This window comes from Micromonospora sp. NPDC050695 (genome assembly GCF_040654415.1).
GTDB lineage: Bacteria > Actinomycetota > Actinomycetes > Mycobacteriales > Micromonosporaceae > Micromonospora.
In genome coordinates, this window is record NZ_JBFAHZ010000017.1 from 1 (window position 1) to 57,671 (window position 57,671).

Below are 57,671 nucleotides of genomic sequence, written 5' to 3' on the forward strand. Positions count from 1 at the left end.
TTGATCAAGAGGTTTGCGTCATCGTGCACGGCGTGTCGTGACGCAAACCTCTTGATCAACAAGGCTAGGGGGGTAGCAGGGTGGGGTGGGGTGGGGTGGGGTCAGCAGGGTGGGGTGGGGGGGGTCAGCAGGGTGGGGGGAGTTCTTCTTGGGCTTTGCGGAGCTCGTGGGGGAGTAGTTCGCGCAGCTGCTCCGGGAGGAACGGCAGGTCCAGCAGGCCCATCTTCAGCTGGTTGCGCTCCTGGTAGCGCAACGGGTCGAAGCGGACCACCAGGCCGGCGTTGCGGCGGTAGCTGATCTCGACGGCCCCCTCGGTCGCCGCGTCGCGGAACACCAGGCCGTCCATCTCCACCACGACCGCCGACGAGTTGGCCTCCAACTCCAGCCGGATCTTCTCCTCCGGGGACAGCACCACCGACCGGGAGATGCCGGCCATCGGCGCCGACGGCGTCACCACCACCGCGTCCGCCGCCGGGGAGATCAGCGGGCCACCGGCGGCATAGCTGTACGCGGTGGAGCCGATCGGCGTGCTGACCACCACGGCGTCGGCGCGGTAGTAGCCGTACTGCTGGCCGTCGACGGCCAGGGTGGCGGTGACGAAGCCGGAGCCGGGCTGGCGGACCAGGGCGATGTCGTTGAACGCCACAACGTCGTCACCGCACACGTCGCAGGCCAGGCAGGCGTGCGACTCGACGGTGAAGTCCTTCGACAGCAACCGGCTCAGCGCCTCGGGCAGCTCCGGCGGCTCGACCTCCACGAGGAAACCGAGCCGACCCAGGTGCACACCGAGCACCGGCTTCGGGTCGAGGATCGCCGAGCGCAGCGCGCCCAGCATGGTGCCGTCGCCGCCGATGCTGATCAACGCGTCGACCCGGGCGGCCAGCTCGCCCTCCGGCACGGGCTCGACGCTGGCCGGCACGCGGTGCTTGTCCTCCGCGCGTACCATCAGCGTCTTTCGGTGGCGCGTCGCCCACCGTTCGATGATCCCGACCACCTCGGTGACATCCCGGGTGGGGTGCAGCACAAGTCCCAGCCCCGACACCCGTACAGCTCACCACATCGGCGTCGGGCGCGCCCGGCGTACCTCGAAGGTGCGCCGACGGTCCGCGGACCGCCGGCGCACCTCCCCGCGTCAGTGCCGCGGTCGACCCGTGAGGTGGGTCAGCGAGCGGGCGACCAGGTCGTCGCGGGCCGCCGGAGGCAGGCCCTCCAGCCCGAAGCCCAGGTACACGGTGTCGGCGGTGACGACCACCGAACCCTCCTCGAACGCCTGCTGGCTGCGCGACCAGTCGTTGGCGTTGCCCCCGGAGCCGGGCGGCGGACCGGCCACCGTCCAGCCACCCAGGTCCGCCGACTCGAACGAGGTCTCCGCGACGGTCGACCCGTCGACCAGGACGCGGGCGTCGTCCAGGAAGACACCGAGACCCTGCGTGTTCCAGTCCGAGGCGTACGAGATCGACACCTCGACCTGCTTGCCGGCGTAGCCGGACAGATCGGCCACGAACTCCTTCCAGCCGCCCGACGTGCCGGTCGCCGCGTTCCAGGTGCCGGTGCTCCCGGTCGGCGTGCAGTCCGCGCCCTGGTAGTGCGCGAGGAACGGGTGCAACTGCTCCACCCAGCCCTCGGGGCAGCTGTCCCCGGTCACCGTGCTGGTCTTGCCGTTCACGTCCGGCAGGGTCGTCCAGTCGTCGCTGCCCACCTCGTGCGCCTCGACGAAGAGGAAGTCCCAGTTCTGCTCGGTGTCGTAGGAGGTGAAGAAGCGCAGCTCACCGCTGCTCGCCCCGGTGAGGTCCACGGTCCGGGTGAGCCGCTTGTACGACTCGTCGGTCTGGCCGCTGTAGAGGTACCACTCGCCGGTGCGCGGGTCGAACGGGGCGCCGCCCGGTCGGACCCAGTCCGCCGGCGCGGAGCTGGCGAACTGCGGGAACTGGTCCGGCGGCAGGAAGCCCGACGTGGTGAGGAACGACGCCGTGTGGGCCTGGTTTCCGGCCGACCCGGGCGCGTTGAGCTGACCGGTGAAGCCGGTGAACGCGGCGCCGTTCCCGGCGACCGCGTACGGCTCTCCCTCCGGCGCGGTGCCGCCGTCGCTGACGTAGGTGAAGGTGCCCAACCAGTACTGCTGGAAGTCGTTGAGCAGGGGCAGGCAGGCGTCGTCCTCGGCGTCGGTGCATTCCGGCGGCGCGTCCGGGTGGTACACGTAGGACCCGTTGGCGCCCTGGGCGAACAGCGCGTACTGGCCGCTGACGAGCAGCTTGCCGCCCTCGTTGAGGTAGTCCCGGACGGCCAGTTCGGTCTCCAGCGCGGCCCTCGCCGTGGTGCCGGCGACCTGGCCGGGGGAGCGCAGGATCACGTCGTCGCCGGTCTCCCACACCACCGCCTTGTAGTGCGACAGCACGCCGAGCGGGTGCGGTGCGGTGCGTCCCATCGTGTCGAAGTCGTACACGTCGCTGCTGCGCCCGGCGGCGCTCAGCGACGCGGCCACCTCGTCGGCGTACTTCGCGGTGCTGCCGGTCTGCGCGGGGCTGAGACCGGTGACGTCCTCCATAGCGAGGACCAGCACGTCACCGCCGATGTCGCCGTGCACCCGGTAGGTGAAGTGTTCGCTCGCCACCACCCCGGAGCGCTGTTTGACCCCGGTGAACCAGACCTCCACCCGGTCACCGGGCTTCGTGCCGGTGACGGTGCCGCGCAACTCGGCGTAGTAGTCGTCGTGGGTGTCGCCGTAGCGCTCACCGCCGCGCCACTCGCGGACCGTGGTCGTCTTCGGTCGCCCACCGTTGACCGTGTAGTGCATCCGCACGTTCTTCAGCGCCCGCCGGGTGATCGAGGCGACCTGCTGGGTGCGCCCGTACGACGTGTCGAACGTGTCCACCACGAAGTCCGGGGTGCTGCGTCCGACCACCGACACCGGCTCGTCCGGGTCCGCCGCCGACGTGGCCACGGCCAGCGCGAACGGCAGATTCTTGCCCACCTCGCCGGCGATGAGCGTCTCGTCGTCGGGGAAGATGAAACCGCTGACGCAGTCCTCCGGGCGCCACTCGTCGTCGGGGTCGACGGCCGAGGCGGCCTCGCAGGTGGACATCTCCGGGGTGAAGCCCAACGTGCCGTACTTGACGGTGGCGTGGCTGTCGGTGTCGCCGTTGGTGGTGTACAGCTCGGCGGAGATGTCCGGGTCGTAGCCGGGCACCGCCGGGTGCGCGTCGTCCCCGACCATCGCCTTGTAGATCTCGTCGTCCGGGCTGGGGGTGCTCACCTGCCAGCCGATGCCGTAGAGCAGCAGCTCGGCCGCCGAGTGGTAGTTGACGAAGAACTCGAACCCGACCCGCTTGAAGAGTCGGTCCAGTGCCACCGTCTCCGGCTCGGAGTTGGGGCTGGGGCCGCGGTAGGTGTCACTGTTCGGGTCAGGTGACGAGCCCTCGTTGTCGTACCCCCACTTGTAGGCGAAGTTGCGGTTGAGGTCGACGCCGTCCACCGAGGTGATCTGCCCGTCGCCGTTGTTGTCGCGCAGGTTCTTCCGCCACAGCCGGTTGCCGGGGGTGAAGGTGTGGTCGTAGCCGTCCGGGTTGGCCACCGGCAGGAACCACAGCTCGGTGGTATCCAGCAGGCGGGTAATCTCCCGGTCGCTGCCGTAGCTGTCCAACACGTGGTGCATCAGCCGGCGGTTCATCTCCGGTGTGATCCACTCGCGGGCGTGTTGCGCGCCAGCGTAGAGCACGGCGGGTCGTCGGCCGTCCGGCACCGTCCGGGCGTTCTTGGTGACCTTGAGGGCGAGGATCGGCTTGCCCTGTTGGCTCCGGCCGATGGTCTCGACCTTCGTCAGCCGGGGGAAGCGCGCCGCGGTCGCGGTGATCTCGTCGCGGATACCACCGGGCTCGCTGTACGAGCGGAACGCCGTCCAGCCGGCCGCCGACTGCTCCCGCAGCGCCTGCGAGGCGTCCTTGCCCCGAACCTTCTTCACCGACAGGGGGACGCCCCGGTCGGTCAGCCGCTTCGCCTGCCGACGACTGAGCACCGTCTCGACGGTGGTACGACCTGCCGCGTCCGTCTTCGCGTCGTGCCCGAGGTCCACCCCCGCCGCGCGCAGCTCCTCGCGCTGCTTCGCGTCCACCGCGCCGACGTACACCTCCAAGCCGTCGCGGGCACCCGGATCGGACGGTGGCCGCGCGCTCGCCGGTGGGGTCAGCGCCAGTGCGCCGACCAGGGTGACCACGCTGGCGATCGCCAGTCGTCTCGGTCTCATCGCGCCTCCTTGTGTGAAGGACCTGTAGGCGCGAGCCTTCGGTGCGGTGTGATCAATGTCAATAGGTTGATGGGAGTGAGGTGGCTGACCATGTCGGTGCCGGTGTCACGGGTGACCGCCCGGGCGGTCCCGGCCGGTGCGTTCCCAGGTGGCCCACAATCGCCTCGCAGAACGCACCCTCAATGTCGCACCGCTCCTCGACGTGCTGCCAGGTTCCGTCCAATCGGATGTGGTAGCCGGTCGACTTCTCCGCGGTGACCGTGCCGAAGTGCAGGCACTGGAACTCGATCAGGTGGAACCGGTCGCCGTCGAAGGCGATGTCCAACGACGTGAGGGGGGTGCCGAGGGTGTCGGAGACCTGCTCGGCGTAGTCGAGCAGCGCCTCGCGGTCGGCTCCCGCCATGTCTAGGTAGTCCAGGTCGCCGCTGCCACTGGCCCGGAAGTCGCCGGGACGGTTGCGGCGGTAGAGCAGGTAGTAGCGCTCGCCCATCCGCAGCACCTTGTAGTCGCCGGCCAGGCCCGGGACCATCTCCTGCACCAGGAACTTCTGCCGGTGCAGCGAACGGGCGTGGTGGTATCGGCGCAGCAGCCGTCGGCCGTGCTCGCGGACGGCCTCGGTTCCGTCGTGGCTGTCGCTGAGTGTGCGGGCGGTGTGGAGCAGTTCCTTCCGGTTTCGGGCCCGGGCCACGGACTGTGAACCGGCGCCGTAGGCCGACTTGAGCACCTTGGGCCAGGGCCCGTCCAGCTCCGTGGCGGCGAGCTCCTCGTAGGTGCCGAAGGTGCGGGTACGCAGAAGCCGGGTGTCGTCGGGGAAGAGTTGGGCGCGCAGCGCCTCCATCATCACCTTGTTGTGGTGGGCGCGCAGGTAGCGGTAGCCCGGGATGACCTGGGCGCCGGCGATTTCCAGTGCCAGCACCAGATCCTCGATCCAGCTCTTGTAGTGCAGGCCGTGATCCTCCGACGAGGTGTAGAGCACCGGCACCCCGCGCAGGTCCTCGTTCAGGTCCAGGTCGGCGAACCGGACGACCTCCGGTTCGAGGCCGGCGCGGCGGAAGTGCGCGGTGATCCGGTCGACGTCCATCGTGCACAGGCGGTGCCGGGTGCGGGCCGTGGAGTAGAACGTGCCCCGGTAGTCGGTCAGGATCAGGATTCTGGTCATGTCGATCTCTCTGCTGGCAGAGGCTCCACTCCGGCGTTGCGGTGCGGGCGTTCGGGTGAGCCGGACGTCGGCCAGTAGAACATGCACTAAATGACCCAAACCGGCATAAATCTAATATGCAAGCTGCTCGCATTGTTCCTGTTGCTCCATCTCGTCGGCCTATTTGGCGATTACGGCGATGCGGGGGATAAGGGGGAATTACACTTCGGACCGCGCGATCCATCCCACCCACCGCGAGAACGGGGACAGCGTTGCTGAGCATGGTGCGAGGCACGGCAAAGGCCCTGCGGGACCGCAGGGCCGCCGCCCGGGATCCGGAGGGGTTCGCCCGCTCCCTCGGTGTCGACCTGCGGGGCCGGGTCCGGTTCTACGGCATCGACCGGGCGATGTTCGGCTCCGAGCCGTGGCTCGTCACCCTCGGCGACAACGTCTACGTCACCGCCGGGGTCCAGTTCATCACCCACGACGGCGGCACGCTGATCCTCCGCAAGGAGGTGCCCGATCTGGAGTGGACCGCGCCGATCAGCATCGGGGACGACGTCTACCTCGGCGTGCGGACGATCATCCTGCCCGGGGTCACCATCGGCAACCGGTGCATCATCGGCGCCGGCTCGGTGGTGACCCGGGACATCCCGGACAACAGCGTCGCGGCCGGCGTGCCAGCTCGGGTCGTCCGCAGCGTCGACGACTATCTCGACCGGATGCGAGCCCGGTCGCTGGGGTGCGGGCACCTGCCGGCCGCCGAGAAGGCCGCGGTGATCCGCCAGATCTACGGGGTGCCCGAGCAGGTCGGCGCCGGACGAGCGGGCCGCTGATGCGGGTGTCGACCGGCAGCCCGAGTGCCGTCCTCGGCCCCGCGATCGTGGCGTTGAACCGTCTCCTGTCCACCGGCACCCGTGCCCGCCGGGCCATCCGGGGCCTGGCCCTCGCCGGCCGGTTCGCCGCCCGGGGGGACCACTTCACCTTCGACCCCGACGGTGTCTACACCTGCGAGACCATCGAGGTCGGGCGCAACGTGGACCTCGGTCACCGGCCGGTCCTGATCGCGGCCCGGTCGCGCATCCGGATCGGCGACAACGTCATGTTCGGCCCCGAGGTGACCATCCGTGGCGGCAACCACCGCATCGACCAGGTCGGCGTACCGATGATCGCGGTCGGCAAGGAGCCCGGCGACGAGACCCACGACCGGGGCGTGGTCATCGGAGACGACGTCTGGGTGGGCACCAGGGCGGTGATCCTGCACGGCGTCACCATCGGCCGGGGCGCGGTGATCGGCGCCGGCGCGGTCGTCACCCGGTCGGTGCCACCGTACGCGGTGGCCGCCGGCAACCCGGCCCGGGTGATCAGACTGCGGTGGCCGCTGGCGACCATCCAGGACCATGAGCGGCAGCTCTACCCGCCGGAGCGCCGACTGACCCCCGCCGAGCTGGCCGGCCTGGCTGAGCTGCCGGTGCCCGAGCCGCGCCCGGCGCCGGTGACGAAGTCACTGACCACCGGAGTCCAGGACCGGTAGTCGAAGCAGTGCGCCCGCTCGCGGGCCGCGCGACTCATCGCCCACCAGCCCGGATCGTCGAGCAGCAGCGCCCGCTCCAGCCCGCGCCGGACATCCTCCACACCTGAGCCGTCGAGCACGATGCCCTCCCGGCCGTCCACGATGTAGCGCCGGAGATCACTGGTGTGGTTCAGCAGCACCGGGCAGCCGGCGGCCAGGCTCTCCGGCACCTTGGACGGGAAGCCTGCCTGCGCGTAGCCGGCCGGCGGGCGGACCAGCACCGAGAAGTGCGCCCGACGCAGTTCGGCGAGCACCCGGTCGCGGGGCACCCGACCGAGGAAGGTCACCTGGTCGTCGAGGTCGTCGGGGCCGGTCTCATCCAGGTCGGAAAGGCTGCCGGCCTGCTCCCGGCTGATCCCGGCGATCACCAGGTGCACCCGCGCGCGGTCGTCGGGCGCGAGGCCGCGGATGCCCTCCAGCACCACGGCCAGCTGGTCCTTCACGCCGGCCGAGCCGGCGTACAGCAGGCGCAGCCCGTCGTCGAGAGAGGGTGGCGCGGGGTCGTCGTAGTCGGTGCAATCCACCTGTGGCGGCACCACCAGTGTCGGCCGGCCCCGGCTGACGAACTGCCGCTCCAGCGCCTCGGAGATCGCGATGACCCGATCGGCGAGCCGGCCGGCCAGGAAGAACGCCCACCGGTGCCGGACGAAGTACGGCGTGAGCCAGCCCCGGGGAAACTGCGCCCGGTCGTGCCGTTCGAGCACGTCCACGGTCACCGGGCAGCGCACCGTCGAGCGCAGCACCGCCCAGGTGGCCAGGTTCCACAGGCCCAGCGGCAGGTACACACCGGCCAGCTCGTCCGGGCGGATGCCCGCGCGGCGCAGCGCGGCGAGCAGCCGCAGTGGACGGAGGCGCCGGTGCAGCCAGCGGCCGAGCACCCCGCCCGCGGTGCGCCGGCGGGGCAACGTGATCAGTCGGACGTCCGGTGGCAGGTCCGGGACAGCGGGCGGGCGCGACCCGTCGTCGGGCCAGTCGTTGACCACCAGGGTCACGCCGCCGGGCGGAGTGGCCGACCGGGCCAGTTGCAGCAGACGGTTGGACATTGCGTCTCCGTGCGGAAACCGGTACGCGGCCAGGGCCAGCACCTGTGCCGTCGTGAAGTGCCTGAGCTCGCTCATGGTGGTGGGCTCGCCCACGGTCTGCTCCCTCGAATACACCTTATGGAGTGTTATGCACCCTTAGTCTAGGTGTCGATGGACGCGACATGCGGTGGACAGTGCGCCGTGTCGGGCGGGAAAGAAGCGGGCGATCCCAGCCGCGGACACCCGTCGTCACTGCGCTGAGTCACCGTCGTTGTACGGATGACCTGTCGACTGGGGCGTGGAGGCGGCACGGCATGCGACGACCGATCAGCGGAGCGGCTCGCACCCCCGCCGACCGGCGCCGCCCCGTGACCGCCGGGCCGGTGGCGGTCCGCACGGCCCCGACGCGGCGGGTTTGATGGTCGCACGTCACCGGGCTGCTGGTGGCGCCAGGGGCGGGTCGGTCGTCGGGCGGCACCGGGCGCGCGCAGGCGTACCCGAGGGGCACGCCGTCGGGCAGCACGGGACGCGGTCGGTCGTTCCGTCCGACGCCGGAAAGTCGCGGGGCCAAATTCTCGCCCGCGGCATCGTGTCCTCCCTGGCCGGCAAGATGGTGGGGCTGGCCGCGCCGCTGCTGATCACCCCGCTGGCATTTCGCAGTCTCGGCGCGGAGCGCTACGGCCTCTGGATGGCGGTCACCTCGCTCACGAGCATGGCGCTCTTCGCCGACTTCGGGCTCGGCAACGGTCTGCTGACCCGGCTGGCCAGGCTGCACGGCACCGGCGAGCGGCGGGCGGCGGCGCGCGAGATCTCCAGCGCCTACGCCATCCTGGGCGCGCTGTCCGCACTCCTGCTCGTTGTCCTCGTCGGCACCCTGCGGTGGGTGCCCTGGCCGACGCTGCTGAGCGCGGCGGACCCGGCGGTCGCCCGCGACGCTCGCCCGGTGGTGCTGCTCTGCTTCGGCGCCTTCCTGGTCAACATCCCCATCGCCCTGATCCAGCGGGTGCAGTACGCCCAGCAGCAGGTGACGCAGAGCAACCTCTGGCAGGCCGGTGGCAGTCTCGTCTCGGTCGCCCTGGTCTACGCGGCGGTCACCACCGAGGCCGATCCGGTGCTGGTCATCGCCGCCGCGGTGCTCGCCGTGCCGGTGGTGAACCTGGCCAACTCCGTCTGCTACTTCGGCTGGCAGGCCCGGGAGCTGCGGCCCCGACCGCGCCTGGTGCGGGCGCCGGTGGCCCGTGGGCTGCTCCGGCTGGGCACCCGGTTCTTCCTCCTCTCCCTGCTCACCTCGGTGGTGCTCAACCTCGACAACGTCCTGATCAGCCGGGTGCTCGGGCTGCCCGCAGCGGCGACGTACGCGGTGGTGGTGCGGATGTTCGCCCTGCTGACGCTCTTCGTCACGCTGGTGAACATGCCGCTCTGGGCGGCCAACGGGGAGGCGCTGGCGCGCGGTGACCTGGCCTGGGTGCGGCGCACCACCTCCCGCATGGTGGCCCTGTCCGCCGCCGTGGTGGCGCTGCCCGGCGGTGCGCTCGTGTTCCTCGGCAACGACGTGATCCGCGTGTGGGTGCGCACCGCCGACTTCCCGTCGGTGCCGCGAACCCTCCTCGTCGGGCTCGCCGCCTGGTCACTGCTGCTGGCCGTCGTGGCACCCCTGTTCATGGTGCAGAACAGCATCGGTCTGCTCCGACCCCAGTTCGTCGGCTGGGCCGCCTGCCTGGTGCTGGCCGTACCCCTCAAGATCGTGCTCGCCCAGCGGGTGGGCCTGCCCGGGGTGGCGCTCGCCTCGGCCGCGACCTACGCGCTCACGGTGCTCCCGGCCGCCGTCATCGGCTATCGCCGCGTGCTGACTGGCGGGACGCCCGGCGCACCGACCGCGTCCGAGGGGCGGGTCGTGGCGGCCGTCGGCACCGCGAGGTGACCGGCCACACCGTGGCGTCACTTCGGGGCTCATGCCGCCGTTACCGTACGTGGTGCGGTCGGCGCGTCGAGGGTGGATCGCCGTCGAGCCGCAGCCGGAATGAGGGGTCATGCAGCGTCGCGCCGTGAGCCGGCCGGTGGTGGTACAGCACTCGGCCGGCACCCCCGGAGCCAACGGCCCGTTGACCGCCGTGCAACGGGTGCTCACCTCGTCTCTGGCCGACCGGTACGAGTTCGTCCGGATGCACCAGAGCGCGGGCAACGGAAGCCTGAACGTGCCGCTGTTGCGGGAGTGGGTGCGCCTGCTCCGGCGGGTCCGACCCGCGCTGGTGCACGTACGCGGATTGCAGAACGAGGGCCTGCACGGGGTGCTCGCCGCCCGGCTCGCCGGCTGCCCACGGATCCTGGTGACCGTGCACGGCACGGTACGTGACCTGCGTCAGCCCGGCCGGCCTTGGCGGCACCGGCTGCTGGTGCACGGTGCCGAGCCCGCGACGCTGCGGATGGCCAGCCACGTCGGCACCGTCTGCGAGTACGCGGCCGGCCGGGGCTTCCTCCGCCACCTGGGTACGAAGTTCGTCGGGGTGATCCCCAACGGGGTACCGCTGCCGGCGCACCCCCGCGCGTCCCGGGATCGGGTCCGCGCCGACCTGGGGCTGGGCCCCGACGACGTGGCCATGATCGCGGTGTCCCGGCTGACCTGGGAGAAGGGCTACGGTGTCCTCGCCGACGCGCTGCGCCGCCTGCCGCCGTCCACCACCCGCCGGGTGCTGCTGGTCGCCGGTGACGGACCCGACCGGGATCCGATCGCGGCCGCCCTGACCGGCATCGGCGGGGTCGACGTGCGGCTGCTCGGCAACCGGCTCGACGTGCCGGACCTGCTCGCCGCGGCGGACCTCTTCGTCTTCCCCACCCTGCACGAGAACCTCTCCAACGCGCTGCTGGAGGCGATGGCGCACGGCCTGCCGGTCGTCGCGTCGGCGGTGGGCGGCAACGTCGAGGTCCTGCGCTCGGGTGGCGGCAGGCTGGTGCCGCCGGGTGATCCGGACGCCCTGGCCGGGGCGCTGTCGCTGCTGCTCGACGCCCCCGTCGAGCGCGGCCACGTGGGTGAGCTGGGCCGCAAGGTGGTGGCTGAGGGCTACAGCCTCGACGTCATGCTCGGCGCCCTCGACCGGGTCTACCGGCGGATCCTCACGGAGTGAGGCCGGCGTCGTGCGGCGGGACAACCGTCGGGCGTGACCTGAGGGAACAGCGCTCGTTGCATCACTGGTGGCCGCCACGCGGTCGCTGCCAGGGCGCCGGCGGGCCGGCAACACGCCGCCCGCTCGTCCCGGAGGTCGCACCGAGCAGGGAGACGCGTTGAAGGTAGTGGTGACCGGAGGTGCCGGCTTCATCGGCGCCAACCTGGTGCGGGCGCTGGACGCGGCCCCACAGGTGAGCGAGATCGTGGTCGTCGACGACCTCTCCACCGGCCTGTTGGACAACCTGCACGGCCAGCCGGTCCGGCTGCACCAGGGCACGGTGCTCGACCCGGACCTGCTGGACGCGGCGTTCGCCGGCGCGGCCAGCGTGGTGCACCTGGGCGCCCTCGGCTCGGTGCCGCGCTCCATCGACCAGCCGCTGCCCAGTCACCACGCGAACGCCACCGGGACGCTGATGGTGCTGGAGGCGGCCCGCAGGCACGACGTCGGGCAGGTGATCCTCTCGTCGTCCTCGTCGGTCTACGGCGCCAACCCGGTGTTGCCCCGGCAGGAGGGGTTGCGGCCCATCCCGGTCTCCCCGTACGCGGTCTCCAAGCTCGCCGCCGAGGCGTACACGGTCGCCTACGCCGCCTGCTACGACCTGGCCGTGCTGCCGTTCCGGTTCTTCAACGTCTTCGGCCCGTGGCAGGCGGTGCACCACGCGTACGCCGCGGTGCTGCCCCGGTTCATCAGCGCCGCGCTCGCCGGTGAGCCGCTGCGGGTGCACGGCGACGGCCGGCAGAGCCGCGACTTCACCTTCGTCGGCAGCGTCACCTCGGTGATCGTCGACGCCATCGTGCGCCGGGTGTCGACGACCGACGTGGTCAACCTGGCCTTCGGTGCGCGCATCACGCTGCTCGACCTGATCGCCGAGCTGGAGGACATCCTGGGTCGCTCGTTGGCGGTGGTGCACGAGCCACCACGCGCCGGCGACGTGCGGGACTCCCAGGCCGACTGCACCCGGCTGCGGGAGCTGTTCCCCGCGGCCCGGCCGGTGCCGCTGCGCACCGGCCTCGAGCAGACCGTGTCCTGGATGTCCGGTCACGTGCTCGCCGGCCAGTAGCTCATCCGCTCGGCGTCGGCGTCCGGGCCGCCCGACCGCCCGTCACCAGGCTCCGACGTGTCTGACCGGCGGTGCGGCGTGCCGCGGCGCTGTCTTCCGGCCGGCCCCGGACGTGGACGTCCGCAGCGCCACCGGTGCGACGGACACGAGCGCGAGGGCCACGAAACACACCGGTGACGCCTCCCAGTGGCCGGTCAGCCAGATCGGCGTCTGGCTGACCAGGAAGACGCCCGCCGCGCGGCCGAAGGCCGGCGAGGGATGCCGGAAGGGCACGATCAACGCGAACGTGAGTATCCCGCCATAGAGGACGACCCCGACCAGCCCCAGGTCGTTGCCGACGCTCAACAGGAGATTGTGGGCGCCCACCGCCAGGCTGCCGGTGGCGGTCAACATGCCGGGGCCGATGCCGAGGATGGGGGACTCGGCCCAGGACGACACCGCGTACGGCCAGATGTACAGCCTCCCGGACAGGTCACCGGTGGCCCGGCCCGCGAAGGCGCCGTCGAGCCAGAGCATCTCGGAGGAGAGCACCCGGTAGAGGCCGAGCGGCACCCCGATGAGGACGATGGGCACGGTGACGACGGCCACCGTCCGGGCCAGCCGCGCGGCCACCGTGCTCAGCAGCAGGTAGGCGGCACCGACCAGTATCGAGATGAGCGCACCCCTCGTCCCGGTGAGGAGCACGCCCCAGAACAGGATGCCCGCCGCCGCGACGATGCCGAGCCACTCGACCTTCGTCGAGGGCCCCAGCAGCATCAGGACGGCGGCGAGGACGACGCCGGCCGCGAGACTGTACGCCGTGTAGTTGTAGTTGACTCCGTCGACGCCGTACCGGATCGAGAAGTCCATCACGGAGTCGCGAGCCTGTACCGAGTTGGGTATCGGGTTGGTGATCAGCTCGACGGCGGTGCCGACGCAGCCGGCCAGGAACGCGTAGCCGACGGCGAAGAGCGCCGCTCGGCTGCGCACGACGTGGCGGACGGCGATGAACATCGCACAGGCCGCCCCGTACAGATAGGCCATCGGGAGCGCGGTGTCGAAGTCCGCCGCCCAGAACAGCGCGACGCTGGCCCACACCGCCGTGCCGGCGGCCAGCAGGTCGGGGGGGAGTAGTCGCGGCGCCCGGCAACTCACCAGGACAGCCACCAGGGCCACTGCCGCACCGTAGCGATTCGTGGTGCTCGGGGCCCACTGGGAGCTGAAGGCGATGGCGCAGACGAGCAGGAGCCCGGGAACGTGCCGCGCCGACGAGGACCGTGCCGAGGGGGACCGTCGGCTTCCGGGAACGGACGCCGTCCCGCCGGTGCGGTACGCCGCGGCTCGGCCGGTCGTGGCCCGGGCGCCGGTCGAGGTCGCCGCGGCGGTCCGAGGACCGGTCTGATCGTGCAGGACCGGGGTCACCTCAGCCGTCCCGGAGCAGCCCTGAGCGTCGCCTCGGTCGTCGTCCTGTCCACCATTCGTCGCCTTCCTGAGGGCCGCAGTCAAACCACCATAAGGCCGTACATCCCATCGAAAATGGAAAAGGCGGCACATTCCTGATTGGTCTGACGGCCCCGCCTGCATAACCATCGCCCGCCGCCGGGGGTTATTGCTGCGGAACGGTCATGCGGAACGCGCCACCATGGGGGTCGACATGCAGGTGTACATCGCCGGTCGCGCGCCGGTGCTGAGCGCTCGGCGTCCGGCCCCGGGGAAGTGACACCCATGCCCGACGATCGGATCCCGCGGATCGCGCTGCTGGGCTTCACCCTGCCCGACGACGTGCTGCGGGGGGTGATGGCCGGCGACGCCACGGATGCCACGCAGACGCACACCTTCGCCTGGGCCGTGGTCAACGGCCTGCGCGACGCCGGTTGCCCCGTACGCCTGCTCTCCGCCGCGCCGGTGTCGAACTACCCGCGCAACCGTCGGATCCGGTTCCGCGCCAGCCGCTTCCACCATGACGGGGTCGACGGCCAGCAACTGGGCTTCCTGAACGTCCTGGGTATCAAGCACCTCAGCCGGTTCCTCTCCGCCTGGTGGCACGGCGTCCGATCGACCCGACGGGATCCGATCGACGTCCTCCTGGTGCACGGCGTGCACACGCCGTTCCTCTGGTGTGGATTGGCGCTGGCCCGCCTGCGCCGCATGTCGGTGGTGCCGATCCTGACCGACCCTCCAGGAGTGGGCAGGCCGGGCGAGGGACGTGCGGTGCGGCTGCTGCGTGGGCTCGACGTGGCGCTGGTCCGGGCCGCCCTCACGCGTTGCTCAGGCGTGATCGCCCTGACGCTCCCGCTCGCCGAGGACTTCGCGCCGGGGCGTCCCCGTCTCATCATGGAGGGCATCTGCACGCCACCGTCGGTCGGCGGGCGACCGCAGGCCCGCAGCCGGACCCGGGAGATCATCTACGCCGGTGGGCTGAGCCGCGCGTACGGTGTGGACCGTCTGGTGGAGGCGTTCCGCGGGCTGCCCGACCCCGACCTGCGCCTGTCCGTCTTCGGTCGCGGTGACCTCGAACCGTGGCTGCGCGACCAGGCGTCGGCCGACCCGCGGATCGCCGCACCAGAACTGCTCGACCGGTCCCGGCTCGGCCGCCGCCTGGCCGGCGCGGCGGTGCTGGCCAATCCTCGTCCCGTCGACCAGTACTTCGTCCCCTACTCGTTCCCGTCGAAGATCATCGAATACCTGGCGATGGGCGTGCCGGTGGTGTCGACGGATCTGCCGGGCATCCCGGACGACTACCGTCCCTACCTCGTCTACCCCCGAACGGACACGGTCGCGGGGCTGCGCGCGGCGATCGAGCGGGTGCTCGACATGCCGGCGGGCGAGGCCGCGGCTCTCGGGGCGGCGGGACGGGACTTCGTCGTCCGGACCCGCAGCCGCGCGGTGCAGGGCCAACGGATGCGGGACTTCCTGGGTGGGCTCACCGACGGGTCCGCCGACCAGGCGGTGACGACGCGGCGGCCCGTCACCGCCGACCACTGACGGTCGGGCGGTCGGGCACCGGTTCGGGCCCGACTCCAGCTGGGCGACCAGTCGGCCGCCCCTCGACTTCTGCCCGAAATGCATATGTTTGCCACGACCCATAGGTCGATTGCTCGTTGAGCCGAGCGTGTGCGTCCGGCCCCGCTGCCGGACCCTTCCTTGATCATTGATGAACGGAGTCCTTGTGAGCGCAGTACCTGCCGGTTGCCGGGTCTTGATCACCGGCGGTACCGGATCCTTCGGTCAGACGATGACCCGCCGCCTGCTCGACGGCGACGTCGGCGAGGTCCGGGTGTTGAGCCGCGACGAGGCCAAGCAGGACGCCATGCGCCGGCAGCTCGGCGACGACCGGGTGCGCTACCTCGTCGGCGACACCCGCGACGCCGACTCGGTCGGTCGAGCCACCCGCGACGTCGACTACGTCTTCCACGCCGCCGCCCTCAAGCAGGTGCCGTCCTGCGAGTTCTTCCCGCTGGAGGCGGTGCGCACCAACATCCTGGGCAGCAGCAACGTCATCGAGGCGGCGGAGCGCAACGGCGTCGGCTCGGTGGTGGTGCTCAGCACCGACAAGGCCGTGCACCCGATCAACGCGATGGGGATGAGCAAGGCGTTGATGGAGAAGGTGGCGCAGGCGCACGCCCGCAACAACCCGCGCAGCCGTACCGTCGTCTCCTGCGTCCGGTACGGCAACGTGATGTACTCCCGCGGCTCGGTGATCCCGCTCTTCGTGGAACAGATCAAGGCCGGCCGCGCCCCGACGGTGACCGACCCGACGATGACCCGTTTCCTCATGTCCCTGGCCGATTCCGTCAACCTGGTCGAGCACGCGTTCCAGCACGCCCGGCCCGGGGACATCTTCATCCGCAAGGCCGCGGCGAGCACCGTCGGGGACCTCGCCGAGGCGGTGTGCGAGCTCTTCGACGCGCCGTCGAAGATCGAGTGCATCGGCGTACGGCACGGCGAGAAGCACCACGAGACCCTCGCCAGCCGCGAGGAACTGGCGCAGGCCGAAGACTTCGGCGAGTTCTACCGGGTGCCGGTGGACGCCCGGGACCTCAACTACGCGCTCTACGTCTCCGAGGGGGAGCTGGGCGAGACGCCGGCGCAGGAGTTCAACTCCGCCAACGCGCGGCGGCTGGACGTACCGCAGATCAGGCAGCTGCTGCAGACGCTGCCCGAGATTCGGGCCGAGCTGGCCCTGCGCGACCCGGTGCTGTCGTGCTGAGGATCGCGGTCACCGGCGCCGGCGGCTTCCTCGGCTGGCACGTGCGCGTCCTGGCCCGGGCGCTCGGCTGGCCCGAACCGGTGGTGATCACGCGCGGGGACCTGTACGACGAGGCGGCGCTCGCGGCCCGGCTGGACGGCGTCGACCGGGTGTTGCACCTGGCCGGGGTCAACCGGGGTGACCCGGTCGAGGTGGCCACCACAAACGTCGACCTCGCCGCCGCGTTGGCCCGTGGGCTGCGCCGATGCGCCACACCGCCGGGTGCGGTCGTCTTCGCCAACTCTGTGCAGGCCGGCAACGGCACGCCGTACGGCGATGCGAAGGCTGTCGCCGCGGCGACCCTCGCGGCGGCCCGGCCCGACCTGATCGACGTCCTGCTGCCGAACCTGTACGGCGAGCACGGACTGCCGCACTACAACTCGGTGGTGGCCACGTTCTGCCGGCTGCTCGCCGAGGGGCGTACCCCGCAGGTGCACGAGAACCGGCAGATGGAGTTGGTGCACGTCACCGACGCCGCGGCCCGGCTGCTCGGAGTCCCGGCGGACGGCTCGTGGGATCCGTCGATGCCGATGCTGCGGATCGGCGTACGCGAACTCGCCGACCGGTTGACCGGCTTCGCCGGCATCTACCGCAACGGCGAGATCCCACGCCTGGTCGACCGGCACGACGTGCGGCTGTTCAACGCCTACCGGTCGCAGTGCTTCCCGGAGCACTACCCGCTCCCGCTGCCCCGGCACGCCGACTCGCGCGGCGAGCTGGTGGAGGCGGTACGGGCGCACGGTGCTGCCGGGCAGACGTTCTGCTCCACCACCCGACCCGGCATCAGCCGGGGCGAGCACTTCCACCTGGCGAAGGTGGAGCGGTTCGTGGTGCTGCGCGGCAGCGCCGAGATCAGCCTGCGTCGGGTCAGCGAGGACACCGTGGTGCGCTTCCAGGTCAGCGGTGACGAACCCGTGGTGGTGGACATGCCGACCATGTGGGCGCACAAGATCGTGAACACCGGGACCGACGAACTCTTCACTCTCTTCTGGGTCAACGAACTGTTCGACCCGGACCGCCCCGACACCTACCCGGAGCGGGTGGAGGCGGCGGAGCCTGTCCCGGCGGTGCTGGCGTGACGGAGGACCTGACATGACCAGGGTAATGACGGTTGTCGGCACGCGGCCGGAGATCATCCGGCTGGCTCGGGTGCTGGACCGACTCGACCGGACCGTCGACCACGTCCTCGTCCACACCGGGCAGAACTGGGACCGGTCCCTGTCGGACATCTTCTTCACCGAGCTGCGGCTGCGCCAACCGGACCGGTTCCTGCGGGTGGACACGTCCTCCCTCGGCCGGGTGCTCGGCGGGGTGCTGATCGGGATGGAGCAGGCGATCGAGGAGGTGCGGCCGGACGCACTGCTGGTGCTCGGCGACACCAACAGCTGCATCGCCGCGCTGATGGCCCGCCGCATGCGGGTGCCCGTCTACCACATGGAGGCCGGCAACCGCTGCTTCGACCTCAACGTGCCGGAGGAGACCAACCGGCGGATGGTCGACCACGTCGCCGACTTCAACCTGGTCTACACCGAGCACGCCCGCCGCAATCTGCTGGCCGAGGGTCTGCACCCGCGTCGGATCCTGCACACCGGCTCCCCGATGCGCGAGGTGCTGGAGCACTATCGGGACGGGGTCGAGCGGTCGACGATCCTCGACCAGCTCGGGCTCACCGCCGGCGACTACTTCGTGGTGAGCGCCCACCGGGAGGAGACCGTCGACCGACCGGACCGGCTGCGCCGGTTGCTCGACTGCCTGCGGGCCGTCCGGGACACCTGGGGACTGCCGGTGCTGGTGTCGACGCACCCCCGTACCCGCAAGCGGCTCGAAGCGTTGGCCGACGACGCGCTCGCACTCGACGGCATCGCCTTCCACGAGCCGTTCGGCCTGCTCGACTACGTACGGTTGCAGAGTCAGGCGCGGTGCACCCTCTCCGACAGCGGCACCATCAGCGAGGAGTCGGCGATCCTCGGTTTCCCGGCCGTGACACTGCGGGAGTCGATCGAACGCCCCGAGGCGCTGGACGCCGGCGGCATCGTGATGACCGGGCTGGACCCGGAGGGCGTGCTGGAGGCGATCCGGGTGGTGGTCGACCAGGTCGCCGCCGACGGTGTGCCCTGCCCGGCCGACTACCAGGTCCCCGACACGTCACGCCGGGTGGTCGACTTCATCCTGTCGACCGTGCGCCGGCACCACGACTGGGCCGGCATCCGGCGCTGATCCGCCGGTTGCGCCGCGCACACCGTGCCGGGTTCGGTCACCGCGACCGAACCCGGCCGTCGCGGGTTGTGCCCGCTGGGCGTTCTCCGACGTACGGCAGCGCGCCGAGCAGCGGTCCGTCGACCGGCCCGAGGACGTAGGCGGACAGCCGGCCGTGCCGGCGCAGCAGGGCCAGGCCGAGGACCGCACCGGTGAGCACCTCGGCCGCGAGGGTGGCAGCGGCCGCACCGGTCGCACCCGCCAGGGGCACTGCCGCGAGAGCCACCGGGGTGATCAGGGCGGCGTTCACCACCATGATCCGGGTCGCCTGCCGGTAGCTCGCGTCGCCGATCTGATTCAGCGTGACCGCCCGGACAACGGTCATGAAGGGAAGTGCGACAGCCAGGAGGACCAGCCACAGCGCCGGCCCGGGCGGGGGGAGCCGGAGCAGATCGCCGACGATCCACGGGGCCGCGACGATGCTCACCACCGTCATGAACACCGCGCCGGCGGTGGCGACCACCTCTCCCTGCCGGCCGTCGTTCACGGTGCCGAGGCCCTGCCGGCGCCGGACGCGCCCGACCAGCGACACCCGCAGCGCGGCGGTCAGCACGCTGGTCTGGGCCTGGTACACGCTGAGCACCGCGCCGAACGCCCCCATCACCTGCGGTGAGACCAGCAGCGACAGCAGGACCGTCGTCATCCGGCCGCCCCAGTACTCGGCGAGGCTGTAGGTGAACAGGTGCCGGTTCATGCCGAACGCGGAGAGCGCGCGCCGTGGCGACAACTCGGTCAGGAAGCGGGGGCGGAGCCAGGATCGTCCACCGAGGAACGCCTCGGCGGCCAGGAGCTGGATGACCGCCGCGATCAGCAACGCGCTGCTCAGTTGCCCGCCCAGGGCGACCAGCACCAGAGCCGGGACCTTGCACCCGCAGACGGCCACCGCCGTGCTGACGAACCGCAGGTCGCGCGCCAGATCCGCGAGTTGGAAGTTGGCGTGGTGGTTGCCGATGGTCACCACCGCGATCGCCAGCATCGCCGCCCACTCGTAGCCGGAGCGGCTGTAGAGGGTTCCGATGGCTACGGTGCCGAGCACCATGCACGGCAGTGTCACGAACACCCACTGGCTGCGCACTGCCCGGCGTTGTTCGGCATCGCCGCTGATGTAGAGCAGGGGGGAGCCGCCGGCCACGACGATCGCCACCAGGGACAGGGCCGCCGTGACAGCGACGTACGCCGCGATCTCGTCGGTCTGGCCGTGCCGTGCGCTCACCGCGAGCAGTGCGGCGTTCAGCAGCCCGTTCAGCAGGTTCGTGCAGGAGGCCACCAGCGAGTGCCGGGTCGACGACGTGATCTGGCGTGGCTGTCGCCAGCGACGGCGCCTCGGTGCCGGCGCGTCGTCGAACGGCGGGGACCACTGCGGCCAGCCGGGCGAGGGCGGTGCCTGGCGGGCACCAGTCATCCCTCGTCCCGGCCCATCACGGCCTTCTCCTCGCACGCGCGATCCGGCCCCGCCGCGCCGCCGTGGCGAGCAGGTCGGCGAGGACCGGCGCGTTGCTCGCCTCACTCATGTGGGTCAGGTAGTACTGGCGTCCCGCCCGTCCCATGTCCCGAAGCCGGTCCCGTGGCGTGTCCCTGGCCGATCGGATGACCGCGGCCAGTGCCTCGGCGTCACCCGGCGGGGCCGCGAAGCCCGCCTCGGCGTCACGCGCGATGCGGGCCACGTCACCGGGTGCGCAGGCGAGCATGGGCTGACCGCAGGCGAGGATGGACTGCGTCTTGCTGGGCAGGGTGATCCGGAACAGCGGCTCGTCCGCCAGGGAGATGAGGTTGAGGTCGGCGACGGCCATCCGGGCGGGCATGCGTTCCGGGGGGACCGAGTCGAGGAAGTGGACGTTGCCCAGCCGGTCGCGGGTCACCTGGGCGATCAGCCGGTCCTTCTCGACGCCGTCGCCCACCAGGACAAGGTGAACGTCCGGTGTGTCCCGCAGTCGTGCCATGGCGTCCACCACGACGTCGAGTCGCTGGGCCGCGCCGAGGTTGCCGCCGTACATGAGCAGGAAGTCGTCGTCGGTCAGACCCAGCCGGCGTCGCAGGCCGGGTTCCGGCTCGGTCGGCTGCATGATCTTCTCGTCGGCCCAGATGTAGACCAGCGAGACCTTCTCGGCGGGCACGCCCCGGTCGATGACGATGTCCCGTAGTCCCGGCGTGGGAACCGTCACGTGGTCGGCCCACCGGTAGGTCCGGTCGGTGAAGCGGCCCAGCACCGCCTCCGCGATCCGCCGGGTCGGTCCCTCGGTGAGGAAGCCGGTCGCGAACACGTTGTCCGGCCACAGGTCGATCACCATCGTCACGTACGGCGTCCGCCACCGCAGTTTCGCCATCATGGCCGCGGCGGTCGCGGTGACCGGGGAGGAGTAGACCAGAGCGACGTCCGTGTCGCGCAGTGCGCTGGCGCCGAGCAGCGAGGAGGATGCCGCCCAACTCGTGTAGTTCACCGCCCGGCCGATCGCCGACCGGTCGTGGCTCGGGTAGAGCGGCGTGCGCAGGACACGCGCCCCGTCCTGCACCTCGACGCTGCGGCGCCGCGCCGAGTAGCCCTCGTACACGACGCCTCTCGGGTAGTTCGGTACGCCGGTGAGCACGTCGGCGACGAAGCCCTGGTGACGCAGCGTCGTGGTGAGGCGTTGGGCGAGGGCCGCGGGTTCCGGAGGGAACCACTGGCTCACCAGTGTGACCCGGTCGGGCCGGTCGCCGTTCACCCCGAAGGCCGCGCCCTCGGGTCGGCGAGCGGCGCCGGACGCCGCACCTGCCGGCACCTGATCGCCGTGGTCGAGGTCGCTCATCACGGGCCTTCCTGTCTGCGCGTGCGTCCGATGTCAGGTCGCGCTCACGAGTGGTGGCGCAGGAAGCCGTGGATCTCGTCACTGATCCGGTTGATCTGCTCCTCGTCGAGTGACGATCCGCTGGGCAGGGTCAGTCCCTGCGCGAAGAGTCGATCCGCGGCACCGGTGAGGTACGCCTCCGCGCCGGCGAACATGGGCTGCCGGTGCAGCGGCTTCCAGGCCGGCCGGGTCTCGATGTCGGCCTGCGCGAGATGACCGGCCAGCTCCGCGGCCTGCCAGCCGCTGAGCTTCGGGTCCACGGTGATGACGGTGAGCCAGCAGTTGGTGCCCGGGTCACTCTCGGCCAGCACCTCGACGCCGGCGACCGGCGCGAACAGTTTCGAGTAGTGGTCCCGGACCCGGCGCCGGCGGGCGGTCATCTCGTCCAGCCGGCTCAGCTGGGCCCGGCCGAACGCGGCCAGGAGGTTGCTCAGCCGGTAGTTGAAGCCCATCTCGTCGTGCTCGTGGTGCTGGGCCGGGATACGGGCCTGGTTGGCGCGGTGCCGAGCCCGGGTGATCACCTGCTCGTCGTGGGAGAGCAGCATTCCGCCGCCCGAGGTGGTGATCATCTTGTTGTGGCTGAACGAGAGCACCCCGGCGTCGCCGAAGGAGCCGGCGCAGCGGCCCCGGTACGTCGAGCCCAGCGCCTCCGCCGAGTCCTCGACGACGCGCAGCTCCGCCTCCCGGCAGAGGTCCAGCAGCGGGTCGTAGTCGACGCAGGCGCCGAACATGTCGACCGGCATCACCGCGCCGATCGGCCGTCCGGCCCTGCGCAGGTCGGCGACGACCTCACTCAGCAGGCCCACGTCCACATTGCCGGTGGCCGGGTCGCAGTCGACGAAGACCGGGGTGGCGCCGGTGTAGAGCACGGCGTTGGCGGTCGCCACGAACGTCACGGTGGGTACCAGCACGATCTGCCCCGGACCCACGCCGCAGGAGAGCAGGCCGAGGTGCAGGGCGGCCGTGCCGGAGTTGAGTGCCAGGGCGTACGGCACTCCGACCCGCTGGGCGACCTCCTGCTCGAAGGCGTCCACCTCCGGACCGAACGGCATCGCTCCACCGCTGCGCAGCGCGCGTACGACAGCGACCTCCTCGGCCGGTCCCACGTCGGGCAGGGAGAGGTAGATGGGCGCGCGCATGGGCATGAAGAACTCCTCGCAGCCGGTCGGTCGCCTACGCAGCACTCAACGATCCGCCCCTGCGAGAGTTTCGGTCATTTTCGCCAATAAAGGGCGGTCATGTCGGCATTGAGCCGATCCTCGGCGCGTCGTCCACCGTGTCGGCGGCTCCGGGCGGGTCAGCCCGGCGTTGCCGCGAGCGTGCACCGCATCCGGACGAACCGGGCCAGCTCCGTGCCGGCGGCGGCCGGTCGTTCATCGGTGCCGGTCGTGGCGGAGAAGCAGCGGTCGATCTCGACCAGCCGGCTGGCGGCGGCGGCGAGAGCGGCGGCGTCGGGTGCGGCCGGGACGCGGACGGCCGTGCCGACCACCCTCAGGTCGACGTCATCGCCGATGACGGTGCGGACGGTGAGGTCGCCGAAGCCGTACGCGGTGTGGTGCGCCGCGAAGGCCGGCCAGTTCACCAGTCGGATCGAGGCCGGCGTCGACGCTTCCGCGCCGAGGACCTCGCGCCAGCTGGAGCGGGTCAGGTCCGTGAAACCGTGGCGCAGGTACAGCCGGTGGGCGGCCGGATTGTCGCGGGACACGTCGAGCAGCAGCGCCCGGCAGCCCAGCCGTACGGCGAGGTCGTGTCCGTCGCGGAGCAGGCGGCTGCCCAGGCCCCGCCCGCGCTCGTCATCGCGCACCGCGATCCCGTTGAGGAGCAACTGCCCGGGCAGCAGCCGCCAGTCGGCCACGGCCCGCAGTCCGTGTGGACCGCGCACCGCGCGCAGGACGACCGTGCGAGCGTGCATCGGTGGCGTCAGCGCCGCGGCCAGGTACGACCAGTAGCCGCCGGCGTGGTACGCGACAAGCCCGCGGCAGGCCTGCGGCACGGACGACGCCAGCAGGTCCGTCGCCTCGACGAGGGTCGGATCGTCGGCGTCGTCGAGCGTGTCGACCTCGCCGGCGGTCAGGTCGAGACGCACTTCAATTCCCGTTCCTTGTCCAGATCGAGCATCTCCGCACTGGGGTCGACCACCACGCCCCTGCCGGTGAGGACCATGGAGACCGTCGCGGCGAGTATCCGCAGGTCCAGCCAGAGGTTCCACTGTTCGACGTACCGTACATCGAGTGCCAGGCGCCGGTCCCAGACGACGCTGTTACGTCCGTTGACCTGGGCGAGCCCCGTGATTCCGGGGCGCATGTCGAAGCGTCGCCGTTCCCGATCGTCGTACCAGGCGTCGTAGCGGGGGAGCAGCGGCCGTGGGCCAACCAGGCTGAGGTCACCCCGGAGGACATTGATCAACTGGGGCAGCTCGTCGATGCTCAGGCGACGTAGCGTACGACCGACCGGGCCGCACCGCAGCCCGTCCGGCAGGAGAGCGCCGGCAGCGTCACGTTCGTCGGACATGGTCCGGATCTTGAATATTCTGATCGGTAGTTGCCATTGGCCGGTGCGTTCCTGGGTGAACAGAACCGGCGCACCCAGTTGAATGCGGACCAGCAGCGCGGCAACCGCCAGGACTGGCAGGGTGAGAATAAGAATCAGCAGCGCGAGCGCTATGTCCAGCAACCGCTTCACCCGACGTTGCATATCCATCGAAACGCCTTCACCTTAGCCGTGGTTGGTGCTCATGTAGGTGTTATAGCAGAGCAAAGGGCACGCCTTCCGCGGTTCAGGCGAAGCGATAGGCCGGGAACCAGCCGGATGCGTGCAGTGTCGACGTGGGCCGTCCGATCCGCGTCGCCGCCGCCTTCACCAGCAGCTCGTACGCGTCGTCGTTGATCACCAGGGAGGCCGTCCAGAAGGGTGCCCGTTCGCCCCCGAACGAGCGCTTGAACATCAGCAGTTTGTCGTCGTCCCGGGAGCTGATGCCGCCGCCGAGGTGTACCCGCCGGCAGCCGTTGTCGGCGGACCAGCGGAGGATCGACCAGACCAGGAGATTGTTGGCGCCGAGCCGCCCACCCTCGAGTGTGGAGCCGGCGAGGTGGTAATGCGCCAGTTCGCCGTGTCGCATCACCAACGCCGATGCGACTGCCGCCCCGACGTCGTCCCGGACCTCGGCGACCAGCAGATTCTTGCCGAGGCCGTCGAGTAGTGCCCGGTAGTAGGAATCGGGGAAGAAATATCTGGCGCTGCTGCCGATTCTCGCCATTGTCTGCTCATACAGTCGGCGAAAGCTGCTGGACCGACCGAGATCGGCGGGGTCGACGTGGCGGACCTCAGCGGTCAAGCCGCTTCGCTCGGCCTTTCGAATAGCGGTTCGAGCCCGCCCTGCCAATTGTTTCCAGACGGCGTCGGGGCCTTGACCAACCGATACGACGACATTTTCCCCCCGCCAGGTGAAATTCAGGCCGGGTAGGTCCCTGGCGAATTCCGTCGAGCGGCTGTCGAGCGGCGAGAATCGAAAGAACAGTGAGATGAGGCCCGCCTCGCGCCAGCAGTCGACCATCTGCGGCCAGAGCCGTTCCACGTCGTGCCGGGTGCGCGACGGACCGACGTGGATGCCGGCGTAGCCATACGGGCTGATCCCGTCGGACCACCGCTCGTCGATGCGCCGCTGAAGGAAGGGAACCAGTACGTCGTCGCCGCAGTGCGTCATGCGCCACGCGCCACCCTCTGCCTCGGCGGCCGCTGATCCGTAGCCCTTGGTGAAATAGACATCAGGGCAGCGGTCATCGGGCGGCGAGTGCGCGTCGGTCAGACCCCAGATCCTTGGTTGACTGCTCATTGCTCCCCCGAGAGTCGCCCGATGGTCGCCGAACGTGAACGACGTCCCTGTCCACCCACCGCCATCCGCAGCCCTCGTCGTCGGTGTCGCCTCCGTCTGTCTCCGGCAGGCTTAACGAGGCAGAATCACACCGGATTCGCCTCTGTCGAGAATCTAAGTCGCTTTTGGGCCGTTTGTCCGCTTGAGAACTGGACGAACGGTGAAGCCGCAGATCAGCGGCTGTCGGGCAGCGCCCGCCGACCCGGAACGCGGTCGCTCAGTCCCAGTTGTCGCCGGCTTCGAGGCGACGGGTGAGCAGGGCACGCAACGGCACCGATTCCCCGTCGCGACCGCCCCGACCGATGACGAGCGGAGCCGGATCGGGCTGCGGGTCCGCGCCGAACAGGCGTGCGCGCAGACTCGTCGGCACGGTCAGCAGATGGAAGCCGGCCCGGACGTCGATCGCGCGGCTGTGCGCCCTGTCCACGTACCAACCGGTGAGCCGGGTGCGGTAGCGGGAGCGTCCGTCGTAACCCCGGGCGACCAGCCGGGTGGTCCGCAGCCCGCGTCGCGTCGCCTCGGCGACGAACCAGGCCACCAGCTCCGCCGCCTCCGCCTGCTCGGCGGCCCGCCGCCGCGCGCCCGCGTCGGCGTGTGCCCGCACCGCGCGCCGCTGCTGATCCCGCCACTCCCGGCCGTCGTGCTCACCCACGACGCCGACGCTACGCGACCCGACTCAGTCGAGGACCGCCCGCAGCGTGTGCCGGGCGAGGCCGGCCATCACCGGATTGGTCTCGACGTAGTACGGCAACGCGTTGATCGCCTGCTCCAGGGCCCAGCCGCGGCCCCGCTCCCACGTCGCGTCGTCCACGCCCAACGCCCGTCGGTACGTCTCCCGCGCCGCGGCGTCGAACAGGTTCCACGCCGGCATCAGGTCCACCGCCGGGTCACCCACGGTGACCGCGCCCAGGTCGATGACCGCGGCCAGCCGACCGTCGCGGACCAGCAGGTTGCCCGGCATCAGGTCGGCGTGGATCCACGCGTCATCGCCGTCGTGCCGGGGAGTCGTCCGGCACCGGTCCCACACTTCGGCGAGCCGAGCGGTGTCGGTCAACTCGCCGCTCGCGGCGAGGGCCGTCCGCACGTCGGCATCCTCGGCGGCCAGTGGCCCGCCCCGACCGGACCCCGGCCAGGACCGCCCGCCGGTCTCGATGCCCCGCAGGGCCGTCACGACCCCGGCCAGGTCGCGGGCGAAGACGTCGAGGTCGGCGATCCGGTCGAGCTGCGCCGTCTCGCCAGGGATGAAGCGGTACGCCGTCCACGGCCCCGGGTACCCCTCGCCCGGCGCACCGAGGCCGAGCGGTTCGGGCACCATGACCGGCAGTTGCGCGGCGAGCAGCACGGCGTGCTCCTGCTCCCGCACCAGCTCGTCGCGTAGCTCGGCATCGGCGTAGGGCCGCAGCGGAAACCGCAGCACGACCTCCGTGCCGAGCCGGAACAGGGCGTTCACCGTGCCGGCCGAGGGGAGCGGGCGAACCGGCAGGCCCCGCCAGCGGGGGAACTGCTCGGCCACCAGCGCGGCGACCACGTCCGCGCTCACATCCACCTGGTCGACATGCATCCTCACCGCGGGATCATCGCCCAGATCCCCACCGCAGGCGAGCCGATATTGCCGCCCGCCGCCCGCCGCGCCCGCCGCCCGCCGCCCGAGCCCGGCCATCCGAGGCCGCTGACCGGCCCGGTCACCCGACCACTCGGCGAGGTGACCGGGTGACCGGGTGACCGGGTGGCGGTGACCGGGTGGGCGATCAGGCCAGTCCGGCGCGGCGCAGGGCCTCCGCCATGGCGTCGTTGGCCGGCGCCGGCGCGCTCTGCCGCTGCTGCCCGCCGCGCGAGCCCTGCTGCCCACCGCCGCGCCCGCTCTGCTGACCACCCTGCCCGCCGCGCCCGGACGGTCCGCCGCGACCACCCTGCGGTCCGCGCTGCGCCGGGCCGCCGCGCCCCTCCTGGCTCGTCCGACCACCACCACCGGCGGCGGCCGGCTCGTCGTCCAGGCGCAGGGTCAGCGAGATGCGCTTGCGGGGTACGTCCACGTCGAGCACCCGGACCTTGACCACGTCGCCGGACTTCACCACCTCGCGGGGGTCCTTCACGAAGGTCCGGGACATCGCCGAGACGTGCACCAGGCCGTCCTGGTGCACACCGACGTCCACGAACGCCCCGAACGCGGCCACGTTGGTGACCACGCCCTCCAGCACCATGCCGGGCGTCAGGTCGCTGATCTTCTCCACCCCCTCCACGAAGGTGGCGGTGCGGAACTCCGGCCGAGGGTCACGCCCCGGCTTCTCCAGCTCGGCGAGGATGTCGGTCACGGTGGGCAGGCCGAACCGGTCGTCGACGAAGTCGGTGGCCCGCAGCCCGCGCAGGATGGCGCTTCTGCCGATCACCGAGCGCAGATCCTGGCCGGTGCTGGCGAGGATGCGCCGCACCACCGGGTACGCCTCGGGGTGCACGCTGGAGGAGTCCAGTGGGTCGTCCCCGCCGGGGATGCGCAGGAAGCCCGCGCACTGCTCGAACGCCTTCGGCCCGAGCCGGGCCACCTTCTTCAGGTCCGTACGCGAGCGGAACGGCCCGTTGGCGTCCCGGTGCAGCACGATGTTCTCGGCCAGCCCGGCCCCGATCCCGGAGACCCGGGTCAGCAGCGGCGCGGAGGCGGTGTTGACGTCCACCCCGACCGCGTTCACGCAGTCCTCCACCACCGCGTCCAGCGACCGGGAGAGCTTCACCTCGGACAGGTCGTGCTGGTACTGGCCGACGCCGATCGACCGTGGGTCGATCTTGACCAGTTCGGCGAGCGGGTCCTGCAGGCGGCGGGCGATGGACACCGCGCCGCGCAGCGACACGTCCATCCCGGGCAGCTCCTGCGAGGCGTACGCGGACGCCGAGTAGACCGACGCGCCGGCCTCGGACACCACCACCTTGGTCAGGTTGAGCTGCGGATGCCGCTTGATCAGGTCACCGGCCAGCTTGTCGGTCTCCCGGGAGGCGGTGCCGTTGCCGATCGCGATCAGCTCCACCCCGTGCGCCCCGGCCAGCCGGGCGAGGGTCTCCACCGACGCGTCCCACTGCCGGCGCGGCTCGTGCGGGTAGATGGTGTCGGTGGCGACGACCTTGCCGGTCGCGTCCACCACGGCCACCTTGACGCCGGTCCGCAGACCCGGGTCCAGGCCCATCGTCGGCCGGGTGCCGGCCGGCGCGGCGAGCAGCAGGTCACGCAGGTTGGTGGCGAAGACGCGCACCGCCTCCTCCTCCGCCGCCTGCCACAGCCGCATCCGCAGGTCCGCGCCGAGGTGGATGAGGATCCGGGTACGCCACGCCCAGCGCACCGTGTCGGCCAGCCAGCGGTCGGCCGGGCGGCCCGCGTCGGACACCCCGAACCGGCCGGCGATGGCCGCCTCGTACCGGCTCGGCCCGGTCGGTACGGCGTCCGCCTCGCCGGCCTCCTCCGGTTCCATGGTGAGGTCGAGCACGCCCTCCTTCTCGCCCCGGAACATGGCCAGGATCCGGTGCGAGGGCAGCTTCGGGTACGGCTCGGAGAAGTCGAAGTAGTCGGAGAACTTGGCGCCGGCCGTCTCCTGACCCTCGCGTACCCGGGAGGCCAGACGGCCCCGCGACCACATCTGTTCGCGCAGCGTGCCGATCAGGTCGGCGTCCTCCGCGAAGGTTTCGATGAGGATGGCGCGGGCGCCCTCCAGCGCGGCGGCGACGTCGGCGACGCCCTTCTCCGCGTCGACGAACCCGGCGGCCGTGGCCCGCGGGTCCTGGCTGGGGTCGGCGAGCAGCGTCTCGGCCAGCGGGGCGAGCCCGGCCTCCCGGGCGATCTGCGCCCGGGTCCGCCGCTTCGGCTTGTACGGCAGGTAGATGTCCTCCAGCCGGGACTTCGAGTCGGCGGCCATGATCTGCGCTTCCAGGGCTTCGTCGAGCTTGCCCTGACCGCGGATCGACTCCAGCACCGCGGCCCGCCGCTCGTCCAGCTCGCGCAGGTAGCGCAGCCGCTCCTCCAGGGTGCGCAGCTGGGTGTCGTCGAGCAGGCCGGTGGCCTCCTTGCGGTAGCGGGCGATGAACGGCACGGTGGCGCCGCCGTCGAGCAGCTCCACGGCCGCCCGCACCTGACGCTCGGCCACGCCGAGCTCGTCAGCGATCCGCTGATGAACAGACTGGGTCACGATCTCGATCCGCCTTCGACTCGATCCGCCCTCAAAGAGCGGGTACCGCCCTGCATTGTGCCGGGCGCTCTCCGGCGCTGTCGCCGCGCCCGGCCGGGGTGAGCCGCCACGGCCCCGTCCGGCCTGCGCTAGCGTGGCGATCATGGAAAATGCTGCGGAGCCGCGCGCCCGGCGGCTCTTCGGCGGCAGCGCCCGGGCCCTCGGTGACCTCGCCGCCGACCCGTTCCGCGCCGACCGGGACCGGATCGTCGGCTCGCCGTTCTTCGCCCGCCTCGGCGGCGTCACCCAGGTGATCAGCCCGGTCGGCTCCGGCCTGCTGGTGCACAACCGGCTCACCCACAGCCTGAAGGTCGCCCAGGTGGCCCGCTCGATCGCCGAGCGGCTCACCGCCGACGAACGGCGGCGCGACCTGCTGGACAAGCTCGGCGGCTGCGACCCCGACGTGGTGGAGGCCGCCGCGCTCGCCCACGACCTCGGCCACCCGCCGTTCGGGCACCTGGGGGAGCGGGTGCTGGACCGGCTGGCCCGCCAGCGCCTCGGCCTGCCCGACGGTTTCGAGGGCAACGCCCAGTCGTACCGGATCGTCACCAGCACCGAGATCCGGGGTGCGGCCACCACCGGGCTGGACCTGACCGCGGCGGTCCGCGCGGCCATGCTGAAGTACCCGTGGACCCGGCTGGACCACCCCGACCCGCATCCGCGCACGATGAACCCGCCGCCGCGCGGCGCCACCCCGCCGCCGGACGACCCGGAGAGCGGCTCGTCGAAGTTCGGCGCGTACCGGACCGAGCTGGACGACCTGCGGCAGGCCCGGGAGCCGTTCGCCGGCCGCATCCCGGACTGGCAGCAGACCGTGGAGGCGTCCGTGATGGACACCGCCGACGACATCGCGTACGCCATCCACGACGTGGAGGACTTCTACCGGGTCGGTGTGCTCCAGCAGGGCGCGGTGTCCGCCGAGCTGATGGCCTGGCAGCGGGAGAGCGGGCACTTCCGGGCGATCACGGACGCGGCGCTGGCCATCTCGGCCCGTCGACCCGGCGCGGCGATCGAGCGGCTCCGCCGGCAGCTGCACCGCAAGGACGCCTGGATCGCCGACGACGACGCGTTCGCCGCCGCCGTCGAGCACGTCCGCGAGGAGTTGGTCGACGGGCTGCTGGCCATGCCGTTCGACGGCTCGATCGAGGCCGAGCAGTACGTGGCGCGGTTCTCCGCCCGCTGGTCCACCCGCTTCGTCGAGGCGATCACCGTGACCGACCAGCCGTCGGTGCGCTCCGGGTACGTGCTGCTCGGCTGCGCGCAGTGGCACGAGGTGCAGGTGCTCAAGTTCGTGCACCACCGGTTCGTGCTGGCCCGCCCGGATCTGGCGCTGCACCAGCGCGGTCAGGCGCGGCTGCTGGGCACCCTGGTGGAGGCGCTGTGGGAGTGGCTGCTCGACCCGGAGGAGGAGTCCCGGCTGCCCCGCCGCCTGCACGACCTGGTGGAGCTGGCGGAGGCGGAGCTGCACCCGCGTACCCCGCACCGGATCGGCCGGGCCCGGGGTCGGGCCATCGTGGACTTCGTCGCGCAGCTCACCGACGGTCAGGCGGTCGCCATGCTGGACGCGCTCTCCGGCCGGTCCGGCGCGCTCTGGACCGACGCGTTCGTGCTCTGACGACGCCCGCTCAGGCGACCGACTGCCACCAACCGTCGACGGCGAGTGGCTCGTCGACCACCACCCGCTCGCCCGGGCGGGGCACGGCGAGCCGCACGTCGCGGGCCTTGGCCTCGGCCCACAACCGGTCGACCGGCTCGGACCAGTCATGCAGGGCCAGGTTGAACGTCGCCCAGTGCACCGGCACGAACAGCCCGCCGCGCAGATCGAGGTGGGCGCTGACCGCCTCCTCGGGGAACATGTGGATCGTCGGCCAGGCCCGGTCGTACGCGCCGATCTGCATCAGCGTCACGTCGAACGGCCCGTGCTCGGCGCCGATCTCCGCGTACCCGTCGAAGTAGCCGGAGTCGCCGGTGTAGAAGACCTTGCGGCGTGCCCCGGCCACCACCCACGAGCTCCAGAGCGTGCCGTCGCGGCGCAACCCGCGACCGGAGAAGTGCTGGGCGGCGGTGGCGGTGATCTCCAGGCCCGCGACCTGGTGCGACTCGGACCAGTCCAGTTCGATGATCCGCTCGGCGGGTACGCCCCAACGGTCCAGGTGCGCGCCCACCCCGAGCGGCACCAGAAACGGCGCGGACTGCCCGGCGAGCAGCGCCCGCACGGTCGCCATGTCCAGGTGGTCGTAGTGGTCGTGCGAGATGAGGATGGCGTCCAGCGGCGGCAGCTCGTCGATGCGCACCGGTGGCTCGTGCAGCCGGCGGGGGCCGACCAGCCCCGAGGGGGAGCAGCGGTCGCTCCACACCGGGTCGAGCAGCACCCGCCGGCCCTCGATCTCGATCAGCGTCGAGGCGTGGCCGTACCAGACGATGTTGAGCTCGTCGGCGGTGTCGGCGGCTCCCGGCGCGCCGGCGCTGGGGCGCAGCAGCGGCACGGGCGCGGTGGGACGCCTCTTCTGCTTGCCGAAGAGCAACTCGCGGACCAGGTTGCGGCCCGGCTCGGCGACCATCGTGCGGGTGCCGGCCCGGTTGTGGAAGGTGCCCTCGCGGAACTGGGGCGATCGGGCGGCCCGTTCGGCCCGTGCCCCGCTGAGCCGGCCACCCAGCGCCGCCGGCACATCCCGGGCGACCCAGGCCAGGCCGGCCAGTGCGGCCAGGCCAGCCGCGCCCCGCATCCGCCGCCCGAGTGACCGTTCGACGTCCGTGCTCTGCGCTCGTGCCATTGCCGTCCCTCCGACGTGTCCGCCCCTACACGGTAGTCACCCGGACGAGCCCGTGCCCCGGCGGTCGCCACGCCGGGTCGGTCGCCGGCAGTGGCGACCGACCCGGCGGCGGCGTCTAGCCGCCGTTACTGGGGCGTGGGGCGGTGATCCGGACCGTCTTGCCGGTGCCCACGAGCCGGTCCACCGCGGCCATGAACGTGGGGCCCATGCCCGCGCGGGCCTGCACCGCCGGGTGGGTGGCGCCGAAGTTGTCCGGGTCAGCCTGCCCGTCGGCGAAGAGCGCGTAGGTGAGCACCGCCGCGCCGGACCGGTCGAAGATCACGCCGGCCTCGTGCCGGGCGTCGGCGAACCAGCCGGCCTTGGTGGCGATCCGGGCCCGCTCGTCGGAGGACATCGTGCGCCGGATGCCGTCGGTGAACGCCACCGGCGAGCGCAGCAGCCCGAGCAGGAACGTCGTCGAGGCAGGCGACAGCAGGGTCCCGGCGACCAGGGCGCGCAGCAGGTCGTGCGTCTCGCGCGGGGTGCTGGTGCCGAGGAAGAACCGGTTCGGGTTGGCGACCGGTTCGACCTGGGTGTTCGGGAAGCCCTTGGCGACCAGAATGGAGTTGATCTCGGCGGCCGGGGCGACCAGGCCGCACAGCCGCACCGCCGTGTTGTCCGAGACGGTCAGCAGGTTGGCCAGCACGTGCCCGATGGTCACCATGCTGGGGTACGCGCCGTCCAGGCTGAAGATGCCGTCGCCGCCCGGCACGACGATCGCGGCGGTCACCTCCACCCGCTGGTCCAGGGTGAGCAGCCCCCGGTCGATGTTGTCGAGCACCGCCGTGGCGACGGCGATCTTGTTGACGCTGTACGCCTCGATCCGTCGGTCCGCGTCGGCCGCCACCGCGACGACCGGCGCTCCGGCCGGGTCGGCGACGCTGACGTACGCCTGCCAGTTGCCGCCGGCCGCGGTGCGGTACCGGGTGTAGGCGGCCGCAACCTGGTCGGTGGGTGTCGCCGGAGTGCTGGGGAAGGCGCCGGGAATCGGGCGGGCGCCGGGGCGCTCGGCGGCGCTGGCCGGCGTGGCGGCGCCGAGCACCGTACCGGTGGCGGCCACTGTGCCCAGTCCGAGTGCCGTCCTGCGGTTCAGTCGGATGGTCAATCGTCTCTCCCGTCGGGGGGCGCCGGAGCGCTTGCCGGCCCACCACCCTAGGCGGGTTGATCGACGCATGACGCCCTCCCGAACAGTCCCGAACAAGCCCGAACAGGTCAGCCGAGCCGTCGGCGCAGTGCGGCCCCGACCGCACCGACCGGTCCGGACACGAGTTGCCGCAGGTCGGGCAGGTGACCACCGCCCACCGACTCGCCGGCCGGGTTCGGCGCGAAGACGGTGCCGTCGTGTGCGGCCACCGACCGTCCACTCAGGCCCGCCAACCGCATCAGTGGCCCGACGAGGACGTCGTAGACGCCCGGCAGCACCGTGAAGCCGGCCCGCAGCACCACGTTCAGCCGGCCCACCGACACCTCGCGGCGGGGCCGGTCTGCGCAGTCGACGATGGCCCGCGCCACCCGCTGCGCACCCGCGACCGGCGGCGGGGGCCGGCCGACCCGGCCCAGATAGTTCGCCGCCTGCTGATAGACCGGCGTGTCCACGCTGCCCGGATTGACCAGGCAGAGCCGGATCCGTGGACTGTCGCGCAGCTCCTGTTGCACCGTCCGGGCCAGCCCCTGCAGGCCCCACTTGCTGACCACGTACGCGCTCATGTACGGCGCGGTGACGTGCCCCAACACCGAGCCGGTGAGGATCAGCGTGCCGGCGCCGGTGGCCCGGAAGTGCCGCAGCGCCACCCGCACCGCGCCGGCGGCGGCCAGCAGATCGGTCCGTACCACCTGGTCGAAGACCCGTTCCGGCAGCTCGTCGAAGCGGCCGTAGGCCATCACCGCCGCCGTGTGCACCCAGACGTCGATGCGGCCGAACCGTGCGATCGCCGCCTCGGCGAGCGCCTCCAGCGCGCCCGGCTCGGTGACGTCGGTGGGCACGGTCAGAACGTCGGCGTCGGCGCACTCCGCGCGTACCTCCGCGAGGGTCCGTGGTGCGCGGGCGGCGAGGACCAGGCGGTCGCCGCGCTCGGCGAACGCCCGGGCCGTCGCCCGACCGATCCCGCTGGTCGCGCCCGCGATCACCACGACCCGACTCACGGCGCGAGCACGACCTTGATGCAGCCGTCCTCCTTCTTCTGGAACATCTCGTACGCCTCCGGCGCCCGCGCCAGCGGCACCCGGTGGGTGCGCAGATCCTCGACGCCCAGCGGATCGTCGTCGCCGGAGAGCAGCGGCAGGATCTCGTCGGTCCACCGGCGCACGTGGCACTGCCCCATCCGCAGCTGGATGCCCCGGTCGAACATCTCCATCAGCGGCATCGGATCCACCTCACCGCCGTAGACGCCGGAGATCGACACGGTGCCGCCGCGGCGAACCGCCTTGACGGCGGCGTGCAGAACGGACAGCCGGTCCATGCCGGCCTTGTCGGTCATCACCGCGGCAAGCTTGTCCGGCAGCAGCCCGACGGCCGCGTGGGCCAGCTTGCCACCGGGCGAACCGTGCGCCTCCATACCGACGGCATCGATCACCGCGTCCGGGCCGCGCCCGTCGACCAGGTCGATCAACGCGCCCGGCACATCGGTCAGCTCGCGGACATCGAGCACCTCGATGCCGTGCCGACGCGCCAGCTCCAGCCGCTCCGGCACCAGGTCCAACCCGATCACCCGGCCCGCGCCGAGGTGGCGGCCGATACGGGCGCAGAACTGGCCGACCGGACCCAACCCGAACACGGCCAGGGTGCCGCCGGGCGGGGTGTCCGCGTACTTCACCGCCTGCCACGCCGTCGGCAGGATGTCGGACAGGTAGAGGTAGCGCTCGTCGGCACCGGTCTGCGGAATGGTGATCGGTCCGAAGTGAGCCTGTGGGACGCGCAGGTACTCGGCCTGCCCGCCCGGCACCGAACCGTACAACGAGGTGTAGCCGAACAGCGCCGCACCCTTGCCCTCGCCGGCGACCTGGGTGGTCTCGCACTGGGCGTACAGCTGACGCTCACACATCCAGCAGCTGCCGCAGGAGATGTTGAACGGCACCACCACCCGGTCCCCCGGCTTGAGCCGGGTCACCCCCGGCCCGACCTCCTCGACGATGCCCATCGGCTCGTGGCCGAGAACGTCGCCCGGCTTCAGATACGGTCCCAGCACCTCGTACAGGTGCAGGTCGGAGCCACAGATCGCCGTCGACGTGATCTTCACGATCGCGTCAGTCGGTTCCTCGATGCGGGGATCCGGCACCTCCTCGACCCGTACGTCCCGCTTGCCCTGCCAGGTCAACGCCTTCATGTCTGGTATGCCTCCCTCGGTCGCTGCCTGACTGCTACCCGGGGGAAGGGAGTTGAACCGGCCACACCGCACGGGTGTGTCGCTCGGGTCGGTGGGCTGGCCGGAGTCTTCGCCGGTGGTCGCGGTCGGGCCGGTGGTCGCCCCAGCCCCCCAACCGCAACCACCTACATGGCCACCGCGACCAAACGCCAGACCGCCGCAACCCCAACAGGGGTGCGGCGGTCACGGCGGAGGAACTCAGGAGCCGGGCGTGTCGCCGCGGACGGCCGTCGCCTTGAGGTAGTCGCGGTTGAGCCGTCCGATGGTGTTCAGCGGGATGCCCTTCGGGCAGGCCACCGTGCACTCGCCGGCGTTGGTGCAGCCGCCGAAGCCGGCCTCGTCGTGCGCGTCGACCATGCCGATCACCCGGGTGTAGCGCTCCGGCTGGCCCTGCGGCAGCAGCGAGAGCTGGGTGAGCTTGGCGGCGGTGAAGAGCATGCCGGAGCCGTTCGGGCAGGCTGCCACGCAGGCGCCGCAGCCGATGCAGGCGGCCGATTCGAAGGCGGCGTCCGCGTTGGCCTTGGCGACCGGGGTGGAGTGCGCCTCGGGCGCGCTGCCGGTGGGGGCGGTGATGTAGCCACCAGCGGCGATGATCTTGTCGAAGGCGTTCCGGTTGACCACCAGGTCCTTGACGACCGGGAAGGCGCTGGCCCGCCACGGCTCGATGTCGATGGTCTCGCCGTCGGAGAACTGCCGCATGTGCAGCTGGCACGCCGTGGTGCCGCGCTGCGGCCCGTGCGCGTCCCCGTTGATCATCAGACCGCACATGCCGCAGATGCCCTCGCGGCAGTCGTGGTCGAACGCCACCGGGTCCTCGCCGGCGAGGATCAGCCGCTCGTTGAGCACGTCGAGCATCTCCAGGAACGACATGTCCGGGGACACGTCGTCGACCGGGTAGGTCACCATCCGACCCTTGTCCTCAGGGCCCTTCTGGCGCCAGATGCGCAGGGTCAGGTTCACTTGTAGCTCCGCTGCGTGGGGTGGACGTATTCGAACTTCAGGTCTTCCTTGTGCAGCACCGCGGGCTCACCGGTGGCGGTGAACTCCCAGGCCGCGACGTACGCGAACCGGTCGTCGTCGCGCTGCGCCTCACCGTCGGGGGTCTGGTGTTCGGCCCGGAAGTGGCCGCCGCAGGACTCCTCGCGGTGCAGGGCGTCGATGCACATCAGCTCGGCCAGCTCGAAGAAGTCGGCCACCCGGCCGGCCTTCTCCAGCGACTGGTTCAGCTCCTCGCCGGTGCCGGACACCTTGACCCGCTGCCAGAACTGGTCGCGCAGGGCACGGATCTCGTCGATCGCCTTGCGCAGCCCGGCCTCGCTGCGCTCCATGCCGCAGTGCTCCCACATGATCTGGCCCAGCTCCCGGTGGAACGAGTCCACGGTCCGGTCGCCGTTGACCGCGAGCAGCCGCTGGATGCGGTCCTCGACGTCGGTACGCGCCTCGACGGCCGCCGGGTGGCTGGCGTCGACCTTGTCCAGCGGGCCGGAGGCCAGGTAGTTGGCGATGGTGGTGGGCAGCACGAAGTACCCGTCGGCCAGGCCCTGCATCAGCGCCGAGGCGCCGAGGCGGTTGGCGCCGTGGTCGGAGAAGTTCGCCTCGCCGATCACGAACAGGCCGGGGATGCTCGACTGGAGGTCGTAGTCGACCCAGAGGCCGCCCATCGTGTAGTGCACGGCGGGGTAGATCCGCATCGGCACCTCGTACGGGTCCTCGCCGGTGATCCGCTCGTACATCTCGAAGAGGTTGCCGTACTTGGCCTCGATGGCCTTGCGGCCCAGGCGGTCGATGGCGTCGGCGAAGTCGAGGTAGACGCCCAGCTTGGTCGGTCCGACGCCCCGGCCCTCGTCGCAGACGTTCTTCGCGGCGCGGGAGGCGATGTCGCGGGGGACCAGGTTGCCGAAGGAGGGGTAGATCCGCTCCAGGTAGTAGTCCCGCTCGTCCTCCGGAATGTCGCGCGGGTTGCGGTCGTCGCCCTTGGTTTTCGGCACCCAGACCCGGCCGTCGTTGCGCAGCGACTCGCTCATCAGGGTCAGCTTCGACTGGTGGTCGCCGGAGACCGGGATGCAGGTCGGGTGGATCTGCGTGTAGCACGGGTTGGCGAAGTACGCGCCCTTGCGGTGCGCCCGCCAGGTGGCGGTGACGTTGCAGCCCTTGGCGTTGGTGGAGAGGTAGAAGACGTTGCCGTAGCCGCCGGAGGCGAGCACGACGGCGTCGGCCATCTCGGTGCTGATCTCGCCGGTGACCAGGTCCCGGACGACGATGCCGCGGGCCTTGCCGTCGACGATGACCAGTTCCAGCATCTCGTGCCGGGCGTTCATCTCCACGGTGCCGAGGCCGATCTGCCGCTCCAGGGCCTGGTACGCGCCGAGCAGCAGCTGCTGGCCCGTCTGGCCCCGGGCGTAGAAGGTGCGCTGCACCTGGGCGCCACCGAAGGAGCGGGTGTCCAGCAGGCCGCCGTACTCGCGGGCGAACGGGACGCCCTGGGCGACGCACTGGTCGATGATGTTGACCGACACCTCGGCGAGCCGGTGCACGTTCGACTCCCGGGAGCGGAAGTCGCCGCCCTTGACGGTGTCGTAGAACAGCCGGTGCACCGAGTCGCCGTCGTTGCGGTAGTTCTTGGCCGCATTGATGCCGCCCTGCGCCGCGATCGAGTGGGCCCGGCGCGGGCTGTCCTGGTAGCAGTAGGACTTGACGTGGTAGCCCTGCTCGGCCAGGGTCGCGGCGGCCGAGCCGCCGGCCAGGCCGGTGCCCACCACGATCACCGTCATCTTGCGGCGGTTGGCCGGGTTGACCAGCTTGGCCTCGAAGCGCCGGGTCTCCCAGCGCTTCTCGACCGGGCCGGCGGGAGCCTTCGTGTCGGCGATCGGGTCGCCCTCGGTGAAGAGTTCCATGTCAGGACACCAATCCGGTGAGAACGGCGAACGGGACCACCAGGTATCCGGCGCACAGCGCGACGGCGAGGATCAGCGCGGCGTTGCGTGCCCGGCGCTCACCCCGTGGCGTCTGCTGGCCGAGGCTGCGGAACGCGCTGAACGCGCCGTGGCGCAGGTGGAAACCCACCGCGACGATCGCCAGGGTGTAGAAGAGCGTGACGTACCAGCGCTCCGGCGCGAAGTCGGCGACGACGTTGCCGTACGGGTTGCTGGCGTCGCCGACCGGGTTGAGCGTGCCGGTGGTCAGGTCCAGGAGGTGGTAGATCACGAACAGCAGGATGATCACGCCACCCCAGCGCATGGTGCGGGCCGCGTAGCTGCCCCGGACCTTCTTGCGGTGGGCGTACTTGACCGGGCGGGCGGCGCGGGCGCGCAGGGCCAGCACGGTAGCGGCCCAGATGTGGGCGACGACGGCCACCACCAGCACGGTGCGCAGGATCCACAGGAACCAGACGCCGGGCAGCAGCGGCTTGCCGATCTCGCGCAGCCAGTGCGCGTAGTGGTCGAACGAGGTTTCCCCCGTGAACACCTTCAGGTTCCCGAGCATGTGGGCGATCAGGAACAGCACCAGCAGGATGCCCGTCACCGCCATGACGGCCTTGAGGCCGACGTTCGAGCGGATGGGCGACCGAGTTTTCGTGATTACCACGGGACCGACGCTAGGAGCACTTCGATCAGTCGTCCAATGCATCGAACTCGCAGTGTTGATAGCCATAAGCTATGTAGATGCAACTTCATCAGCTCCGGTACTTCGTCGCGGTGGCCGAAGTACGACATTTCACCCAAGCCGCCGACATCGTGGGCATCACGCAGCCCTCGCTCAGTAAGCAAATTCACGCTTTGGAGACCGACCTCGGCGCCCCGCTCTTCGAACGGGTACGGGGCAACATCGCCCTCACCGCGGCCGGCGAGGTGCTGCTGCCGCTGGCCACCCGGATCCTCGCCGACGTGGAGACCGCGACCCGGGAGGTGCAGGAGTTGGTCGGCCTACGCCGGGGACGCGTCCGGCTCGGCGCGACCCCCAGCCTGGCGACGTCGCTCGCCCCGCCGGTGCTGCGCCGCTTCCGCGACGCCCACCCGACCGTCGACCTCCGGGTCGAGGAGGGCGGCTCCCAGGACCTGGTCCGCGATCTGCTCCGCGGCGACCTCGACCTGGCCCTGATCATCATGCCCGCCCAGGGTGCCGACCCAGGGCTGCGGGTCGATCCGATCCTGCGCGAGAGCCTGGTGGTGGCCTCGGTCGGGGAGGTGCCGACCGCCTCGGCGACCGGGGAGTTGCGCATCACCGACCTGCGCGACCAGCCGATGGTGATGTTCCGGGAGGGCTACGACCTGCGCGACGCCACCATCCAGGCGTGCCGTGAGGCGGGCTTCGAGCCGACCTTCGCGGTGGACGGCGGCGAGATGGACGCCGTGCTCAGCTTCGTCGAGGCCGGGCTGGGCGTCGCGCTGGTGCCCGGCATCGTGCTGGCCCGGCGGCCCGGGGTCCGGATCACCCCGCTCGCTCCGCCCGGGGTGCGACGGACCATCGCGGTGGCCCGTCGGCGCGACGTCGTACCGACCCATGCCGGTCGGGAGCTACGGCGGATCCTGCTCGACTACGTACAGGCCGCGATCGAGCACAACGACCTTCCTCCGGGTGTCGATCCTCGCTGAACGGGTCCGGTATTCGACCTGGTGGGTTAATTCATCCTTAAGGGCCCGATATTACCGTCGGTGCCGATGGTGGTCACCTAAGGTGGGTTCTTGCACGGGGCAAAAGCCCCATTCGTCTCAGCACAGCTCACCGGTGGGCGTCTTCTCGCCGGCAGGGAGGCCACACATGAGGATCCTGGTTACCGGCGGCGCTGGCTTCATCGGCTCGCATTTCGCGCGCAGCCTGCTCGGCGGGCGCTACGTCGGGTTCGAGCACTGCGACGTCACGGTGATCGACAAGCTGACCTACGCCAGTGATCGGGCCAACCTGCCGGCCACGCATCCCCGTCTGACGTTCGTCCGGGGGGACATCTGCGACCGGCAGCTGCTCGCCGACCTGGTGCCGGGGCACGACGCGGTCGTGCACTTCGCCGCCGAGTCGCACGTGGACCGGTCCATCGACGACCCGGCACCGTTCTTCGAGACCAACGTGATGGGCTCGCACCACCTGATGGCCGCCTGCGCGCGGGCCGGTGTCGGCCGGGTCGTGCACGTCTCCACCGACGAGGTGTACGGCTCGATCAGCGAGGGCTCCTGGAACGAGACCTGCGTGCTGGAACCCAACTCCCCGTACGCGGCCTCCAAGGCGGCCAGCGACCACGTGGTCCGCTCCTACTGGCGCACGTACGACGTGGACGTCTCCATCACCCGCTGCGCCAACAACTACGGGCCGTACCAGCACGTGGAGAAGGTCATCCCGCGTTTCGTCACCAGCCTGCTCACCGGGCAGGACATCACCCTGCACGGCGACGGCGCCGCCGTGCGCGAGTGGCTGCACGTGGACGACCACTGCCGTGCCATCGCGCTGGTGCTGGCCAAGGGCCGCGCCGGCGAGGTCTACAACATCGGCGGCGACATCGAGCTGACCAACACCGCCCTCACCGAGCGGATCCTGCGGCTGGCCGGCGCCGGTTGGGACCGGGTCCGGCACGTGCCGGACCGCAAGGTGCAGGATCAGCGTTACTCGCTGGACTTTCGCAAGATCACCGATGAGCTGGGCTTCGAGCCGCAGATCAAGTTCGAGGACGGGCTGGCCGAGGTCTTCCACTGGTACCGGGAGAACCGCGCCTGGTGGGCGCCGACCACGGCGGAGCCCCGCGGCGCGACGTTGGTCAACTCAGTCCGCAACGTGCCGGCCGCCCGAACGCTGTCCGTCCAGGCACGCTGACCGCTGCGGCCGCTGACCCGGCAGGGCCGGATCAGCGGCCCTCGGCGTCGTCCATCGCGCGGTAGATCCGCTGCTCGGAGACGGGGTACGGGGTGCCCAGCGCCTGGGCGAACACGTTCACCCGCAACTCCTCGATCATCCAGCGGATCTGCCGGACGGCGGTCTCCTGACGGCGGGCCGGCGGCAGCGCGGCGAGCAGGTCCGCGTACTCCTTCTGCACCACCGCGACCCGGTCCTGCTGCTGGCGGTCCCGCTGCGGGTTGCCGCCCAGCCGGTCCAGCCGGCGCTCGATGGCGGTGAGGTAGCGCAGCAGGTCGGGCAGCCGCGCGTACCCGGTCTCGGTGATGAAACCGGCGTGCACCAGCCCGGCGAGCTGGTTGCGGATGTCGGCCAGCGCCGCCACCACGGCGAGGTTGCGGGTGGTGCCGAGCCGTTGCTCGACGGCGTACGCGGCGGCGAGGACCCGGCGCACCCGGTCCATCACCTCGACCACGGTGTCGACCAGGTCGGCGCGGACCTTCTCGCGCAGCGCCGCGAACCCCTCGGCGTCCCACGCCGGCCCGCCGGCGGCGTCGATCAGCCGGTCGATGGCCGCGCCCGCCGCGTCCTCGATCAGCTCCTGTACGCCGCCGTGCGGGTTGCGACTCAACGCCAGCTTCGCCTCGTTGCTGAGCCGGCCCTGCAGGAACCGCGCCGGGGACGGCACGGTGAGCCGCAGCAGCCGGCGGGTGCCCGCCCAGTGCGCGGCCTCCGCCTCGGCAGGGGAGTCGAACACCTTCACCCCGACCGAGGCGCCCTCGTCGACCAGGGCCGGGTACGCGGTCACCGCGTAGCCGGCGCGGACCTGCTCGATCGTGCGCGGCAGCGTGCCGATGCTCCACTCGCGCAGCCCGGTACGGGCGACCTCCGGCGCGGCGGCCGCCACCACCTGGCGTACCTCCTGGCGGAGCTGACGTTGCAGGGCCGGCAGGTCCTTGCCCTCGGCGACCGGCTTCTCGTCGTCGCCGAGGACCCGGAAGGTGACCCGCAGGTGCGCGGGCAGCTTGGCCGGCTCCCAGGCGTCGCGGGGCACGGTGACCCCGGTCATCCGGCGCAGCTGCCGGGTGAGCGCGTCCAGCAGCGGCTCCTCGCCGGGGGTGATCGCCGCCAGGGCGGCCCGGGCGAAGTCCGGCACCGGCACGAAGTTGCGGCGGATCGGCTTGGGCAGCGACCGGATCAGCGCGATCACCGTATCCTCGCGCAGCCCCGGCACCTGCCAGTCGAAGCTCTCCGCCGGCACCTGGTTGAGCAGCGGCAGCGGGATGTCCACGGTGACGCCGTCGGTCGGCGTCCCCGGCTCGAACCGGTAGGTCAGCGGCAGGCTCACCCCGTCGGCCTGCCACTCGTCGGGGTAGTCGTCCTCGTCCACCCCGGCCCGACCGTCGTTGACCAGCAGGTCGCGGGTGAAGGTGAGCAGGTCGGGCTGCTCCCGGCGGGTCTTCTTCCACCACGTGTCGAAGTGCCGGCCGGAGACCACGTCGGCGGGGATCCGCTGGTCGTAGAAGCCGAAGATGGTCTCGTCGTCGACGAGGATGTCCCGGCGTCGGGCCCGGCTCTCCAGCTCCTCGATCTCGGCGAGCAGCCGCTTGTTGTCGGCCCAGAACTGGTGGTGGGTCTGCCAGTCGCCCTCGACGAGCGCGTGCCGGATGAACAGCTCCCGGCTCAGCGTCGGATCGATCCGCCCAAAGTTGACCTTGCGGGAGGTGACCAGCGGGACGCCGTACAGGGTGACCTTCTCGTAGGCCATCACCGCGGCCTGCTTCTTCTCCCAGTGCGGCTCGCTGTAGCTGCGCTTCACCAGGTGCTGCGCCAGCGGCTCGACCCACTCCGGCTCGACCCGCCCGGCGATGCGACCCCACAGCCGGGAGGTCTCCACCAGCTCGGCGGCCATCACCCAGCGCGGCGGCTTCTTGAACAGCGCCGAGCCGGGGAACAGCGCGAACTTCGCACCGCGAGCGCCCAGGTACTCGTGCTTCTGGGCGTCCTTCAGGCCGATGTGCGAGAGCAGGCCGGGCAGCAGCGACTGGTGCACCTTCGGGGTGTCGATCTCCTCCGGCAGGTCCGCGCCGCCGTGCCGGCCCGCACCCCGGCCGGCGTCCGCGTCGCCGGCGGTGTCGCGCGCCGGCCGCCCGCCGCGCCGGTCACTCTCGGCGGGGGTACGCAGGACCTGCCGCAGCTGACTGACGATGTCCTGCCATTCGCGGATCCGCAGGTAGTTCAGGTACTCCGCCTTGCACATCCGGCGGAACGCGCTGGAGGACAGCGCCCGCTGCTGCTCGCGCAGGTAGCGCCACAGGTTGAGGAAGGCGACGAAGTCCGACTCCTTGTCGGCGAACCGGGCGTGCGCCTGGTCGGCCTGGGCCTGCTTCTCCGCCGGCCTTTCCCGGGGATCCTGGATGGAGAGCGCCGCGGCGATCACCAGCACCTCGGTGGCGCACCCGTTGCGCTCGCCCTCGACCACCATCCGGGCCAGTCGAGGGTCGACCGGCAGCTGGGCCAGTCGCCGGCCCAGCGTGGTGAGCCGCTTCGCCGGGTCGGCCTCGGTCGGGTCCAGGGCGCCCAGCTCGTGCAGCAGGTTGACGCCGTCGGTGATGTTGCGCCGGTCCGGCGGGTCGATGAACGGGAACGCCGCGAGGTCGCCGAGCCCGATCGCGGTCATCTGGAGGATGACCGACGCCAGGTTGGTCCGCAGGATCTCCGGGTCGGTGAACTCGGGGCGGGACAGGAAGTCCTGCTCGTCGTAGAGGCGGATACAGATGCCGTCCGAGGTACGGCCGCAGCGGCCCTTGCGCTGGTTGGCCGACGCCTGGGAGATCGGCTCGATCGGCAGTCGCTGCACCTTCAGCCGGCTGGAGTAGCGGGAGATGCGGGCGGTGCCCGGGTCCACCACGTACTTGATGCCGGGCACGGTCAGCGACGTCTCCGCGACGTTGGTGGCGAGTACCACCCGGCGCGAGGTGTGTGCCGCGAAGACCCGGTGCTGCTCGGCGCTGGACAGCCGGGCGTACAGCGGCAGGATCTCGGTGCCGAGCAGCGAGCGCTTCTTCTGCACCAGCTTGCCCAGCGCGTCCGCGGTGTCCCGGATCTCCCGTTCGCCGCTGAGGAAGACCAGGATGTCGCCGGGGCCTTCGGCGGCCAGCTCCTCGACGGCGTCGCCGATCGCCTGGATCTGGTCGCGGACGGTCTCCTCGTCGGCGTCGGCGTCCTCCTCGCCCTCGGCCAGCTCGACCAGTGGCCGGTAGCGCACCTCCACCGGGTAGGTGCGGCCGGACACCTCGACCACCGGCGCGGGCACGCCCTGCGGCTCGTCGGCGGTGGGTGGACCGGCGAAGTGCCGGGCGAACCGGTCGGTCTCGATGGTCGCCGACGTGATGATCACCTTGAGGTCGGGTCGCCGGGGCAGCAGCTCCCGCAGGTACCCGAGGATGAAGTCGATGTTGAGGCTGCGCTCGTGCGCCTCGTCGATGATCAACGTGTCGTACTGGCGCAGCATCCGGTCGGTCTGCAACTCGGCCAGCAGGATGCCGTCGGTCATCAGCTTCACCAGGCTGCGGTCGCTGACCTGGTCGGTGAAGCGCACCTTGTAGCCGACCACGTCCCCCAGCTCGGTGCCCAGCTCGTCGGCGATCCGGTCGGCCACCGTCCGCGCCGCGAGCCGCCGGGGCTGGGTGTGCCCGATCAGGCCGTGCACCCCACGCCCCAGCTCCAGGCAGATCTTGGGAAGCTGGGTGGTCTTGCCGGAGCCGGTCTCGCCGGCCACGATCACCACCTGGTGGTCACGGATGGCCGCGGCGATGTCGTCCTTGCGCTCACTGACCGGCAACCCCGCCGGGTACGTGATCACCGGCACCGCCGCCCGGCGGGCGGCCAACCGCTGCTCGGCACGGGTCAGTTCGGCGGTGATCTCGGTGAGCGCCGCCTCCCGGCGCTGCGGGTCACGCAGCTTGCGGGCACCGTCCAGGCGCCGCTGGAGCCGGCGCTGGTCGCGGAACATCAGAGGGGAGAGACGGCGGTGCAGCTCGCGTACCGGATCGGTCGCGGCGGAGGCGGCTGGATTCTGCATGTCGTGCCCAAGGATAGGCAGCCCGCCGTTGATCCGCCCCCGGGTTACCGCGCGTGGGTGCTTCGGCGCGCGGACGGCGGTCTACAGTTGCGGCCGACGTCGAGCGCTGGGGGCCGGGATGGAGCTGCGGGACACCGATCGGGCGCTGGTGCAGGCCGCCACGGCGGTCGCCAAACTACGGTGCCGCAGTCGCCACCACACCGGCGCGTCGGCCGCCCGTACCGCCGACGGGCGGGTGTTCTCCGGGGTCGACGTCCGGCACGACAGCGGGGACACCTGCGCGGAGTTGGTCGTGATCGGCACCGCCGCCACGCAGGGCGTGACCGAGCTGGAGACCATCGTCTCGGTCACCGACCGGGGCCGGGCGGTCGTCGGCCCGTGCGACAGGTGTCGGCCAGTGCTGACGGCTTACTTCCCCGCGCTGCGGGTCATCGTGGGCGAGCCGGACGACCTGCGGGTACTGCCGCTCGCGGACCTGCCCGGCTGACCGGGTCAGTCGCCCGCCGCCGCCTCGACCATCGACACGGGGATCGGCACGCTCTCGAACCGCACGTTGCTCTCAGGCACCAGCCAACTCGCCACCCGCGCGATGAGCAGGCCGGCGCGAACGGCCGGGTCGTCGGCGTAGAGCCCGCGTACCTCGTCGGGGGCGATGGAGAAGACGACGATGCCCTGCATCCGGTCGTCGTCGGCGGCCAGGAGCGGTCCGGCCGCGAGAACCAGTCCCTGCTCCACAAGACCCGCCTGGTGGGCCAGGTGGGCGTCGCGTAGCCGGTCGATCGCCTCCGCTGGCAGGTCCGGCGGATCCGACGCTCGGATCAGGAGGACGACCGTGTGCTGGTCGAATCGCATGCCCAACACCCTATGGCGCTCGGTTTCCCTCTTACGGGTGTTATCCACCTTTCACCCCACTTGTTCCCGTCCGCGAAACTCATTCTCTAATCGAGGTCGGATGGCGAGTGGGAGGTGCGGCATGGTCAGCAGACGACAGGTGCTCGTGGCCGGTGCCGCGGGGGGAGCAGCCGTTCTGGTCCCGGCAGGCTCGACGGCCGCGGGCCGCGCGCTCGCCGCGCCCACGATGCTGCGCGCCGCCGACATCCCCAAGTACGTCGCGCCGCTGCGCATCCCCCCGGCCATGCCGCGGGTGGCGAACGATCCGGAGCGGGACACGTACGCCGTCGGGGTGCGGCAGTTCCGCCAGCAGATCCTGCCGCCGTCCTGGCCGCGTACGACGGTGTGGGGTTACGGCTCCAGCGCCCACCCCGGCAGCTTCGGCTACCCGGCACCCAGCATCGTCGCGCGGGTGAACCGCCCGGTAAGGGTGACCTGGGTCAACGAACTCGTCGACGACCGGGGCGACTACCTGCCGCACCTGCTGCCCATCGACCCGACCCTGCACTGGGCCAACCCGGTCGGTGGCAGAGAGAACCGGGACGGGCACGGCCGCTCGGACGGCAGCCGGCGTGGCTACCGGGGACCGGTGCCACAGGTGGTCCACCTGCATGGCGGACACAGCACGCAGGAGAGCGACGGGCACGCCGAGGCGTGGTACCTGCCGGTGGCCCGCGACCTGCCGGCCGACTTCGCCGTGACCGGCAGCGCGTACGGCGAGTTCCGGTCCCGCTTCGCCGAGGGGTCCGGCCCGCGCTGGGCGCCGGGTTCGGCCACCTTCGAGTACGCCAACGACCAGCGGCCCTGCACCCTCTGGTACCACGACCACACGCTGGGTCTCACCCGGGAGAACGTCTACGCCGGGCCGGCCGGCTTCTATCTGCTCGGCGGCGACGACCTGCCCGACGGGGTGCTGCCCGGCCCGCCGCCGGGTCACGACGATCCGCCGGACACCGACTACCACGACATCCCGCTGCTGATCCAGGACCGCAGTTTCGGCGCCGACGGCGAGTTGGTCTACCCCGGGGGTCACCACGACGGGTCGGCGTGGGTGTCAGCGTTCTCCGGCACCACCATGGTGGTCAACGGCCGTACCTGGCCCAGCCTGACGGTCCAGCGTCGGCGCTACCGGTTCCGGTTGCTCAACGGCTGCAACAGCCGCTTCCTGATGCTCAGCGTCGCCGCCCACGCCACCGCGCGGCCGTCCCGTCCGGTGCTGCCGATCTGGCAGATCGGCAGCGACAGCGGTTTCCTGCCCGAGCCGGTGTCGCATGACCGCGTCACCCTCGGCCCCGCCCAGCGGGCCGACGTGATCGTCGACTTCACCGGCGTACCCGCCGGCACCGAGCTGTTCCTGGTCAACGAGGGGCCCGAGTGGGCGTACCGTGGCGGCCGGCCCGGGGTGGACTTTCCGCCGTCCGACCCCCGGAGCACCGGGCAGGTGTTGCGGTTCGTGGTCGACGAGGCCGTCGGCGCGGACCCGAGCGTGCCGCCGGAGCACCTGCAACTGCCGGCTCACCCCCGGCTCAGTGATGCGGAGCGGGTCCGGCGGCTGTCGCTCAACGAGCGGATGTCCGGCGGGTCGATGGTGATGCTGCTCGGCACCCTCGACGAGCGCGGCCGGGGTCTGCCGATGCGCTGGAGCGACCCGGCGACCGAACAGCCCGTCGTCGGCGTGACCGAGGTGTGGGAGGTGCGCAACTTCACCCGTAACGTCCACCCCGTGCACCTGCACCAGGCCCAGTTCGAGCTGTTGGGCCGTGGGCGGTCGGGCCGGTCGGAGCCGCGACCGGGGGAGCGGGGATGGATGGACACCGTGCTCGCGTACCCGTGGGAGGTGACCCGGATCAAGGCCCGCTTCGACCTGCCGGGCCGATTCTCCTGGCACTGCCACCTCCTGGAGCACGAGGACAACGAGATGATGCGGCCCCTGATCGTGCTGCCGCGCGGTGCTGCGGCGGCCGGGGACGGCAGCTCGGCGGGCGTGCCGCCGGCCCCCGCGACGGCATCGACCGACGCCAGTTAGGTCACTTTCCGCAGGTCGGCTAGGTTAGGCGAACCTAAGCTCGAACGTGCAGGAGACCCGTGACCACCCTCGCCACCCGGCCGACCCCGGCCCGCAGCCGGCCCGGCACCCGCACCGGCCGCCGGGTGGCCGTCACCGCCGCCGCCGCGCTGGTGCTGCTGCTCGCCGTGCTGGCGAGCTTCGCGCTCGGCAGCCGGCAACTCGGCATCGACGCGGTGTGGCACGCCCTCGTCGCGCCGGACGGCGGCGACGCGAGCACGATCGTCCGCGAGCTGCGGATGCCGCGTACCGCGCTCGGCCTCGCCGTCGGGCTCGCGCTCGCGGTGGCCGGTGTGCTGTTCCAGGCCCTCACCCGCAACCCCCTCGCCGAGCCCCGCATTCTCGGCATCAGCGCCGGCGCGTCGTTCGGCGTGGTGCTCGCCATCTCCGTGTTCGGCATCGGCACGCTCGCCGGCTACGTCTGGTTCGGCATCGCCGGGGCACTGATCGCCGGGCTGCTGGTCTTCGCCATCGCCACCCGGGCCCGCGAGGGCGCCAGCCCGGTCACCCTCGCGCTGGTCGGCGCGGCCCTCGACGCCAGCCTCGCCTCGGGGGTGTACGCGCTGCTCAGCATCGACGCCCGCACCTTCGAGGAGTACCGGTTCTGGGTGGTCGGCGGGCTCGCCGGGCGGGACCTGTCGGTCACCGCGCAGGTGCTCCCGTTCGTGCTCGTCGGGCTGCTGCTGGCCGCACTGGTGGCACGAGGGCTGGACGCGCTGGCCCTCGGCGACGACGTGGCCCGCGGTCTCGGCCACCGCATCGGCCTGGTCCGCCTCGGCGGTGGCCTCGCCGCGGTGCTGCTGACCGGCGCCGCGGTGGCGGCAGCCGGACCGGTCGCCTTCGTCGGGCTGGCGGTGCCGCACCTGGCGCGTGCCCTCGTCGGCGCGGACCACCGCTGGACGCTCGCCGTCTCCGCCCTGCTCGGCCCGGCGCTGCTGCTCGGCGCCGACGTCGTGGGCCGGCTCGTCGCCCCGCCCGGCGAGATACCGGCCGGGATCGTCACCGCCCTGATCGGCGCGCCGCTGCTCGCCGTGCTGGTCCGCCGCGCCCGGGTGGTGACCGCGTGACCACCACCCGGCGCCCATCGGGCTCGGCTGGCGTGCCCCGCTCGGCTGGCCGCGCCGGCTCGTCGGCCGTCGGCCTGCCCGGTGCGGGCCGTGCGGGCCGTGCCGGGGTACCTGGGCGGTCGCTGCTGCGCGTCGGCCCGGTCAGCCTGCTGATCCGCCGCCGCGCGGTGCTGGTCGCCGCCGCCCTGACCGTGCTGCTCCTCCTGGCCGTCGTGCTCAGCCTCTCCCTGGGCACCCCGTACGTCGCCCCGGCCGACGTGGTCCGCGCCCTCTCCGGTGCCGGCACCCCGTACGACCTCGTGGTCTTTGATCTTCGGCTGCCCCGGATCGTGCTGGCGGCGGTGGCCGGTGCGGCCTTCGGCGTCGCCGGCACCCTGATCCAGAGCGTCGCCCGCAACCCGCTCGCCAGCCCGGACGTCATCGGCATCACTCAGGGCGCCGGCCTCGCCGCGACCGTGGCGTTGACCAGCGGAATGACCGCCGTCCTGGTGGCACCCACCGCGCTGGTCGGCGGGCTGCTCGCGGCGGTGCTGCTGTTCGCCCTCGGTGCCCGACACGGGCTGGCCGCGCAGCGGTTCGTGCTCGCCGGGGTGGCGGTCGCGTTCGGCTTCCGGGCGCTCACCGAGGTGGTCATGCTCACCGCCGACCCGATCGACGGGCTGCGCGCGCAGATCTGGCTGATCGGTACCCTCGCCGGCAAGGGCTGGACCGAAGCCGCCTGGATCGCCGGCACCCTGCTGGTGCTGCTACCCGTGCTGGCCTGGGCCGGCTGGGCGCTCAACAGCACCGCGCTCGACGACGACACCGCCCGTGGTGTCGGGCTGCGCCCGGTGGCCCGCCGCATCGGCCTCGCCGGCGCCAGCGTCCTCGTCGCCGCGATGGTCACCGCCCAGGTCGGCGCCGTCGACTTCGTGGCGCTGGTCGCACCCCAGGTGGCCCGGCGGCTGGTCCGGGCCGAACGGCCACCACTGGTCTGCGCGGCGCTGCTCGGCGCGCTGCTGTTGGTGCTGGCCGACCTCGCCGGCCGCCGACTGTTCGCGCCCACCCAACTGCCGGCCGGCGTGCTGACCGCCGCGATCGGCGGACGTACCTGATCTTCCTGCTGCTGCGCGGACGGCGGCGGTCCTCGTGACGCCTGGAAGGAGTCGTGTGATGCTCTCCACCCGCGACCTGGTCGCCGGCTACGACGAGCGGACCGTGCTCGACGGCCTCGACCTGGACCTGCCGACCGACGCGTTCACCGTGATCGTCGGCCCGAACGCGTGCGGCAAGTCCACCCTGCTGCGCACCATGGCCCGGCTGCTCACCCCCCGCCGGGGCACCGTGCTGCTGGACGGCACCGCGATCCGCGACCTGCCGACCCGGGAGGTGGCCCGCCGGCTCGGCGTCCTGCCGCAGAGCCCCCTGGTCCCCGAGGGCGTCACCGTGGCCGACCTGGTCGGCCGTGGCCGGCAGCCCTACCAGCGGTGGTGGCAGCAGTGGTCGACGGAGGACGGCGCGGCGGTGGACGAGGCGATGACCCTCGCCGACGTCGCCGACCTGGCCGACCGGCCGGTGGACAGCCTCTCCGGCGGTCAGCGGCAGCGGGTGTGGATCGCCATGACGCTCGCCCAGGACACCGACGCCCTGCTGCTGGACGAGCCGACCACCTTCCTCGACCTCGCCCACCAGGTGGAGGTGCTGGACCTGCTGCACCGGCTGCGCGTCGAACGCGGCCGCACCGTCGTCGCCGTGCTGCACGACCTGAACCAGGCCGCCCGCTACGCCGACCACCTGGTCGCGATGCGCGCGGGCGCCGTGGTCGCCGCCGGACCGCCCCGGGAGATCCTCACCGCCGACCTGGTCCGCGACGTCTTCGGGCTCGCCTGCGTCGTCGTCCCCTGCCCGGTGACCGGCGCGCCCCTGGTGGTGCCCGCCCACACCGGAGGCCATTCCATCGGCACCGCCGGCGCGCCCGGAGCCGCTGCGCCCGGAGCCGCTGCGCCCGGAGCCGCTGCGCCCGGAGCCGCCGCGTCCGGGGCTGCCGCGTCTGCTGCCGCGTCGGGGGCTGCCGCGTCTGCCGGCGCGTCGGGGGCTGCCGCGTCTGCCGGCGCGTCCGGGGCTGCCGCGTCTGTGGCCGCTGCGGCGTCCGCCGGCGGTTCTGGCGCCGCTGCCGCGCCTGCTGGCGTGTCCGGCACCGCGTCCGCTGGCGCGGGTGGCACCGATCTGTCGGATGCGTCCGTACCGGCCGCCCGACCCACCACCGGCGACGCGGCCACCCCGCTCACCGGCTCGTACCCCTCGAAAGGACTCTGATGCGTCGTCTCGTCGCCGCCCTCGCCGCGGCCGTCGCCCTCGGCGTCGGCCTCACCGCCTGCGGTGAGAGCGACCCGGTCGCCGGCTCCGCCGCCGGGGACACCCGGGAGATCACCCACGCCATGGGCACCACCAAGGTCCCGGCGCAGCCCAAGCGCGTCGTCGTGCTCGACACCGACAAGATCGACACGGCGCTCTCGCTGGGCATCACACCCGTCGGCGCCGCCACCGCCGGTGAGGCCAAGAGCTGGCCCACCTACTTCGGCGTGGACAAGCTCGCCGGCATCAAGGAGGTCGGGGTGCTCACCGAGCCCGACCTGGAGGCGATCAACGCGCTGAAGCCGGACCTCATCCTCGGCAGCAAGTTCCGCCAGGAGAAGTTCTACGACGAACTGGCCGCCATCGCCCCGACCGTGTTCACCGACAAGGTGGGCGTCACCTGGAAGGAGAACTTCCTCCTCGACGGCAAGGCGCTCGGCCACGAGCAGCAGGCCAAGGACCTGCTCGCCGCGTACGAGAAGCGGGCCAAGGACTTCGGCGCCACCCTCGGCGACGCCGCCGCCCGCAAGGTGTCCATCGTGCGCTTCATTCCCGGCAACATCCGGGTGTACGGCCCGGACTCCTTCTCCGGCATCGTCGTCGGCGACACCGGCCTCGGCCGCCCCGAGCGGCAGCGGCTGGCCAACAAGGAGGACAAGCGCTTCGACCTGGTCAGCCCCGAGCGGATCAACGAGGTCGACGGTGACGTCATCTTCGTCACCGCGTACGGCGACAAGGCCGCCGCCGAGCAGAGCAAGGTCGCCGGTGGGACGCTCTGGAAGGGCCTCGGCGCGGTCAAGGCGGGCAAGGCGTACCCGGTCTCCGACGAGATCTGGATGACCGGCATCGGCGTCGGCGCCGCCAACAAGATCCTCGACGACCTGGCAAAGTACCTCCCCGCCGCCTAACCGCCCCGCGCCAGGCGCGCGGCGAACCCCGCGCCCGACTCCATGATCGCGCTCGATCCAGGATGTAGTGGTCTCTTCGTCGGAGGGAGGCCACTACTTCCATGTTCGAGCGCGATCATGGGGAGCAACGCGGATCACCAGGAACGCGGATCACCAGGAGGAGCGGGAGCGCGCCCGCAGGGCGGCCCGGACCTCTGCGAGGAAGCCGTCGAAGTCGTCCCGGAGGCGCTTGCCGGTCACGTGCAGCACGATCCAGTCGCCGCCGAGCAACCGGTTGAGCCGTCGGCGGTCCCGATGGAACTGCTCGGGGTCGTCGTGCCAGAGCCCGTCGTACTCCACCGCGACCTTGAACTGCGGCCAGGCCAGGTCCAGCCGAGCCACGAACCGACCCCGCTCGGCCACGATCCACTGCGTCTCCGGCCGGGGTAGGCCGGCGAGCACCAATCGCACGCGGGTGCGGGACTCCTGAGGGGACTCGGCACCGGCGTCGGCCAGGTCGACTGCGCGCAGCAGCGACCGCCAGCCGCGTCGACCGGCGCGGTTCAGTGCGTACTCGCGCAGGGCTGACACGGTCGTCAGGCGGCGGGCGAGGATGGCGTCGATGACCACCACCGCCTCGATCACGTCGAGCCAACCGGCCAAGTCCCAGCAGGTACGGGTCGGGCTGGTCACCCTGACGCCGGCCCGCGCCAGGATGTCGTCGGCGTCGATCTCCCCATGGTGGACGCGGAGCCCGGTGGCCGGCCCGATACGGGCATCCCGCGGAATCAGGACGTCGACCGGATCGCTCGCGGTCGGGGTCCCGCACCCGTACAGGCCCGCGGCGGCGCGCCCGGCGATGGCCGCCTCGGGTGGAATCAGCCATCGCCCGACGGCGGTGCACCGGACGACGTGGGTGATGCTGACCTTGGCGTCGGCGTAGACGTCACGGAAGAGGGGCCGCCAGGCTGAGCTGCGCAGGTCGTTGCGGGTCAGCAGGCCCCGCGAGACGGCGACCGAGCCACGGAATACCCGACCGCGCAACTGCGGCGGCCGACGAGGAGCTTTCGACATGGAGCCCAGGCTGACCGATTCGCCCACGTCACGCCGCCCCTGTGGATAACCGCCGCCACCACGCGGGCGACGCTGCGGGCCGTTATCCCCATGATCACGCCCGAACATGGATGTAGTGGCCTCCCGGGCTGCCGAGGCCACTACATCCTGGATCGAGCGTGATCTTGCCGAGCGCGCCCCGACGGACGCGGCCTGCCGGACGCGGCCTGCCGGAGCGCCGGGCCGCGGCGAGGTGGGGCGGGACGGGGGTGGGGGCGGAACCCCCTGCTGGAGTGTGCGGGCTAGGCGGCGGTGGACCAGATGGCGCGGAAGGCGGCGGCTTCGCCGGCGAGCCAGCGTTCGATCTGCTCGGGTTTGGCGTCGGAGGGCATGTGGTGCGCCTGGCCACGGCGGACGTCGACCAGGACCGGCTCGGCCCGCGGGAGCACCGCGTCCATGTGGCGGGCCATCAGGTGCAGGGTGGCGAGCACCGACTCCTCGCTCGGTGGGGTCTCGTCGAAGTGCAGCCGGACCGCCTCGGCGCGGCCGTCGGCGTGGCGTACCCCGAAGTGGGGGTTGATCTTGACGGGCAGGTCGCCCAGCATGGCCAGGGCGTCGCGGGTCTGGGCCAGGTCGAGGGCGGCCGGGTCGCCGAGGGAGTGCAGCCAGGCCGTGGCGCCGGGGACGAGGGCCTGGTAGAGCGGACGCCAGCGTGGCTTGACCACGTCGACGACGCCGGTCAGGTGGGTGCCGCCGGTGTGGAAGGCGATGTCGGCCTTGAGCGCCTTGACGAACTGGCCGTGCGGGTTGAAGCCGGAACGGCTGGCGCGTTGCTTGCGCAGCCCACCCACGAACGTCGCCTTGGTGGGGCCGGTGCGGTCGACGTAGCGGGTGAAGCCGAGCAGCGTGGCGTAGGGGGTGAGAGGGGTGGAGGCGGGAGCGGTCACGGGCGTCCTCCCTAGTCGTAATCCTGCAGGTCAGGAACTCGATTAGTACATACATTCTAATCGACACCTCTGACATCGCCCAGCGAAAACGGGGGTGCGGAAGACGCGACAAAGGGGGCCGCCCGCACTGCGGACGACCCCCTGTCGGGTAGGACTGTCAGAGCTGGCCGACGTCCGTGATCCGGACGACCGCCGCGCCGATCTCGTCCGAGGCGACCAGGTCGATCTCGGCGCTGATGCCCCAGTCGTGGTCGCCGTCGGGGTCGTCGAAGCTCTGCCGGACGGTCCACCTCGCCCGACCCTGCTCGATCATCAGCAGCGCCGGGCCGCGCGCGTCCGGGCCGACGCCGATCGAGTCGTACTCCTCGAAGTAGGGTGCCAGGGCGTCGGCCCACGCGTCGTAGTCCCAGCCGTCGGCGGCGTCCAGCTCGGCGAGCAGGTCCCAGCGGCGCAGCGCCGCCAGCTCGACCCGGCGGAACAGGGCGTTGCGCACCAGCACCCGGAACGCCCGCGCGTTGCGGGTGACCGCCGGCGGCCGGTCGGTCAGGGCGGCGTGCGCCTGGGCCACCTCGGCCACGTCGGACGGGTTGCGCAGCCGCTCCCACTCGTCGATGAGGCTGGAGTCGACCTGGCGGACCAGCTCGCCCAGCCATTCGATGAGGTCGATCAGCTCCTCGGTCTTGGCGTCCTCGGGCACGGTCTGGCGCAGCGTCTTGTACGCGTCGGCCAGGTAGCGCAGGACGAGGCCCTCGGAGCGGGTGAGCCCGTAGAACTGCACGTACTCGGTGAAGGTCATGGCCCGCTCGTACATGTCGCGGACGACGGCCTTGGGGGAGAGCTGGTGGTCGGCGACCCAGGGGTGCCCCTGCCGGTACATCTCGTACGCGGCCTCCAGCAGCTCGGCCAGGGGCTTCGGGTGGGTCACCTCGTCGAGCAGTTCGAGGCGGGCCTCGTACTCGATGCCCTCGGCCTTCATCGCGGCGACCGCCTCGCCGCGGGCCTTGAACTGCTGCGCGGACAGGATCTGCCGGGGGTCGTCGAGGATCGACTCGATGACGCTCAGCACGTCGAGGGCGTACGACGGGGACTCGGCGTCGAGCAGCTCGATGGTGGCCAGGGCGAGGGGGGAGAGTGGCTGGTTGAGGGCGAAGTCGAGCTGGAGGTCGACGGTGAGCCGGATCCGTCGACCGGTCTCGTCCGGCTCGGGCAGCTCCTCGACGACCCCGCCGGCGCGCAGCGCGCGGTAGATGGCGATGGCCCGGCGGATGTGCCGGCGTTGCGCGGCGGGCTCCTCGTGGTTGTCGGTGAGCAGGTGGCGCATCGCGGTGAACGCGTCGCCGGGCCGGCCGATGACGTTGAGCAGCATCGAGTGGCTGACCTGGAAGCTGGAGGTCAGCGGCTCCGGCTCGGCGTCGACGAGCCGGTCGAAGGTGGGTTGGCCCCAGCCGATCGACCCCTCCGGCGGCTTCTTGCGCACCACCTTGCGCCGCTTCTTCGGGTCGTCGCCGGCCTTGGCGAGGGCCTTCTCGTTGTCGATGACGTGCTCGGGGGCCTGCACCACGACCCGACCGATGGTGTCGTAGCCGGCCCGACCGGCGCGCCCGGCGATCTGGTGGAACTCCCGGTTCTTGAGCAGGCGGGTACGGACCCCGTCGTACTTGGACAGGCCGGTGAACAGCACGGTGCGGATCGGCACGTTGATGCCGACGCCCAGGGTGTCGGTGCCGCAGATGACCTTGAGTAGGCCGGCCTGGGCCAGGGTCTCGACCAGTCGGCGGTACTTGGGCAGCATGCCGGCGTGGTGCACACCGATGCCGTGCCGGACCAGCCGGGACAGCGTCTTGCCGAAGCCGGACGTGAACCGGAACCCACCGATCGCCTCGGCGATCATGTCCTTCTCGGCGCGGGAGCACACGTTGACGCTCATCAGCGCCTGGGCGCGTTCCAGTGCGGCGGCCTGGGTGAAGTGCACGACGTACACCGGGGCCTGCTTGGTCTCCAGCAGCTCCTCGAGGGTCTCGTGCAGCGGTGTCATCGCGTACGAGAAGATCAGCGGGACGGGCCGCTCGGCCGAGCGCACGACGGCGGTCGGCCGACCGGTGCGCCGGGTGAGGTCGTCGACGAACCGGGTGGTGTCCCCCAGGGTGGCGGACATCAGGATGAACTGCGCCTGCGGCAGCTCGATGATCGGCACCTGCCAGGCCCAGCCCCGGTCGGGCTCGGCGTAGAAGTGGAACTCATCCATGATCACCTGGCCGACGTCGGCCCGGCCGCCCTCGCGCAGGGCCAGGTTGGCCAGGATCTCCGCGGTGCAGCAGATGATCGGGGCGTCGGCGTTGACGCTGGCGTCACCGGTCAGCATGCCGACGTTCTCGGCGCCGAAGACCTCGCACAGGGCGAAGAACTTCTCCGACACCAGTGCCTTGATCGGCGCGGTGTAGAAGGTGGTCCGGCTGTCGGCGAGGGCCGCGAAGTGCGCGGCGATCGCCACCAGGCTCTTGCCCGAGCCGGTGGGCGTATTCATGATCAGGTTGGCGCCGGAGACGATCTCGATGACCGCCTCCTCCTGATGGGGATAGAGGTCGAGGCCGCGCTCCTTCGCCCAGCCGGCGAACGCGTCGAAGAGGGTGTCGGGGTCGGCGCTTGTCGGCAGCGCGGCGGTGAGCGTCATAGCCTGTCCATGGTGCCTGGATCATGCCCCGGTACGCCAACCCGGCGTCCGCCGGACCCCCGTCCGGGCCGGCTCGTCACCGGCGGCGGTAGATCAGG

At 71.6% G+C, this 57,671-nt stretch carries 44 protein-coding genes and 2 pseudogenes (1 of these 46 running past the window's edge); 19 read left to right on the plus strand and 27 right to left on the minus strand.

From position 1 onward, the window contains the following. Nucleotides 1-124 precede the first annotated feature (124 nt). The 3 genes from AB0H52_RS15520 to AB0H52_RS15530 all read right to left on the minus strand — a co-directional run bounded on the left by AB0H52_RS15520 (nt 125) and on the right by AB0H52_RS15530 (nt 5,399). Complete coding sequence (locus tag AB0H52_RS15520; protein ID WP_357948009.1) at nt 125-1,042, minus strand: NAD(+)/NADH kinase; 918 nt, start codon at nt 1,040-1,042, stop codon at nt 125-127. A gap of 90 nt (nt 1,043-1,132) precedes the next feature. After that, nucleotides 1,133-4,240 (minus strand): M14 family zinc carboxypeptidase, encoded by a 3,108-nt coding sequence (locus AB0H52_RS15525; RefSeq protein WP_357948012.1) that lies wholly within the window; start codon nt 4,238-4,240, stop codon nt 1,133-1,135. Between the two features lie 58 nt (nt 4,241-4,298). Beyond that, nucleotides 4,299-5,399 carry a hypothetical protein gene (locus AB0H52_RS15530; RefSeq protein ID WP_151490496.1) on the minus strand — a complete coding sequence of 367 codons (1,101 nt, stop codon included), beginning with the start codon at nt 5,397-5,399 and terminating at the stop codon, nt 4,299-4,301. A gap of 260 nt (nt 5,400-5,659) precedes the next feature. Here AB0H52_RS15530 and AB0H52_RS15535 point away from each other — a divergent pair, with 260 nt between their 5' ends. Together AB0H52_RS15535 and AB0H52_RS15540 are read left to right on the plus strand one after the other, a co-directional pair. Continuing rightward, a complete protein-coding gene (locus AB0H52_RS15535) occupies nt 5,660-6,214 on the plus strand; it encodes a DapH/DapD/GlmU-related protein (protein ID WP_225854561.1) in 555 nt (184 codons plus the stop codon). Further along, entirely contained in the window at nt 6,214-6,912 is a 699-nt protein-coding gene (locus AB0H52_RS15540) for an acyltransferase (RefSeq protein WP_151490498.1), read from the plus strand. Before AB0H52_RS15535 ends, AB0H52_RS15540 begins: the two co-directional genes overlap by 1 nt. 20 nt (nt 6,913-6,932) lie before the next feature. On the opposite strand, the pseudogene AB0H52_RS15545 reads toward AB0H52_RS15540, so the two are convergent. Beyond that, nucleotides 6,933-8,069 (minus strand): annotated as a pseudogene (locus tag AB0H52_RS15545) (glycosyltransferase); the annotation flags it as partial. Nucleotides 8,070-8,391: 322 nt separating this feature from the next. On the opposite strand from AB0H52_RS15545, the gene AB0H52_RS15550 reads away from it, so the two are divergent. The 3 genes from AB0H52_RS15550 (at nt 8,392) to AB0H52_RS15560 (ending at nt 12,197) form a co-directional block, all read left to right on the plus strand. Further along, entirely contained in the window at nt 8,392-9,894 is a 1,503-nt protein-coding gene (locus tag AB0H52_RS15550) for a lipopolysaccharide biosynthesis protein (protein ID WP_357948016.1), read from the plus strand. A 109-nt stretch (nt 9,895-10,003) separates the two neighbouring features. Then, the gene (locus tag AB0H52_RS15555; RefSeq protein ID WP_357948018.1) at nt 10,004-11,095 is read left to right on the plus strand and encodes a glycosyltransferase family 4 protein; all 1,092 of its coding nucleotides are present in this window, start codon (nt 10,004-10,006) and stop codon (nt 11,093-11,095) included. 166 nt (nt 11,096-11,261) lie between these two features. After that, nucleotides 11,262-12,197 (plus strand): NAD-dependent epimerase/dehydratase family protein, encoded by a 936-nt coding sequence (locus tag AB0H52_RS15560; RefSeq protein ID WP_357948146.1) that lies wholly within the window; start codon nt 11,262-11,264, stop codon nt 12,195-12,197. Nucleotides 12,198-12,239: 42 nt separating this feature from the next. Here AB0H52_RS15560 and AB0H52_RS15565 read toward each other — a convergent pair whose 3' ends face one another. After that, complete coding sequence (locus AB0H52_RS15565) at nt 12,240-13,352, minus strand: O-antigen ligase family protein (RefSeq protein ID WP_357948023.1); 1,113 nt, start codon at nt 13,350-13,352, stop codon at nt 12,240-12,242. Between the two features lie 19 nt (nt 13,353-13,371). On the opposite strand from AB0H52_RS15565, the gene AB0H52_RS15570 reads away from it, so the two are divergent. From AB0H52_RS15570 to wecB, 5 genes are all read left to right on the plus strand, one after another. Continuing rightward, entirely contained in the window at nt 13,372-13,578 is a 207-nt protein-coding gene (locus AB0H52_RS15570; protein WP_192580304.1) for a hypothetical protein, read from the plus strand. Nucleotides 13,579-13,901: 323 nt separating this feature from the next. Continuing rightward, nucleotides 13,902-15,161 carry a glycosyltransferase family 4 protein gene (locus tag AB0H52_RS15575; protein WP_357948026.1) on the plus strand — a complete coding sequence of 420 codons (1,260 nt, stop codon included), beginning with the start codon at nt 13,902-13,904 and terminating at the stop codon, nt 15,159-15,161. A gap of 169 nt (nt 15,162-15,330) precedes the next feature. Then, nucleotides 15,331-16,386, plus strand: a complete 1,056-nt coding sequence (locus AB0H52_RS15580) for a polysaccharide biosynthesis protein (RefSeq protein ID WP_357948028.1) — start codon at nt 15,331-15,333, stop codon at nt 16,384-16,386. Beyond that, complete coding sequence (locus AB0H52_RS15585) at nt 16,380-17,504, plus strand: NAD-dependent epimerase/dehydratase family protein (protein ID WP_151490506.1); 1,125 nt, start codon at nt 16,380-16,382, stop codon at nt 17,502-17,504. The genes AB0H52_RS15580 and AB0H52_RS15585 overlap by 7 nt, the downstream gene beginning before the upstream one ends. 13 nt (nt 17,505-17,517) lie before the next feature. Beyond that, entirely contained in the window at nt 17,518-18,642 is a 1,125-nt protein-coding gene (gene wecB, locus AB0H52_RS15590; protein WP_357948032.1) for a UDP-N-acetylglucosamine 2-epimerase (non-hydrolyzing), read from the plus strand. A gap of 37 nt (nt 18,643-18,679) precedes the next feature. On the opposite strand, the gene AB0H52_RS15595 is transcribed toward wecB, so the two are convergent. The 9 genes from AB0H52_RS15595 to AB0H52_RS15635 all read right to left on the minus strand — a co-directional run bounded on the left by AB0H52_RS15595 (nt 18,680) and on the right by AB0H52_RS15635 (nt 29,543). Then, nucleotides 18,680-20,083, minus strand: coding sequence for a hypothetical protein (locus AB0H52_RS15595; RefSeq protein ID WP_357948035.1), 1,404 nt, complete (start codon nt 20,081-20,083; stop codon nt 18,680-18,682). 16 nt (nt 20,084-20,099) lie between these two features. Further along, nucleotides 20,100-21,467, minus strand: a complete 1,368-nt coding sequence (locus AB0H52_RS15600) for a glycosyltransferase family 4 protein (protein WP_151490509.1) — start codon at nt 21,465-21,467, stop codon at nt 20,100-20,102. A gap of 44 nt (nt 21,468-21,511) precedes the next feature. Then, nucleotides 21,512-22,651: a DegT/DnrJ/EryC1/StrS family aminotransferase gene (locus AB0H52_RS15605; protein WP_357948038.1), complete on the minus strand. Its 1,140-nt coding sequence runs from the start codon at nt 22,649-22,651 to the stop codon at nt 21,512-21,514. Between the two features lie 152 nt (nt 22,652-22,803). Continuing rightward, the gene (locus AB0H52_RS15610) at nt 22,804-23,592 is read right to left on the minus strand and encodes a GNAT family N-acetyltransferase (RefSeq protein ID WP_151490510.1); all 789 of its coding nucleotides are present in this window, start codon (nt 23,590-23,592) and stop codon (nt 22,804-22,806) included. Then, nucleotides 23,577-24,188, minus strand: coding sequence for a sugar transferase (locus AB0H52_RS15615; protein WP_357948041.1), 612 nt, complete (start codon nt 24,186-24,188; stop codon nt 23,577-23,579). Before AB0H52_RS15615 ends, AB0H52_RS15610 begins: the two co-directional genes overlap by 16 nt. Before the next feature lie 94 nt (nt 24,189-24,282). Next, on the minus strand, nt 24,283-25,338 hold the full coding sequence (locus AB0H52_RS15620) for a GNAT family N-acetyltransferase (protein ID WP_357948044.1): 1,056 nt from the start codon (nt 25,336-25,338) through the stop codon (nt 24,283-24,285). A gap of 256 nt (nt 25,339-25,594) precedes the next feature. Beyond that, a complete protein-coding gene (locus AB0H52_RS15625; RefSeq protein ID WP_357948047.1) occupies nt 25,595-26,029 on the minus strand; it encodes a hypothetical protein in 435 nt (144 codons plus the stop codon). 24 nt (nt 26,030-26,053) lie between these two features. Next, nucleotides 26,054-26,938, minus strand: a complete 885-nt coding sequence (locus AB0H52_RS15630) for an aminoglycoside phosphotransferase family protein (protein ID WP_357948149.1) — start codon at nt 26,936-26,938, stop codon at nt 26,054-26,056. A gap of 187 nt (nt 26,939-27,125) precedes the next feature. Further along, a complete protein-coding gene (locus AB0H52_RS15635; protein WP_225854556.1) occupies nt 27,126-29,543 on the minus strand; it encodes a Tex family protein in 2,418 nt (805 codons plus the stop codon). A 142-nt stretch (nt 29,544-29,685) separates the two neighbouring features. Here AB0H52_RS15635 and dgt point away from each other — a divergent pair, with 142 nt between their 5' ends. Next, nucleotides 29,686-31,197 (plus strand): dGTP triphosphohydrolase, encoded by a 1,512-nt coding sequence (dgt, locus tag AB0H52_RS15640; protein ID WP_151490428.1) that lies wholly within the window; start codon nt 29,686-29,688, stop codon nt 31,195-31,197. A 10-nt stretch (nt 31,198-31,207) separates the two neighbouring features. Here the strand turns inward: dgt and AB0H52_RS15645 are convergent, their stop codons facing one another. The 7 genes from AB0H52_RS15645 to AB0H52_RS15675 form a co-directional block, all read right to left on the minus strand. Beyond that, the gene (locus tag AB0H52_RS15645; protein ID WP_151490429.1) at nt 31,208-32,356 is read right to left on the minus strand and encodes an MBL fold metallo-hydrolase; all 1,149 of its coding nucleotides are present in this window, start codon (nt 32,354-32,356) and stop codon (nt 31,208-31,210) included. A gap of 115 nt (nt 32,357-32,471) precedes the next feature. Further along, nucleotides 32,472-33,500, minus strand: coding sequence for a serine hydrolase (locus AB0H52_RS15650; RefSeq protein ID WP_357948051.1), 1,029 nt, complete (start codon nt 33,498-33,500; stop codon nt 32,472-32,474). 107 nt (nt 33,501-33,607) lie between these two features. Then, on the minus strand, nt 33,608-34,537 hold the full coding sequence (locus AB0H52_RS15655; RefSeq protein ID WP_151490431.1) for an SDR family NAD(P)-dependent oxidoreductase: 930 nt from the start codon (nt 34,535-34,537) through the stop codon (nt 33,608-33,610). Next, nucleotides 34,534-35,718, minus strand: a complete 1,185-nt coding sequence (locus tag AB0H52_RS15660) for a zinc-dependent alcohol dehydrogenase (RefSeq protein ID WP_151490432.1) — start codon at nt 35,716-35,718, stop codon at nt 34,534-34,536. Before AB0H52_RS15660 ends, AB0H52_RS15655 begins: the two co-directional genes overlap by 4 nt. A gap of 237 nt (nt 35,719-35,955) precedes the next feature. Then, on the minus strand, nt 35,956-36,717 hold the full coding sequence (locus AB0H52_RS15665) for a succinate dehydrogenase/fumarate reductase iron-sulfur subunit (protein ID WP_151490433.1): 762 nt from the start codon (nt 36,715-36,717) through the stop codon (nt 35,956-35,958). Then, the gene (locus AB0H52_RS15670; protein WP_151490434.1) at nt 36,714-38,651 is read right to left on the minus strand and encodes a fumarate reductase/succinate dehydrogenase flavoprotein subunit; all 1,938 of its coding nucleotides are present in this window, start codon (nt 38,649-38,651) and stop codon (nt 36,714-36,716) included. The genes AB0H52_RS15665 and AB0H52_RS15670 overlap by 4 nt, the downstream gene beginning before the upstream one ends. A 1-nt stretch (nt 38,652) precedes the next feature. Beyond that, a complete protein-coding gene (locus AB0H52_RS15675) occupies nt 38,653-39,336 on the minus strand; it encodes a succinate dehydrogenase cytochrome b subunit (RefSeq protein WP_151490445.1) in 684 nt (227 codons plus the stop codon). An 83-nt stretch (nt 39,337-39,419) separates the two neighbouring features. Here AB0H52_RS15675 and AB0H52_RS15680 point away from each other — a divergent pair, with 83 nt between their 5' ends. Then, nucleotides 39,420-40,349, plus strand: a complete 930-nt coding sequence (locus tag AB0H52_RS15680; protein WP_151490435.1) for a LysR family transcriptional regulator — start codon at nt 39,420-39,422, stop codon at nt 40,347-40,349. 166 nt (nt 40,350-40,515) lie between these two features. Further along, nucleotides 40,516-41,556 (plus strand): dTDP-glucose 4,6-dehydratase, encoded by a 1,041-nt coding sequence (gene rfbB / locus AB0H52_RS15685; RefSeq protein ID WP_151490436.1) that lies wholly within the window; start codon nt 40,516-40,518, stop codon nt 41,554-41,556. 31 nt (nt 41,557-41,587) lie between these two features. Here the strand turns inward: rfbB and hrpA are convergent, their stop codons facing one another. After that, on the minus strand, nt 41,588-45,658 hold the full coding sequence (gene hrpA / locus AB0H52_RS15690; RefSeq protein ID WP_357948057.1) for an ATP-dependent RNA helicase HrpA: 4,071 nt from the start codon (nt 45,656-45,658) through the stop codon (nt 41,588-41,590). Between the two features lie 118 nt (nt 45,659-45,776). Between hrpA and AB0H52_RS15695 the strand changes: the two genes are divergently transcribed. Continuing rightward, complete coding sequence (locus tag AB0H52_RS15695) at nt 45,777-46,145, plus strand: cytidine deaminase (RefSeq protein ID WP_357948060.1); 369 nt, start codon at nt 45,777-45,779, stop codon at nt 46,143-46,145. Between the two features lie 5 nt (nt 46,146-46,150). Here the strand turns inward: AB0H52_RS15695 and AB0H52_RS15700 are convergent, their stop codons facing one another. Further along, entirely contained in the window at nt 46,151-46,510 is a 360-nt protein-coding gene (locus AB0H52_RS15700; protein ID WP_151490439.1) for a YciI family protein, read from the minus strand. Nucleotides 46,511-46,631: 121 nt separating this feature from the next. Between AB0H52_RS15700 and AB0H52_RS15705 the strand changes: the two genes are divergently transcribed. The 5 genes and pseudogenes from AB0H52_RS15705 (at nt 46,632) to AB0H52_RS15725 (ending at nt 52,923) form a co-directional block, all read left to right on the plus strand. Continuing rightward, nucleotides 46,632-48,575, plus strand: coding sequence for a multicopper oxidase domain-containing protein (locus tag AB0H52_RS15705; protein WP_357948063.1), 1,944 nt, complete (start codon nt 46,632-46,634; stop codon nt 48,573-48,575). Between the two features lie 59 nt (nt 48,576-48,634). Continuing rightward, the gene (locus tag AB0H52_RS15710; protein ID WP_357948066.1) at nt 48,635-49,681 is read left to right on the plus strand and encodes an iron ABC transporter permease; all 1,047 of its coding nucleotides are present in this window, start codon (nt 48,635-48,637) and stop codon (nt 49,679-49,681) included. Beyond that, nucleotides 49,678-50,775 carry an iron ABC transporter permease gene (locus tag AB0H52_RS15715; RefSeq protein WP_357948069.1) on the plus strand — a complete coding sequence of 366 codons (1,098 nt, stop codon included), beginning with the start codon at nt 49,678-49,680 and terminating at the stop codon, nt 50,773-50,775. The genes AB0H52_RS15710 and AB0H52_RS15715 overlap by 4 nt, the downstream gene beginning before the upstream one ends. Before the next feature lie 58 nt (nt 50,776-50,833). After that, nucleotides 50,834-51,598 (plus strand): annotated as a pseudogene (locus AB0H52_RS15720) (ABC transporter ATP-binding protein); the annotation flags it as partial. A 377-nt stretch (nt 51,599-51,975) separates the two neighbouring features. Continuing rightward, nucleotides 51,976-52,923 carry an iron-siderophore ABC transporter substrate-binding protein gene (locus AB0H52_RS15725; RefSeq protein WP_151490442.1) on the plus strand — a complete coding sequence of 316 codons (948 nt, stop codon included), beginning with the start codon at nt 51,976-51,978 and terminating at the stop codon, nt 52,921-52,923. A 150-nt stretch (nt 52,924-53,073) separates the two neighbouring features. Here the strand turns inward: AB0H52_RS15725 and AB0H52_RS15730 are convergent, their stop codons facing one another. From AB0H52_RS15730 to trmB, 4 genes are all read right to left on the minus strand, one after another. Continuing rightward, complete coding sequence (locus AB0H52_RS15730; RefSeq protein ID WP_151490443.1) at nt 53,074-53,976, minus strand: hypothetical protein; 903 nt, start codon at nt 53,974-53,976, stop codon at nt 53,074-53,076. 281 nt (nt 53,977-54,257) lie between these two features. Next, nucleotides 54,258-54,902 carry a hypothetical protein gene (locus AB0H52_RS15735; protein WP_151492624.1) on the minus strand — a complete coding sequence of 215 codons (645 nt, stop codon included), beginning with the start codon at nt 54,900-54,902 and terminating at the stop codon, nt 54,258-54,260. A gap of 157 nt (nt 54,903-55,059) precedes the next feature. Further along, nucleotides 55,060-57,573 carry a DUF3516 domain-containing protein gene (locus tag AB0H52_RS15740; protein ID WP_357948072.1) on the minus strand — a complete coding sequence of 838 codons (2,514 nt, stop codon included), beginning with the start codon at nt 57,571-57,573 and terminating at the stop codon, nt 55,060-55,062. Between the two features lie 76 nt (nt 57,574-57,649). Further along, a protein-coding gene (gene trmB / locus AB0H52_RS15745) for a tRNA (guanosine(46)-N7)-methyltransferase TrmB (protein ID WP_225854781.1) crosses the window boundary here: on the minus strand, nt 57,650-57,671 show its final stretch. It continues 599 nt past the right edge of the window; 22 of the gene's 621 nt are visible here — the last part of the coding sequence; its start codon lies beyond the right edge, outside the window; it ends in the stop codon at nt 57,650-57,652.

Coding starts and splice junctions, on each gene's coding strand:
- dgt (WP_151490428.1), top strand. CDS start 29,686: ATGGAAAATGCTGCGGAGCCGCGCGCCCGGCGGCTCTTCGGCGGCAGC.
- AB0H52_RS15555 (WP_357948018.1), top strand. CDS start 10,004: ATGCAGCGTCGCGCCGTGAGCCGGCCGGTGGTGGTACAGCACTCGGCC.
- AB0H52_RS15730 (WP_151490443.1), bottom strand. CDS start 53,976: ATGTCGAAAGCTCCTCGTCGGCCGCCGCAGTTGCGCGGTCGGGTATTC.
- AB0H52_RS15630 (WP_357948149.1), bottom strand. CDS start 26,938: ATGCATGTCGACCAGGTGGATGTGAGCGCGGACGTGGTCGCCGCGCTG.
- AB0H52_RS15595 (WP_357948035.1), bottom strand. CDS start 20,083: ATGACTGGTGCCCGCCAGGCACCGCCCTCGCCCGGCTGGCCGCAGTGG.
- AB0H52_RS15530 (WP_151490496.1), bottom strand. CDS start 5,399: ATGACCAGAATCCTGATCCTGACCGACTACCGGGGCACGTTCTACTCC.
- wecB (WP_357948032.1), top strand. CDS start 17,518: ATGACCAGGGTAATGACGGTTGTCGGCACGCGGCCGGAGATCATCCGG.
- AB0H52_RS15700 (WP_151490439.1), bottom strand. CDS start 46,510: ATGCGATTCGACCAGCACACGGTCGTCCTCCTGATCCGAGCGTCGGAT.
- AB0H52_RS15525 (WP_357948012.1), bottom strand. CDS start 4,240: ATGAGACCGAGACGACTGGCGATCGCCAGCGTGGTCACCCTGGTCGGC.
- AB0H52_RS15540 (WP_151490498.1), top strand. CDS start 6,214: ATGCGGGTGTCGACCGGCAGCCCGAGTGCCGTCCTCGGCCCCGCGATC.
- AB0H52_RS15600 (WP_151490509.1), bottom strand. CDS start 21,467: ATGAGCGACCTCGACCACGGCGATCAGGTGCCGGCAGGTGCGGCGTCC.
- AB0H52_RS15580 (WP_357948028.1), top strand. CDS start 15,331: ATGAACGGAGTCCTTGTGAGCGCAGTACCTGCCGGTTGCCGGGTCTTG.
- AB0H52_RS15620 (WP_357948044.1), bottom strand. CDS start 25,338: ATGAGCAGTCAACCAAGGATCTGGGGTCTGACCGACGCGCACTCGCCG.
- AB0H52_RS15575 (WP_357948026.1), top strand. CDS start 13,902: ATGCCCGACGATCGGATCCCGCGGATCGCGCTGCTGGGCTTCACCCTG.
- AB0H52_RS15660 (WP_151490432.1), bottom strand. CDS start 35,718: ATGAAGGCGTTGACCTGGCAGGGCAAGCGGGACGTACGGGTCGAGGAG.
- AB0H52_RS15670 (WP_151490434.1), bottom strand. CDS start 38,651: ATGGAACTCTTCACCGAGGGCGACCCGATCGCCGACACGAAGGCTCCC.
- hrpA (WP_357948057.1), bottom strand. CDS start 45,658: ATGCAGAATCCAGCCGCCTCCGCCGCGACCGATCCGGTACGCGAGCTG.
- AB0H52_RS15705 (WP_357948063.1), top strand. CDS start 46,632: ATGGTCAGCAGACGACAGGTGCTCGTGGCCGGTGCCGCGGGGGGAGCA.
- AB0H52_RS15550 (WP_357948016.1), top strand. CDS start 8,392: ATGGTCGCACGTCACCGGGCTGCTGGTGGCGCCAGGGGCGGGTCGGTC.
- rfbB (WP_151490436.1), top strand. CDS start 40,516: ATGAGGATCCTGGTTACCGGCGGCGCTGGCTTCATCGGCTCGCATTTC.
- AB0H52_RS15605 (WP_357948038.1), bottom strand. CDS start 22,651: ATGCCCATGCGCGCGCCCATCTACCTCTCCCTGCCCGACGTGGGACCG.
- AB0H52_RS15645 (WP_151490429.1), bottom strand. CDS start 32,356: ATGGCACGAGCGCAGAGCACGGACGTCGAACGGTCACTCGGGCGGCGG.
- AB0H52_RS15740 (WP_357948072.1), bottom strand. CDS start 57,573: ATGACGCTCACCGCCGCGCTGCCGACAAGCGCCGACCCCGACACCCTC.
- AB0H52_RS15535 (WP_225854561.1), top strand. CDS start 5,660: ATGGTGCGAGGCACGGCAAAGGCCCTGCGGGACCGCAGGGCCGCCGCC.
- AB0H52_RS15680 (WP_151490435.1), top strand. CDS start 39,420: ATGCAACTTCATCAGCTCCGGTACTTCGTCGCGGTGGCCGAAGTACGA.
- AB0H52_RS15725 (WP_151490442.1), top strand. CDS start 51,976: ATGCGTCGTCTCGTCGCCGCCCTCGCCGCGGCCGTCGCCCTCGGCGTC.
- AB0H52_RS15695 (WP_357948060.1), top strand. CDS start 45,777: ATGGAGCTGCGGGACACCGATCGGGCGCTGGTGCAGGCCGCCACGGCG.